This is a genomic window from Streptomyces sp. Je 1-79 (assembly GCF_025195125.1).
Lineage (GTDB): Bacteria > Actinomycetota > Actinomycetes > Streptomycetales > Streptomycetaceae > Streptomyces.
Genome location: NZ_JAMGSL010000008.1, coordinates 63,627 through 118,854 on the forward strand (window position 1 = coordinate 63,627; position 55,228 = coordinate 118,854).

The window sequence follows — 55,228 nt, forward strand, 5'->3', positions numbered from 1 at the left end:
GGCCGCACCTTCGGGTGCGGCCCGCCCGGCCGTCGTTCACGGGGGTCCGTGTGGTGCTCCGCACACTGTCCCGCCGCAGGTCAAGCGTGAGTTGACGGGTGTTCCCGCACGTGGTGGACTTCCGGGGCCATTACGGCGGCAATGCAGAGGAAGCCCGGTGCGAATCCGGCGCGGTCCCGCCACTGTGACCGGGGAGCCCCCGGGAGCCAGGAACTCTCGCCGCCGGTCACGTCGAGCCAGGGCGCGGACCCTGAGTGAGGACACAGCGCCATGCCCGGCCGCAGTTCAGCCACAGGTGCATTCGCTTACGGCGCCGCCGCCGGTCTGGCCGCGGACCTGATCGTCGGCGACCCCCGCCGCGGCCATCCGGTCGCCGCGTTCGGCCGTGCCGCAGGGGCCGTCGAGAGGCTGCTCTGGCGCGACCACCGCGGGTGGGGCGCCATGCACACCACCGTCTGCGTCGCCGGTGCCGCGGGCGCCGCCGCGCTGGCCGCCCGTACCGTACGCGCCCACCCCCGGGCCTCCGTGGCGCTGACCGCCGCCTCCGTGTGGGCCGTCGTCGGCGGGACCACCCTGGGCCGCGAGGCCCGCGCGATCGCCGGGGCCCTGGCCGCCGGGGACCTGGACGTGGCCCGTGAGCGGCTCCCCCATCTGTGCGGCCGCGACCCGCAGTCCCTGGACGGTCCGGCGATGGCCCGCGCGGTCGTGGAGTCCGTCGCCGAGAACACCTCCGACGCCGTCGTGGGGGCCCTGGTCTGGGGGGCCGTCGCGGGCGTTCCCGGCCTGGTCGGCTTCCGCGCGGTGAACACCCTGGACGCGATGGTCGGCCACCGGTCGGCCAGGTACCGGCGCTTCGGCTGGGCCTCGGCCCGGCTCGACGACGTGGCCGGCTGGCCCGGCGCCCGGCTGACGGCCGCCCTCGCCACGGTGGCCGGGGGGAATCCGCGCGGCGCGGTACGCGCCTGGAAGGCGGACGCGGCGAAGCACCCGAGCCCCAACGCCGGCCCCGTCGAGGCCTCGTTCGCGGGGGCGCTCGGCGTACGGCTCGGCGGGACGCTGTCGTACGGCGGCCGGGTCGAGCACCGGCCCGTACTGAACGGGGAGGGCCGGGCCGTGGAGGTCGGGGACATCGAACGGGCGGTCCGGCTCTCGCGCCGGGTGACCGGTCTGACGCTCGCCGCCTGTGTGGGCGGACGGATCGTGGCGGGCGCGTGGAAGCGGAGGAAGGCATGAGAGGCGGGGGGCTGCTGGTCGCGGGGACCACGTCCGACGCGGGCAAGAGCGTCGTCACGGCGGGCATCTGCCGCTGGCTGGTCCGGCAGGGCGTGAAGGTCGCCCCGTTCAAGGGCCAGAACATGTCCCTGAACTCCTTCGTGACCCGCGAGGGGGCGGAGATCGGCCGGGCGCAGGCCATGCAGGCGCAGGCGGCCCGGGTCGAGCCGACCGCGCTGATGAACCCGGTGCTCCTGAAGCCCGGCAGCGACCGCTCCAGCCAGGTCGTCCTGATGGGCAGGCCGGTGGGCGAGCTGAGTGCGCGGGGGTACCACGGGGGCAGGCAGAAGGAGCTCTTCGAGCCCGTCATGGCGTGCCTGGAGGAGTTGCGGGGCACGTATGACGCCGTGATCTGCGAGGGGGCGGGCAGTCCGGCCGAGATCAACCTGCGGCGCACGGACATCGTGAACATGGGCGTCGCGCGGGCCGCGCGGCTGCCGGTCCTCGTCGTCGGGGACATCGACCGCGGCGGGGTGTTCGCCCAGTTCTTCGGCACGACGGCGCTGCTCGCTCCCGAGGACCAGGAGCTGGTCGCGGGCTATCTCGTGAACAAGTTCCGTGGTGACGTGACCCTGTTGGAGCCTGGGCTCGACATGCTGTACGACCTGACCGGGCGCCGGACGTTCGGTGTGCTGCCGTACGCGCACGGGCTCGGCATCGACGAGGAGGACGGGCTGCGGGTCTCCCTGCGGGGCGCGGTCCGCGAGTCCGTCGTCGCGCCGCCGATCGGCGAGGACGTCCTGCGGGTCGCCGTCTGCGCCGTACCGCTGATGTCGAACTTCACGGACGTGGACGCGCTGGCGGCCGAACCGGGCGTGGTCGTGCGGTTCGTGGACCGGGCCGAGGAGCTCGTCGACGCGGACCTGGTGGTCGTCCCCGGCACCCGGGGCACGGTCAAGGCGCTGGCCTGGCTGCGCGAGCGCGGTCTCGCGGACGCGCTGGCGCGGCGGGCGGCGGAGGGCCGGCCGGTGCTCGGCATCTGCGGCGGCTTCCAGGCGCTCGGGGAGCGGATCGAGGACGAGGTCGAGTCGAAGGCGGGCACCGTCGACGGGCTCGGACTGCTGCCCGTACGGGTCCGGTTCGCGGCTGAGAAGACGCTGGCCCGGCCGGTCGGCGAGGCGCTCGGCGAGCCGGTCGAGGGGTACGAGATCCACCACGGCGTCGCGGAGGTGCTGGGCGGGGAGTCCTTCCTGGACGGCTGCCGGGTCGGCGCGGTCTGGGGGACGCACTGGCACGGCTCCCTGGAGAGCGACGGCTTCCGCCGGGCGTTCCTGCGGGAGGTCGCGGCGGCGGCCGGACGGCGCTTCGTACCGGCTCCGGACACGTCCTTCGGCCTGCTCCGCGAGGAGCAGTTGGACCGCCTGGGCGACCTGATCGAGGAGCACGCGGACACGGACGCGCTGCTGCGGCTGATCGAGAACGGGGCGCCGGCGGGGCTGCCGTTCGTGCCCCCGGGCGCGCCGTGACGCCCCTTCCCGTGCGCCTCCGGCTCCCCGTGTGCCTCCGCCCGCGAACCGAACTCGAAGAGAGGACCACCCGATGAGCACCAGGTATCCGTTCACCGCCGTCGTCGGCATGGACGACCTGCGCCTCGCGCTGCTGCTCAACGCGGTGAGCCCGGCGGTGGGCGGTGTCCTCGTGCGCGGCGAGAAGGGCACCGCGAAGTCGACCGCCGTACGGGCGCTCGCGGACCTGCTGCCCGAGGTCCCGGTGGTCGCGGGCTGCCGGTTCAGCTGCGACCCGGCCGCGCCCGATCCGGGGTGCCCGGACGGCCCGCACGAGACCGCACCCGCCGCCGCGCGTCCGGCCCGGATGGTGGAGCTGCCCGTCGGCGCCTCCGAGGACCGGCTGGTCGGCGCGCTCGACATCGAACGGGCCCTCGCCGAGGGCGTGAAGGCCTTCGAGCCCGGGCTGCTCGCGGACGCGCACCGCGGGATCCTGTACGTCGACGAGGTCAACCTCCTCCACGACCACCTGATCGACCTCCTCCTCGACGCGGCCGCGATGGGCTCCTCGTACGTCGAGCGCGAGGGCGTCTCCGTACGGCACGCCGCGCGTTTCCTGCTCGTCGGCACGATGAACCCCGAAGAGGGCGAGCTGCGGCCGCAGTTGCTGGACCGGTTCGGGCTGACCGTCGAGGTCGCGGCCTCCCGCGAGCCCGAGCAGCGTGTGGAGGTCGTCCGGCGCCGGCTGGCCTTCGACGACGACCCGGCCGCCTTCGCGGCCCGCTGGGCCGGCGAGGAGACCGCGCTGCGCGAGCGGATCGTGGCGGCGCGCGAGCTGCTGCCGAGCGTGGTGCTCGGGGACGCGGCCCTGCTCCAGATCGCCGCGACCTGCGCCGCGTTCGAGGTGGACGGCATGCGCGCGGACATCGTGATGGCGCGGACGGCGACGGCGCTCGCCGCGTGGGCCGGGCGGACGGACGTCACCTCCGACGACGTACGGCAGGCCGCGCTGCTCGCCCTCCCCCACCGCAGGCGGCGGAACCCCTTCGACGCGCCGGGGCTCGACGAGGACAAGCTCGACGAGACGCTGGAGCGGTTCAAGGGCGAGGACGAGGGCGACGACGACCCGGACCCCGGTCCCGAGGGCCCCGGCGGCCCCGGTGGCGGCGGTGTGCCGCCGCAGGGCGAGGGGCCGGACTCCGCGCCCGAGAGCGACCGGCCGGACCGGACCGACCCCGCCGACGGCGCCGACGAGGCCCCGGCGCCCGCCCCGGGCGGGAGCGGCGCCGGTGAGCGTGCCGCGGTGAAGGCCGCCGAGCCGTTCCGTACGAAGATGCTCAGCGTGCCCGGCCTCGGCGAGGGCGCGGCCGGGCGCCGCTCCCGGGCCCGCACCGAGCACGGCAGGACGACCGGCGCCGTACGGCCCCGGGGCGCGCTGACCAAGCTGCACCTGACCGCGACCGTGCACGCCGCCGCCCCGCACCAGAAGGCGCGCGGCCGGACCGGCCCCGGGCTCGTGGTCCGCCGGGACGATCTGCGGCAGGCCACGCGCGAGGGCCGGGAGGGGAACCTGGTGCTCTTCGCCGTGGACGCCTCCGGTTCGATGGCGGCGCGGCAGCGGATGAGCGCGGTGAAGGGCGCGGTGCTCTCGCTGCTCCTCGACGCCTACCAGCGGCGCGACAAGGTCGGCCTGGTGACCTTCAGGGGCCGGGACGCCGAGGTGGCCCTGCCGCCGACCTCGTCCGTGGACGCGGCGGCGGCACGGCTGGAACAGCTCCCGACGGGCGGCCGCACACCGCTGTCGGCGGGGCTGCTCAAGGCCCATGACGTGCTGCGCGTCGAGCGGCTGCGCGACCCCTCGCGCCGCCCCCTGCTCGTCGTGGTCACCGACGGCCGGGCGACCGGGGGCGGCGCCGACCCGGTGGCGCTCGCCGCGCGTGCCGCGCGACTGCACGCCTCCGAGGGCACCGCGGCCGTCGTCGTGGACTGCGAGACCGGTCCCGTACGGCTGGGGCTCGCCGGTGACCTCGCCCGCGAACTGGGCGGCACCGCCGTGACCTTGGACGAGCTGCGCGCCGACTCGATCGCCGGTCTCGTCAGGAACGTTCAGGCAGAGCACGCAACGAGGAGGGCCGCTTAATGCCGCAGGGACAGCCGACCGTCGTTCCCGACGACGGTCTCACGACCCGTCAGCGCCGCAACCGCGCGCTGGTGATGGTCCACACCGGCGTCGGCAAGGGGAAGTCGACCGCCGCCTTCGGCATGGCGCTGCGCGCCTGGAACCAGGGCTGGCCGATCGGGGTGTTCCAGTTCGTCAAGTCCGCCAAGTGGAAGGTCGGCGAGGAGAACGCCCTCAAGGCGCTCGGCGAGACCGGCAAGGGCGGCACGGTCACCTGGAACAAGATGGGCGAGGGCTGGTCCTGGATCCAGCGCGAGGTCGCCGAGGGCGAGCAGTCGCACGAGGACAAGGCGCGCGAGGGCTGGGAGCAGGTCAAGCGTGACCTCGCCGAGGAGAGGTACAAGTTCTACGTCCTCGACGAGTTCGCGTACCTGCTGCACTGGGGCTGGATCGACACGGCCGAGGTGGTCGAGGTGCTGCGCGACCGTCCCGGGCACCAGCACGTCGTCATCACCGGCCGCCACGCCCCGCAGGAGCTCGTGGACTTCGCGGACCTCGTGACGGACATGTCGAAGGTGAAGCACCCGATGGACGCGGGTCAAAAGGGCCAGCGGGGCATCGAGTGGTAGCACGTCTCGTCATCGCGGCGCCGTCCTCCGGCGCGGGCAAGACCACGGTCGCGACCGGTCTGATGGCCGCGTTCGCGGGCCGTGGTCTGGCGGTCTCGCCGCACAAGGTCGGGCCGGACTACATCGACCCGGGGTACCACGCGCTCGCGACCGGCCGCCCGGGCCGCAACCTCGACGCGTACATGTGCGGTACGGGGCTGATCGCGCCGCTCTTCGAGCACGGGGCGCGCGGCTGCGACCTGGCGGTCGTCGAGGGCGTCATGGGCCTGTACGACGGCGCCGCCGACCAGGGGGAGCTGGCGTCGACGGCGCAGGTGGCGAAGATCCTCAAGGCGCCGGTCGTCCTCGTCGTGGACGCCTCGTCGCAGTCGCGGTCGGTGGCGGCGCTGGTGCACGGGTTCGCCTCGTGGGATCCGGAGGTGCGGATCGGCGGGGTGATCCTGAACAAGGTCGCCACGGACCGGCACGAGCATCTGCTCCGGGAGGCGCTGGGCGGGTCGGGGGTTCCCGTACTGGGTGTGCTCCGGCGCGCCCCGGCCGTCGCCACGCCGTCGCGGCACCTGGGGCTGGTCCCGGTCGCGGAGCGGCAGGCGGCGGCGGTTGCCGCCGTGGCGGCGCAGGGGGAGCAGGTTCTCCAGGGCTGCGACCTGGATGCGTTGCTGGCCCTCGCGCGATCGGCGCCGGAGCTGCACGCCGAGGCGTGGGAGCCCCTCAGGTCGTGGGCAGACGTTCCGCAGGGCGCAACGGGTGGGCGGAACCCGGCCACCGGCCCGCACCCGGCACAGAACCGGGGCCGTCGCCCGGTGGTCGCCGTGGCCGGTGGCGCCGCCTTCACCTTCTCGTACGCCGAGCACACGGAGCTGCTGACCGCCGCCGGCGCCGAGGTCGTCACCTTCGATCCGCTGCGGGACGAGGCACTTCCCGACGGGACGAGCGGGCTCGTCATAGGCGGGGGGTTTCCCGAGATGTACGGGGCCGAGCTCTCCGCCAACGAGCCGCTGCGGAAGGCCGTCGCCGCACTGGCCGCCTCCGGGGCGCCGGTCGCCGCCGAGTGTGCCGGGCTGCTGTACCTCGCCCGTTCGCTCGACGGGACGCCGATGTGCGGCGTGCTCGACGCCGACGCGCGGATGTCGGAGCGGCTCACGCTCGGGTACCGGGACGCCGTGGCCGTGAGCGACAGTTCGCTCGCCGCGGCCGGGGCGCGGATGCGGGGCCACGAGTTCCACCGGACCGTGATCGAGCCGGGCGCGGGCATGCAGGCGGCCTGGGGGCTGCGGCAGCCGGAGCGGCGCATGGAGGGGTTCGTACAGCAGGGGGTGCACGCGAGTTATGTGCACACCCACTGGGCGGGTGCCCCGGAGGCCGCCGTGCGGTTCGTGGAGCACTGCGCGAACGGGCCCGCCGCGTGAGATCAGCCGCCGGAGACGCCCACCACGACCCAGATGAAGCCCACGCCCCCCACCGTGCACAACAGGGTGGAGAGGGCCGGGTGTTCGTGGTGGGCCTCCGGGAGGATCTCGGCGGCGGCGAGGTAGAGCAGGGCGCCGCCGAAGAATCCGAGATAGCTGCCGAGCAGTTCCTCCGGAAGGGTGAACAGCAGAGTGGACGCGGCGCCGACGATCGGCGCGAGAGCGTCCGCGATCAGCATGATGACCGCCTTGCGACGGGCGTTCCCGTACAGGCTGGTGATCGTGTACGTGTTGAATCCGTCGGCGAAGTCGTGGGTGATGACGGCGAGCGCGACGGTCGCGCCCATGCCTCCGCCGACCTGGAAGGCGGCGCCGAGCGCGATGCCGTCCATGAGGCTGTGGGCGACCATCGCGGCCGCCGCGGTAAGGCCGACCTGCGGTACGCGCCCGCCCGTCTCCCGACCACCACCCCTCGTCGAAGCGCTTCGCGCTGCTCCCCAATCGGCGCCCACCCCGTGTGCCGCCTGACGGACCGCCAGCAGCCGTTCCACGACATGGGCGAAGAGGAAGCCGCCGACGAAGAGCAGCAGGGCCTGCGGCACGCCGAAGAGGGGGGTGCCCGCGGCCTCCACGGCCTCCGGCAGGAGGTCGAGCCCGACCACGCCGAGCATGAGTCCGCCGGCGAGGCCGAGGACGAGGTGGCGCCGGTCGGTGACGCGCTGCGCCGTCCAGCCGCCGAACAGCGTCATGAGGAACGCGCCGAGCGCGACGAAAACGGCCATGCGCCTTTGCTATCCGATCGCGCGCGGTCCGCGCACATCGTTGTGCCGACCGGGGGCGCGCGGTGAACGGCGTGACGGTGGGCGTCGGCGCCCGGTCCGGGGTGCCTGTGGACGAGGTCCTCGCCTTGGTCGCGGCGGCGCTGCGGGAGGCTGGTCTCACGGCTTCGGACGTGACGGCGCTCGCCACGCTGGAGGCGCGGGCGGCCGAGCCCGGGATCGTGGACGCGGCCGGGCGGCTCGGCGTGCCCCTGCGGGGTTACCGGGCCGAGGAGTTGGCGGCCGTGTCCGTACCGCACCCCTCGGCGGCTCCGCTGGCGGCGACGGGGACGGCGTCGGTGGCGGAGGCCGCGGCGCTGCTCGCGGCGGGCGCCGGTGCCGTGCTTCTCGTACCGAAGCGGAAATCGGCGCGCGTGACGTGCGCGATTGCCCGTTCCCTCCCCTTTCATCCGAACGAAGATGCCGCTGCCGTACGGTTGTTGCCCCGGAGACAGGGGTACATCGCTGGTCAGACGGAGCCCCGTACACCCCCCACTCATCACCCGACGGCGGCCATGGATATCCACGCGCACAGAGACGTCCACGATCTGCGACACCACGGTGACGCGGAGGTACGGGACGAGAAGCTGATCGACCTCGCGGTCAACGTCCGGACGAACACTCCGCCGGAGTGGCTGCGGGCGCGGATCGCCGATTCCCTGACAGGTCTGGCGCTCTACCCGGACGGACGGGCCGCGCGGGCGGCGGTCGCCGAGCGGCACGATCTGCCGGCCGGGCGCGTGCTGCTCACGGCCGGGGCGGCGGAGGCGTTCGTGCTGATCGCGCGGGCGCTGCCGGCACGGCGGCCGGTGGTGGTGCACCCGCAGTTCACCGAGCCCGAGGCGGCCCTGCGCGACGCGGGCCACGAGGTGGGCCGGGTGCTGCTCCGGGAGCGGGACGGCTTCCGGCTCGATCCCGCGACCGTGCCGCAGGACGCGGACCTGGTGGTGATCGGCAACCCGACGAACCCGACGTCCGTGCTGCATCCGGCGGAGACGATCACGGCGCTGGCGCGGCCCGGCCGGACGCTGGTGGTGGACGAGGCGTTCATGGACGCGGTGCCGGGCGAACGGGAGTCGCTGGCCGGGCGGACGGACGTGCCGGGGCTTGTGGTGCTGCGGAGCCTCACGAAGACCTGGGGTCTGGCGGGGCTGCGGATCGGCTACGTCCTCGCGTGTCCGGAGACGGTCGCGCTCCTTGAGCGGGCGCAGCCGCTGTGGCCGGTGTCCACCCCCGCGCTGGTGGCGGCGGAGGCGTGCATGTCGCGGGCGGCGCTCGCGGAGGCGGAGCTGGCGGCGCACCGGATCGGGGTGGAGCGGACCCATCTGCTGGCGGGGCTCGCGGAGTTCGACGAGGTGCGTGCGGTGACGGCGGCGGAGGGTCCGTTCGTACTGGTCCGGATCGATCGCGCGGACGCGGTACGGGAGCGGCTGCGGGCGCTGGGTTTCGCGGCGCGGCGCGGGGACACGTTCCCGGGGCTCGACCGGAACTGGCTGCGGCTGGCGGTGCGGGACCGGGTCACCACGAACAGATTCCTGCAGGCCCTGGACCAGGCCCTGTTGATCGAGGGCTAGGCCCTGTCGGGGTAGAGCGCGGACGCCGACGCGCGGGGTCGGGCGGTGTCACCACCGCCCTCGCCCGCTCCCCTCCCCCTCGGGTCGGTCAGCCCCGGGCGCGGCTGCGCGCCAGGACGAGCGCTCCCGCGCCGCCGCCGAGCAGGACGACGGCGCCGCCGGCCAGGTACGGGGTCATCGAGCTGCCGCCCGTCGCGGCGAGGTTCTGGTCGGCCGGGTTGGAGCCGTCGTTCTGGGTCTCCACGCCACCGCCGTCGCTCGGCTTCGCGGAGGGCTCGTTCGAGGGCTCCTCGCTCGGCTGCTCGGTGGGCTTCTCGGTGGGCTTCTCGGTGGGCTTCTCCGTCGGCTGGGTCCCCTTCGGCGTCTCGCAGGTGGCCTCGGCGAGCGTCACCACACCCTTGACCTCGGCCACACCGAGCTTCAGCGGGTCGACGTCCACCTTCAGTTCGAGCGCGGTCGCCGCGGCGGTGCGTGAGGTCGTGGAGGTACGGGACAGGTCGAGGGTCACCTCGCCGACGCCCGGCACGGTGACCTTGGTCTGCCCGGCCGTCGACAGGGTGGTCTTCTTGCCGAAGACGGTCACGTGGCCGAGGACGTTGGCCTCGGCGACGGGCCGCCTGCCCGTCTCGCAGACCGCGTCGGCGGTGACCTTCTCGACCTCGATCAGGGAGAGCGCCCGGATGCCGGGAACGTGGACCCGCGCCTTGACGAGGTTCACGTGCCCCTCGGCCTTGTTCTTCTCCACCGTGGCCGCCGAGGTGGCGACGTCCGCCCGCAGGATGCTGATCGGCTTGCCGTTCTCGGCGCCCTCCACCTTCACGGTCAGCGCGGTCCTGTTCTCGCTCTGAGGCGCCTTCACCTCGTTGAGGGAGGTCCGCACCGGTACCTGGACCGACTTGCCGAGCAGGGAGACGTCGAGACCGGCCCGCAGGACGACGGCGGTCGCGCGCCCTTCGCCGCCGGTGGCGTGCGCCGCGGGGGCCATGAGGACCACGGGCCCGACGGCCAGCGCGGCGACAGTCGCGGCGGCGGCGGTGCGGCGTACGGGCGCGCGGAAGGTGTTGCTGTTCAAGATGGTGGAACCCCCACAAGAGACATGGCGTCGCCGGCCGCTCACCACGGGGACACGGGGTCGACGCGGCCTCGGCGACTTGAGACACCCGAATCTTTACGCACGGAGAGTGAACCGACAGACACCTGACGTGAGTTCACTCCAAAGGGGGGTTTCCGCGCCCATATTCGATTCTTTCGGCACAGGCGTTCCCGCGCGCCCCGCGTGTTGCGCATCGCGCGGGGCTCGCGGGAAGTGATTCAACGAGCCGCACCGGCCTCGGGTAACGGACGGTCAACCCGGCGCACCGGCAAGGGCCCTGCTCAGACGGCGCGCCAGTAGCCCAGGGAGTGGACCCGGTCCTTGGGGAGGGCGAGCTCCTTGCGTACGTACGAGGCGAGGGTGCGGGTGGTCGCCGTGTCGCAGGCGATCCAGACGTACGGGTCGTCGCCGAGCAGCTCGGGGAGCTCCTTGCGCACCTGCTCGACGAGGGCCGCGCCGCCGCCCTGACGCGGGACCCGGCGCAGTTCGTGCCGGTCCGTGTCGAGGCGCAGCGGCAGCTCCTCGCCGGCGTCGTGGGAGGTCTCGAACCAGAGCGTGGCAGGCACCTCGGGCACGGAGCCGAGGAGGGAGTTGATGGCGGGCAGCGAGGCCGGGTCGCCGATGACGAGCAGCCGGCCGGGGCGGGGGTCGGGGGCGGTGAAGCCGGTGCCCTGGAGGGTGGCCTCGATGGTGTCGCCGGCGGCGCAGGAACGGGCCCAGTCGCTGGCGGCGCCCTCGTGGAGGGCGAACTCCAGGCTGAAGGTCCCGGCGTCCGGGTCGGGGTCGACCAGGGTGTAGGCGCGCTGGTGCGGCTTGCCCGCGTTCTCGAACCAGAGCCGCACCCACATCGTCGGATGGACACCGGCGGCGGCGAGGAGCCCGCCGTCCGTCAGGTGCACCCGGCGGTAGTGGTCGGTGACCTGCTCGGCCCCGGTCACGGTGAACGTGAAGTCCCGGCCCCGGAACAGCTTGAGGACCACACCTTCCCAGCCATGCCCTTGCCCCACCGCGAACGCCTCCCCTGCGTAGCCCATCAATGCTTAGGTCAGCCTAACCTAAGCATCGAACGAACTGGCGTCCGCGCGGGGGCCGGTGACGGCCGCGGGGCCGCCGCCGGATCAGCCGATGACCCGCCCGTTCACGACCACCCGGCGCGGCGCCGCCAGGGCGCGGACGTCCGCGCGGGGGTCCTCCCCGTAGACCACGAGGTCCGCCGGGGCTCCCTCCTCCAGGGAGGGGCGGCCCAGCCAGGCGCGGGCGCCCCAGGCCGTGGCCGAGAGGGCCTCGATCGGCGGGATGCCCGCCTTGACCAGCTCCTCGACCTCGGCCGCGACCAGGCCGTGGGCCAGGGAGCCGCCCGCGTCCGTGCCGACGAAGACCGGGACGCCCGCGTCGTACGCCGAACGGACCGTGTCGTACCGGCGCTCGTACAGCCGTCGCATGTGCGCGGACCAGCGCGGGAACTTCTGCTCGCCGCCTTCGGCGAGCTTCGGGAACGTGGCGATGTTGACGAGCGTCGGAACGATCGCGACGCCCCGCTCGGCGAAGAGCGGGATGGTGTCCTCGGTGAGTCCGGTGGCGTGCTCGATGCAGTCGATGCCCGCCTCCACCAGGTCCCGCAGCGAGTCCTCGGCGAAGCAGTGCGCGGTGACCCGCGCTCCGAGCCGGTGGGCCTCGGCGATCGCCGCCTGGGCCTCGGCGCGGGGCCAGCAGGCGCCCAGGTCGCCCGCGTCGCGGTCCAGCCAGTCGCCGACGAGCTTGACCCAGCCGTCGCCGCGCCTGGCCTCCTGTCCGACGTACGCCACCAGGTCTTCGGGCTCGATCTCATGGGCGTAGTTGCGGATGTAGCGGCGGGTGCGGGCGATGTGCCGGCCGGCCCGGATGATCTTCGGCAGGTCCTCGCGCTCGTCGATCCAGCGGGTGTCGGACGGCGATCCCGCGTCACGGATCAGGAGCGTGCCCGCGTCGCGGTCGGTCAGCGCCTGCTTCTCACTGGTGGCCTCGTCGACCGGGCCGTGCCGGTCCAGGCCGACGTGGCAGTGCGCGTCGACGAGACCCGGCAGGGCCCAGCCCTCCACGGTCAGCGCGTCGCCGGACGGCCGGGTGTACGTGATGCGGCCGTCGACCGCCCACAGCTCGTCCCGTACGTCCTCCGGGCCGACGAGCACCCGCCCCTTCACGTGCAGCACCATGCGATCGCTCATGTCTGCACTCTACGAGGGGCGGGCACCCCGCCACAGAGGGGCCGTTCCCCGATCGCCGCACCGGAGCGGGCGCGCGTGATCGCCGCACCGGAGCGGGCGTCCGTGCGGACGTCCGGAGCCCTCGGGAACCGGCTCGGTACCCTGAAACCGACGCTCGATCCTCCTTTCGAAGAAGGCACCACCGTGACCGTGACTCATCCGCTGCTGGACCTGGCCCCGCTGACCGCCGCGCACTTCGCCTCCATCGAGCGGAGGGTCGCCGCCCTGCTCTCCACCGAGCAGGACGTGGTCATCACCCAGGGCGAGGCGCTGCTGCCGCTGGAGGGCTGCATCCGCAGCGGGGCCCGGCCCGGTTCGACGGCGCTGAACATCGTCACGGGGCCGTACGGCCAGACGTTCGGCAACTGGCTGCGGGACTGCGGCGCCACGGTCGTCGACCTGGAGGTGCCCTTCCACACGGCGGTGACGGCCGCCCAGGTGGAGCGGGCGCTGACCGCGCACCCGGAGATCGACTTCGTCTCCCTGGTCCACGCGGAGGCGGCGACCGGCAACACCAACCCGGTCGCCGAGATCGGCGAGGTCGTGCGGGCGCACGGCGCGCTGTTCTACCTGGACGCGGTGGCGTCGATCGGCGCGGAGCCGGTGCTGCCGGACGCGTGGGGCGTGGACATGTGCATCATCGGCGCGCAGAAGGCGATGGGCGGCCCGGCGGGTGTCTCGGCGGTCTCCGTGAGCGAGCGGGCGTGGGAGCGGTTCGCCGCCAACCCGCGGGCGCCGCGCCGTTCGTACCTCTCCCTCCTGGACTGGAAGGAGCGCTGGATCGACGGCGGCCGCACGGCGCTGCTGCACGCGCCGGCCCAGCTGGAGATGCTGGCGCTGGAGGCGTGCGTGGAGCGGATCGAGGCGGAGGGCCTGGACGCGCTGATGGCCCGTCACGCCTCCGCGGCGGCCGCGACCCGCGCGGGCACGCTGGCGCTCGGCGGCGGCCTGGAGCCGTACGTCCACGCGGCGAAGGACGCGGCCCCCGTCGCGACGACCCTGCGCGCCCCGGCGGGCGTGGACGCCTCGGAGCTGGTCGCCAGGGCGCTGGCGGCGGATCCGTCGCTGCCGCTGATCGCGGGCGGCGGGGCGCTGGCGAAGGAGATGATCCGGGTCAACCACTACGGGGTGGACGCGACCCCGGGCGCCGTGCAGTCCTCGCTGGCGGCGCTGGGCGCGGCGCTCGGCGAGACGGGCCGCACGGTGGACCTGGAGGGCGCGCGCCGCGCGGTCACGGAGGCGTGGGGCCGGTAGTCCACCACGGAACACGGAGGACGGGCGGGGCCGACGGCCCCGCCCGTCCCGCTTTCCCACCCGGCAATTTCCACCGTCAGCTCTCCACGCATTTGAAAGGGAATACCGTCTCGCATTCTCCGAGCAAATTCCCTTACTTCTTCCGCGTTCTTCTGCCCCGTTTTCCGGACCCTAAACGCAAAGGTTTCATCAGCGTTTCCGTCCACATTCCGTCTCTGTGACCGACCCCACAGCGCGCTAGATTTGCCCGGATTTATACGGGCATACCGGTGGTGATCCGCGCTCGCGCGAATAACACATCCGATGCCGTAAGCCCACCCCATCGCCCGATGCAATTACAGAATTCGGTCGGTACATTTCCTCGGCATGACCGCAGCACAAGCAGCCATGACACTGGAAAGCCCACGAGTGGAGGACGGAGCCGCGATCTGGCGTATCGCCCGCGATTCCGCGGTGCTGGACCTGAACTCCTCGTACAGCTACCTCCTGTGGTGCCGCGACTTCGCCGCCACCTCGCTGGTCGCCCGCTCCGCCGACGGCGAGCCGGTCGCCTTCGTCACCGGATACCTGCGCCCGGACCGCCCCGGGACCCTCGTCGTCTGGCAGATCGCCGTCGACGAGAGCCACCGCGGACGCGGCCTGGCCGGGGTGCTGCTCGACGCGCTGACCGCCCGGGTCGCCCCGGACGCCGTCGAGACGACGGTCACCCCCGACAACACGCCGTCGGACCGGCTCTTCACCGCCTACGCCGCCCGGCACCGCCTCCCCCTGGAGCGCGAAGTCCTCTTCGACGGAGGCCTGTTCCCCGGCTCCGCCGAGGGCGACGCCGCCCACCAGCCCGAAGTCCTGTACCGCATCGGCCCCTTCCACCCCACGGGAGCATCGCTGTGACCATCACCCCGCCCGAACTGAGCGTCTTCGAGACCCTTGAGTCGGAGGTGCGCAGCTACTGCCGCGGCTGGCCCACCGTCTTCGACCGCGCGCAGGGCGCCCGCCTCACCGACGAGGACGGCCACGAGTACCTCGACTTCTTCGCCGGCGCCGGCTCTCTCAACTACGGCCACAACAATCCCGTTCTCAAACGGGCGCTGATCGACTATCTGGAACGCGACGGGATCACCCACGGTCTCGACATGGCGACCACGGCCAAGCGGACCTTCCTGGAGACCTTCCAGGAGGTCGTGCTGCGGCCGCGCTCCCTGCCGTACAAGGTGATGTTCCCGGGGCCGACCGGCACCAACGCGGTGGAGTCCGCGCTGAAACTGGCCCGGAAGGTGAAGGGCCGCGAGTCGGTGGTCTCCTTCACCAACGCGTTCCACGGCATGTCGCTGGGTTCGCTCGCCGTCACCGGCAACGCCTTCAAGCGGGCCGGCGCGGGGATCCCGCTGGTGCACGGCACGCCGATGCCGTTCGACCACTACCTCGACGGGCAGGTGCCGGACTTCCTCTGGTTCGAGCGGCTGCTCGAGGACCAGGGTTCCGGTCTGAACAAGCCGGCCGCGGTGATCGTGGAGACGGTCCAGGGCGAGGGCGGCATCAACGTGGCCCGCGCCGAGTGGCTGCGGGCGCTCGCCGATCTGTGCCGGCGCCAGGACATGCTGCTGATCGTCGACGACATCCAGATGGGCTGCGGCCGCACCGGCGCCTTCTTCTCCTTCGAGGAGGCCGGCGTGACGCCGGACATCGTCACGCTCTCGAAGTCGATCAGCGGCTACGGGCTGCCGATGTCGCTCTGCCTGTTCCGGCCCGAGCTGGACGTGTGGGAGCCGGGCGAGCACAACGGCACCTTCCGGGGCAACAACCCGGCCTTCGTCACCGCCGCCGCCGCGCTCGACACGTACTGGGCCGACGGCCAGATGGAGAAGCAGACCCTGGCGCGCGGCGAGCAGGTCGAGCAGGCGCTCCTCGCCATCTGCGAGGAGAACTCCGCCTACGGCGCCCACTACCGCGGCCGGGGCCTGGTCTGGGGCCTGGAGTTCGCCGACCGGTCCCGGGCGTCGAAGGTCTGCGCCCGCGCCTTCGAGCTGGGGCTCCTGCTGGAGACCTCCGGCCCGGAGAGCCAGGTCGTCAAACTCCTGCCGCCGCTGACCATCACCCCCGACGAGCTGGACGAGGGTCTGCGGACGCTGTCCCGCGCGGTCCGCGAGACCGTCTGAACCATCCGTAACACCGCTAGACGCAAGGGAGTTGCAGCACCGTGATCGTCCGATCCTTCAAGGACATCGAGAACACCGAACGCCATGTGCGGGCGAAGTCCGGCACCTGGGAGAGCAAGCGGATCGTCCTCGCCAAGGAGCGGGTCGGCTTCTCGCTCCACGAGACCGTGCTCTACGCGGGCACCGAGACGTCCATGTGGTACGCCAACCACATCGAGGCCGTCCTGTGCGTCGAGGGCGAGGCCGAGCTGACGAACGACGAGACCGGCGAGACGCACTGGATCGAGCCGGGCACGATGTACCTGCTCGACGGCCACGAGCGCCACACCATGCGCCCCAAGACCGACTTCCGCTGCGTCTGCGTCTTCAACCCGCCGGTGACCGGCCGGGAGGACCACGACGCGAACGGGGTGTACCCCCTGCTCACGGAGGAGGCCTGACCATGACGGACGTCCTGACCGACCTGTACCCGACCCGCGGCGCGTCCGAGGTGCTCACGCCCCGCCGGGACCCGGTGGTGTGGAGCGACGCCCCGGGCCTGGAGTCGTTCGAACGGGACGGCTTCCTCGTCGAGCCGGAGCTGCTGGCCGACGACGAGGTCGCCGCGTACCGGCGCGAGCTGGACCGGCTGGTCGCCGATCCGGCCGTACGCTCCGATCCGCGCGCGATCGTCGAGTCGAAGTCGGCGACCGTACGCTCCGTCTTCGAGGTGCACCGGATCAGCGAGGTCTTCGCCCGGCTGGTCCGGGACGAGCGGGTGGTCGGCAGAGCCCGCGACATCCTCGGCTCGGACGTGTACGTCCACCAGTCGCGGATCAACGTGAAGCCGGGCTTCGGCGCCTCCGGGTTCTACTGGCACTCGGACTTCGAGACCTGGCACGCGGAGGACGGGCTGCCGCGGATGCGCACGGTGTCGGTGTCGATCGCGCTGACGGAGAACCACGACACCAACGGCGGTCTGATGATCATGCCGGGCTCGCACCGGACGTTCCTGGGCTGCGCGGGCGAGACGCCGAAGGACAACTACAAGCGCTCGTTGCAGATGCAGGACGCGGGCACCCCGTCCGACGAGGCGCTGACCTCGCTCGCGGACGCGCACGGGATCCGGCTCTTCACGGGCCGGGCCGGTTCGGCGACCTGGTTCGACTGCAACGCGATGCACGGCTCGGGCGACAACATCACGCCGTATCCGCGGAGCAACGTCTTCATCGTCTTCAACAGCGTGGAGAACGCGGCGGTGGAGCCGTTCGCGGCGCCGGTACGGCGGCCGGAGTTCATCGGGGCGCGGGACTTCACGCCGGTACGGTGAACCGGGTGCGGTGAGCCGGGCGGGCTGAGCCGGGTGCTGTGAGGGAGCGGGGGCCTGTCGGGCCCCCGCTCCCTCACAGCGCCGGGTAGTCCGTGTATCCGCGGTGGTCGCCGCCGTAGAACGAGGCGCGGTCCGGGATGTTGTACGGGCCGCCGTTCCTCAGCCGCGCCGGCAGGTCCGGGTTGGCGATGAACAGCGCGCCGTACGCGACCATGTCGGCCGTACCGTCCTCGATCAGGGCCAGCGACGCGGCGCCGGTCGGGCTCTCGGTCGCCGGGTTGAGGACGAAGGTGCCGGAGAACCGCTTGCGCAGGGCCAGCGTCAGCTCACGGACGGCCGGGGCGGCCTCCATGAGGTGCAGATACGCGATGCCGAGCGGGTCGATCGCCGCGATCAGCGCGGTGTACGTCTCCTCCGTCCCGGTCTCCGCGATGTCGTTGTAGGGGTTGGCCGGGGAGATGCGCAGGGCCGTGCGCCCGGGACCGATCTCGGCGGCGACGGCCTTCGCCACCTCGACGGCGAACCTGATCCGGTTCTCGACCGGACCGCCCCACTCGTCGGTGCGGTGGTTGGTGCCGGTGGCCAGGAACTGGTGGACGAGATAGCCGTTGGCTCCGTGTATCTCGACGCCGTCGAAGCCCGCGTCCACGGCGTTGCGCGCGGCGGCCGCGTAGGCGGCGACGGTGGTGCGCACCTCGTCGGAGGTCAGCTCGCGCGGGGTGACGTAGTCCTTGAGCCCGTCGAACGTGAAGAGCCGGCCGTCGGCGCGTACGGCGGACGGGCCCACGGGGTGGAGGTCGCCGTCGAGAAGGTCGGGGTGGCCGATCCGGCCCGTGTGCATCAGCTGGGCGAAGATCGTGCCGCCGCGGGCGTGGACGGCGTCGGTGACCGCGCGCCAGGCGGCCGTCTGCTCGGCGCTGTGCAGCCCCGGGGTGTTCGGGTAGCCCTGGCCCTCCGCGGCGGGCTGGATGCCCTCGGTGATGATCAGGCCGGCGGAGGCGCGCTGGGCGTAGTACTCGACAGCCAGGGCGGTCGGGGTCCGGTCCACGGCGTCGGCCCGGCTGCGGGTCATCGGGGCCATGGCGATGCGGTTGGCGAGGCGGATGCCGGAGAGGTCGATCGGGTCGAAGGCGGTGGTCATGACGGTCTCCCAAGAATTTATGTGGTCGGCCAAGCATTCGGCCTGACGTCACTGTAACGCATTACTTGGCCGACCAAGGTAATCTGGGCACACCACCCGCAACGAGGAGCGACCGATGCCCGAGTCCCCGTCCGTGAACCCGTCGGAGCCCGTCTGTACGGGCCCGGTGCCGTCCGCCGCGCTGGGCGGGCCGGTGAGTCACGGGCTCTCCCGCGTGGCCCGGCTGCACCGGATCGCCGCGGGGCGGCTGCTCAAGGAGGTCGGGCTCTTCCCGGGCCAGGAGTTCCTGATGATGTGCCTGTGGGACCGGGGGCCGGTGCGTCAGTCGGAGCTGATCAAGGCGATGGGCCTCGACCCGTCGACGGTCACGAAGATGCTCCAGAGGCTGGAGCAGAGCGGTCACGTCCGCCGCAGTCCGGACCCGTCCGACCGCCGCGCGGCCCTGGTCGAGGCGGCGGAGGACGGGGGCGCGCTGCGGACGGGGGTCGCGGACGCCTGGACGGGCCTGGAGGAGTACACCCTGGCCGGGCTCACCCCGGCCGAGCGCACGGAACTGACCCGCCTGCTCTCGAAGGTGGAGGAGAACCTCTGCGCGGAGATGGACAGGTGCGGCGAGGCGAAGCGGGGCGAGGGCGCGTAGCGGGCCGGACCCCGGGGCCCCGGGCCCGGCCCTCGCGTACGGACCGAGGCGCCCGGGAGGGCCCGGGCGCCTCGGGAACGGCACCTGCGCGCGTACGGGCGCGCGGCGTCAGCCCGCCAGGACCTCCAGGGCCCGGTCGACGTCCACCGCGCTGTTGTAGAGGTGGAAGGACGCCCGCAGGTTGCCCGCGCGGGCGGACATCAGGACGCCCGCCGCGCGCAGGGCGTCCTGACGGTCGCCGAGGCCCGGCACGGCGACGACGCCGGAGACGTCCGGCACCGGGGCGTGCCCCAGCTCCGCGAGTCCGGCCCGGAACCGGGCGGCGAGGGCCTTGTTGTGGGCCTCGATCCGCTCGATGCCGACCTCCTCGAGCAGCGCGAGCGAGCGGGCCGCGCCGTGGTACGAGAGGAAGGCCGGCGGCTCGTCGAACCTCCGTGCCGAGCGGGCGAGTTCGCGCACCGGGCCGTAGCTGTTGGTCCACAGCTCCTCGCCCGTGACCCAGCCCGCGTGGATCGCGACCAGCGAGTCCTGCGCCTCCTCCGTGACGGTGAGGAAGGACGCCCCGCGCGGGCAGAGCAGGAACTTGTAGCCACCGGCCACCGTGTAGTCCCACTCCCCCGCCCGCAGCGGCAGCCAGCCCGCCGACTGGGTGGCGTCGAGGAGCGTACGGGCGCCGTGCGCGGCCGCCGCGGCCCGTACCGCCGCGAAGTCGGCCGTCCGGCCGTCCGCCGACTGGACGGCGGAGAAGGCGACGAGCGCGGTCTCGGGGCGGACCGACTCGGCGAGGAGCTCCAGCGGCACGAAGCGCGTCTTGAGATCGCCGCGCACGGTGAAGGGCGTGATCACCGAGCTGAAGTCGCCCTCGGGGAAGAGGATCTCGGCGCCCGGGGGCATCGACTGCGCGATCAGGCCGACGTGGACGGAGACCGAGCTGCCGACCGCGACCCGGTCCGGATGGACGTCCATGAGCCGGGCGTAGGTGGCGCGGGCCTCGGCGACGATGTCGAAGTCGCCGGCGCCGCCCGCGCGCCCGGCCGCGGTCTCCTCGGCGAGCAGGGTGATCGCCTCGATCGTGCGGCGCGGGAGCAACGCGCAGGCGGAGGTGTTCAGATACGTCTGCTGCGGCGCGAACTCGGCTCCGCCGAGAGGTTCGATGGCATCCATGGCCCCAGCCTGGGGTCCCCCCGGGCCGCCGTCAATTGCCGTTGATCATGGGGAGAGGCCAAGCGCGGCTTATGCGCGCAGGTCGGAGCCGTGCCGACCGAAGGCGGACGCGCCCCGGACACCCTGGGCATCCGCCCCCGGACACGCCTCGGCCCCGGACCCTCCCGCAGCGGCCCCGACACGCCTCGGCCCCGGACGGTCCGCGTCCGGGGCCGGGGGGCGAGGGAGGGGCGGGCCGGTCAGACCTCGCAGCCGCCGTCGACGTCGCAGGCCGCGGCGTCGCCGCCGACCGGCTGGAGCGCCCGGCCCTGCCACGCCTGCTCCAGAGCCTGGGTGAAGACCTCGGCGGGCTGGCCGCCGGAGATGCCGTAGCGGCGGTCAAGGACGAAGAACGGGACGCCGTTCGCGCCCAGCTCGGCCGCCTCGCGCTCGTCCGCCCGTACCGCTTCGGCGTACGCGGTCTCGTCGGCGAGGACGGCGCGGACCTCGGCCTCGTCCAGGCCGGCCTCGGCCCCGAGCCGTACCAGCGTCTCGGCGTCGAAGACGGACCGCTCCTCCGCGAAGTTGGCGCGGTAGGCGAGGTCGAGCAGCTCGTTCTGCCGGCCGCGCTCCTTGGCGAGATGGAGCAGGCGGTGGATGTCGAAGGTGTTGCCGTGGTCCCGGCCCTCGGTGCGGTAGCCGAGGCCCTCGGAATGCGCGTTGGAGGCGACGTGCGCCTCCATGGAGCGGGCCTCGTCCAGGGTCCGCCCGTACTTCTTCGCCAGCATGTCGATCACCGGAGCGGTGTCACCCTTGGGCCGGTTCGGGTCGAGCTCGAAGGAGCGGTGCACGACCTCGATCTCGTCGCGGTGGGCGAAGGCCGCGAGCCCCTTCTCGAAGCGGGCCTTGCCGATGTAGCACCACGGGCAGGCGATGTCGCTCCAGATCTCGACGCGCATGTTCTTGCTTCTCTCCGGGGTCGTGGGGTGTTCCGTCGCCGGAACGCCCCGGCCGGGCGGTTTCATTCCGCGGCGGGCGCCACTGTGAGGCGGAGCACGACATGGGTGCCGGAGCGCGGGGTGTCGGGGTCCGGGGTCCAGCCGTGGGCGGCGTAGAAGGCCTGGGCCCGCTCGTTCTTCTCGAAGACCAGCAGGCGGGCGGTGGCGATGCCCTCGGCGCGCCAGACGTCCAGACAGGCCGCGTGCAGGGCGGTGCCGAGACCTCGGCGCCACCGGTCGGGACGGACGTGGAGCTGGGTGAGCGTCACCACGCCGTCGCCCCTGCTGTACGCGGCGACTCCGCCGACCTCGCCGTCCCGCTCGGCACAGAGCACGTCGCCCCGCTCCACGGCCCTGCTCCACCCCTCCCGGGTGCGGGCCAGCTCCTCGGGCCCGGCGAACTCGGCGTCGGGGATGTGCCCGCCGTAGTACGTGGCCCGTGCCTGAAGGTGCAGGGCGGCGATGGCGTCGAGGTCGCGGGGGGTCGCAGTTCTGATCATGACAACGGGGACGCGAGGGGCGGGACGGCGGTTGCGGACGGGCCGGACGAGGGCGATCCCGCTGGTGGGCGGCGCCCCTTGGACGTTCCGCCGAGGGGAGCCGGCGCGCCTTGGTCGGTACGGCACCTTGCGTACGGGTGTGCGGGAGCACTGGACTTCCACGGTCGACACGGCGGCATCCGGTACCGGTCGCCGGTATGGCATCCGGTACCGGTCGCCGGTATGGAAGGAAGCGCATGACACCCCTGCCCGACGGCCGCACACCCTGGCCCGAGGAGTTCGTCGACCGCTACTGGGCGGCCGGGCACTGGCGTGGCAACACGCTGGACAACCTGCTGCGCGGCTGGGCCCTGCAGTACGGACCGCGGACCGCGCTCGTGCACGGCGGCACCCGCGTCACGTACGCGCAGCTGAACCGGCGGGTGGACCGCATGGCCGCCGGATTCCGGCTGCTCGACCTCCGGCCCGGGCAACGGGCCGTCGTGCAGCTGCCGAACGTTCCCGAGTTCGTGGTCACCGTGTTCGCGCTGATGCGCGCCGGGGTGGCCCCCGTGTTCTGCCCGCTCCCGTACCGCGCGTCCGAGGTGTCCCGCCTCGTGCGGGTCACCGAGGCCGTCGGCTATGTCGGACCCTCGACGTACGAGGGCTTCGACCACACGGCGATGGCGGCCGGTATCGCGACCCAAGGGCCCTTCCTGCGACGGGTGTTCACCTACGAGGAGCCGGGCGCCGAGTCCCCGTACGGCGGCTTCACGACCGACCCGTCGGGCTGCCACTACGTCCCGCTGGGCTCCGTCGACGCCCCGCCGGCACCGGCGCGCGCGACCAGCGCCGACCAGGTGGCGTTCTTCCTGCTCTCCGGCGGGACCGACGGGGCTCCCAGGCTCGTTCCGCGTACCCACGACGACTACGCCTGCCAAGCGCGGGCCGCCGCCGAGCTCGTGTCGCTCACCGAGGACGACGTGTACCTGGCCGCGCTGCCCGCGGGCTCCACCTTCGCCTTCGGCTGCCCCGGCGTCGTCGGCACCCTCTCCGTCGGCGGCACCGTCGTCCTGGCCGCGGACCCGGAACCCGCCGCGTGCCTTCCGGTCGTCGAACGGGAGCGGGTCACCCTCACCTCGGTGGACCCCGGCGCAGCCCGACGCTGGCTCGACGCGCTCTCCTCCGTCGGTGCCGACGTGAGCAGTCTGCGTCTCCTCCAGGTCGGCGGGGCGCTCCTGCCGCGGGCGGACGCCGAACGTGTGGGACCCGAGCTGGGCTGCCGCCTCCAACAGGTCTTCTCCATGGCCGAGGGGCCGCTCACCTTCACCCGGCCCGCCGACCCGGACGAGACCGTGTTCACCACGCAGGGCCGCCCGCTCTCGCCGGACGACGAGCTCCGCCTGGTCGACGCCTTCGGAGAGGACGTGCCCGACGGGGAGCCCGGCGAACTCCTCGCCCGCGGCCCGTCCGTCCCGCGCGGCCACCTCCGGACCCCCGACGAGGACGCCCGCGCCTTCACCCCCGACGGCTGGTTCCGCACCGGCACCCTGGCACGACGCACCCCGGACGGCGACCTGGTGGTGACCGGGGGCATTCGCGGGGGCACGGCCGAGAACCGCGAAGCCGCCCCTTAAAGGGTGTTGCAGAAGGCCCAGTTGCGGGCATTTCTCCTGCCAGTGCTTCGACATCGGCGACGAGACCCCGTGGAACCCGTCCAATGGAGCTTCCCGCATGTTTCCAGCGCCAGGTAGCGGTCTTCGAAGCGGAGCTGGAACTCCCCTCGGGCATCGGGCCGATGGAGAACGACGAGTGTCAGATCAGCCCCGATACCTTCGAAACCTTCGTGAACGCCCTTGTGGCGAAGCACCGAAGAACGAGCCACGCCATCTGGCTCGCGCTCTCCGAAGGCTTCACTGCCACGGTGCTCGTTCTTGCAGAACGCGCCGCGATCAAGGTGGACTGGGCACGGCACGGAGCCACCCCGGAAGCCCCGCTCGAAGACGTGCAGGTTTCCACCGTCACGGGGCTGTCCGCCCCTGCGGAAGGCGCAGCCTGGGCTGCGGGGCTGCGCGAGAAGGCCCGGGAGCTGGGACGGCGCATGCCCCGCTGACCAGAGCAGCCGCGCCTGACGAACCCGATCGCAACCTCTCACCGCTGCAGCCGCCATAAGAACTGAACCACCAACGGAAACGGCTGCTAAGAGGCGCAGGGCGGCGGCCACTGAGTCAGAGCCGCTCCGCGCGCCGGCGCGCATCGTCGACGTCACCGCCCGTTCGCGGGTTGAGCTGTGTTCGTGCGCGCAGGTGGCTGCCATCTCCGGCGAGGGCGGTGTCGTCGCGGTGACCACGGCGGGTCTAAGATCACGCCCTACCTTGATCGCTTAGATGCGGGAGGACATTGATGGCCAAGATGAGGACCCGGATAGCGACCCTGCTTGCGGCGACCGCCGTGACGGTCGGTGCCACCCTTGGCACTGGTGCGGGTACTGCCGCGGCAGCGCCCCGGCTCACCGTCCAGACGAGCTGGTACCAGGACACCCATTCGGTGGTCGCCTACCTCTACGCCGACGGCAAGTACGCCGGATACGTGAACTGGAACGCGGACCCGGTGGGAACCGACCCTGGAGACGCGCTGCGAGCAAATGACGACGCGGCCGACGGGTGGGGCGTCAAGGGGATCATCACGAACGCCTGGGTCTACCGCGAGGCTTCGACTCAGGGGCACTCGTCCCCTTACACGACCTCATGGAAGACCGGTGACCTGGACGAAGGCCAGCGTCTGTCCCTCGACGTGTGCCTGGTGAAGGGCTCGGAGCAGGTCTGCAGCCGCGGCCTCCCTGTCCGGTCGTAGGCGGATCTCCCACCCAGCTGAGGCGAGTGCACGCAGGCCTGAGCGGACAGTTCCGCAAGTGTCCAGCCTGGACTCGGCAGTGCCCCGGTCCCGTCACGGGCAGGTCTCGGGGCACTGCGGCCGTCCGCTGTCCGCCACAGGAAGGCGACCTCTCACGCCGTCAGAGTGGTGACCGTGCCACCCTCCAGCCGCTCCTCGGCGTCATCGCGTGCGCGGCGCAGACCAGATGCAAGCCGCCATGGGGGTCGGCGACCTCGTACGTCAGGGGCTCCCCACAGGCCCTGCTCGGCCTGTCGTAGCCGAAGGAAGCGCCGACAGGCCAACTCCCTGCACCAGGCGCGGCCGCCATGGCTCCTGAGGGTGCTGTAGCGGTCGGGGCAGACGCTCCACGGGGGCCGCGCGGCTGCATCCGTATGGCAGTTGTGCGGGTGCAGTGGGCATTCGATCACACGTTCGAGATGTCGCAAAAGATCATGCTAGCCTCCGCTGTTCGATGACGTCTTCCTTCCAGCGGAGGTTTTGCAGTATGAGGATTCGGCGTGCTCTCGGGCGCACGGGTGCCATGGGCTCCACGGTGATTGCACTGTTGGGCGTGATCCTGGTTCCGCAGGCAAGCGCTGCAGAGACCTGCGTCAGTACGACCGGGGCCAAGATGTGCTGGCAGTCCACGGGTGATGACGTCTACATCACCGACACCAAGGCCGATGGCCACCGTGCGGGCGGCTACTACGCCACGGACCGTGGAAGTTACGGATGGTGTGAGAACACCAAGGGCGCGAACACCACGGTGAAGTGCAACCTCGAACTCGAGGAGCCCGACATGATCGATTTCTACGCCGCCAGGTGCGAAGGCCCCTGCGCTCCCTTTGGGAGTACCGCTCTGAACAAGTCCGGCTGGAAGCGCGTAGCCGTGTGATTCAGATGCCACGCTGAGGCGCGGCTCTCAGGAACTCCTGAGAGCCGCCGCCCATACCGACCGACGATGGGCCACGTGCAGTGCCGCCGACGGTGGTCCCTGGGCATCTCCGGTGCGAACATGCACGACAGCCAGGGCCTGGAGCCGCTCGTCCGGGGCATTCCGCCCGTCCGCTCCCGCCGTGGGCCCCGGCGCCGTCGGCCGGCGAAACTCCATGCCGACAAAGGATGCGACTACGGCCACCTGTGTCGACGGCTCCACCGGCGCTATGAACGGAAGGCCGAGCACTTCCTCGCCTTCGTCGGCATAGCCGCAAGCCTCATTGGCTACCGAAGGCTCACAGGCTGAGGCGCCGGTTACCCGATGAGCTGTTCCGTCGCCCGGCGATACTGTTTCGACCGACTTTCCGTCAGTTCCCACGGAGCAGGCAGGCCGTCCTCCCGCATCCGGGCTTCCGCCTCTTGCCGGTATGCGACCTCGAAGCGGATCAGACTGTCGAAGGAGTCGATACGGACGGCGGACGGCGGACGGCGGACGGCGGACGGCGGACGGCCAGGATGCCGCCGCCGTCGAGGCGCACTCCCCCGTCGTCACCAGGGATCAACGGCGGGGCAGTCCCAGCGGGTTGCCGTCTCGCAGCTCCTGCGGGAGCAGGTGCTGCGGGGTCGACTGGTAGGTGACCGGGCGCAGCCAGCGTTCGATCGCGGTCGCGCCGACCGAGGTGGCGGTGGAGGTGGTGGCCGGGTAGGGCCCGCCGTGGTGCTGCGCGCCCGCCACCGCCACGCCCGTCGGCCAGCCGTTGACGAGCACGCGGCCCGCCAGCGGGGTCAGTTCGGCGAGCAGGGAGGCGGCCTCCGGGTCCTCCTCCGCCATCTGGAGCGTGGCGGTGAGGTTGCCGGGGAGCAGGCCGAGGACCGCGGTGATCTCGTCCCGGGAGGAGTAGCGGGCGACCAGGGTCACGGGGCCGAAGCACTCGTGGAGGATCGCGCTGTGCGCGCCCTTGAGCAGGATCTCGGCGTCGAAGGTCAGGAAACCCGCGTTGACGGTGTGCGGACCGCCCGGGCCCGGGTGGACGGGCGCGGCGACGCCGGCGATCTGGGCGAGCTCGTAGGTCGCGGTGAGGAAGCGGTCCCGCATCCGGTGGTCGAGCATCACGCCGGGCTCGGACTCGCTGATGGCGTCCGTGAGGGCGGAGACGAAGCGGTCGCCGGCCTCGCCCGTGGGCGCCAGGACGAAGCCGGGCTTGGTGCAGAACTGCCCCTGGCCCAGGGTCACCGAGGCCGCGAGGCCGGCCCCGATCTCCGCGGCCCGCTCCTCGGCGGCGGCCGCGGTGATCACGACCGGGTTGAGCGAGCCGAGTTCGCCGTGGAAGGGGATGGGGACGGGCCGGGCCGCCGCCGCGTCGAAGAGCGCCCGCCCGCCCGTGACGGAACCGGTGAAGCCGGCCGCCGCGACCAGCGGGTGGCGGACGAGGTCGACACCCGCGTCGAAGCCGTGGACCAGGACGACCACGTCCTCGGGCAGCCCGACCTTGGCCGCGGCCCGGCGCAGGAGCGAGGCGCAGAGCTCGGAGGTGGCCGGGTGGTCCGGGTGGGCCTTGATCACGACGGGGCAGCCGGCCGCGAGGGCGCTGGCGGTGTCGCCGCCGGGGACGGAGAAGGCGAGCGGGAAGTTGCTGGCCGCGTAGACGGCGACGACCCCGAGCGGGACCTTCCAGCGGCGCAGGTCGGGGCGGGGCGGGGTGGTCGTCGGGTCGGGCAGGTCGATCCGTACGTCGAGGAAGGAGCCCTCGTCGACCACGTCCGCGAAGGACCGCAACTGGGCCGTGGTGCGCGCGAGTTCACCGGTCAGCCGGGCCGGTCCGAGCGCGGTCTCGGCGTCGGCGGCCTCGATGACGTGCGGTCCCGCCTCGTCGAGGAGGTCCGCGGCGGTACGGAGCAGGGCCGCCCGCGTCGCACGGTCGGCGAGCGCCTCGCGGGCGGCGGCCGCGGCCCGGACGGCCCGGTCGATCTCCTCGGCTGTGGCCTCCACCGCAACCTGCTCCCGTGGCTTCCCCGTCCGGGGGTCCACACTCCACACTGGTTCAGCTGCCACAGCCATGCCCCTCCGCGCGCTCTGTTCGCTATTCTGAACAGAGTTCCTGTAGATGAATCAGGACTCTATTGACGGGCGTGCCGACTCCACAAGAGGCACGGAAAGAGGGGCGAGGCAATGTCGACTGCCGACACGGGTGGGGCCCAGGTCAAGTCCGCGGTGCGCACCGTGGAGCTGCTCGAGTACTTCGCCGGGCGCCCGGGAATGCACTCGCTCGCCGCCGTCCAGGAGGCCGTCGGCTACCCCAAGTCCAGCCTGTACATGCTCCTGCGCACCCTGGTCGAGCTGGGCTGGGTGGAGACGGACGCGACGGGCACGCGGTACGGCATCGGGGTGCGGGCGCTGCTGGTCGGCACGTCGTACATCGACGGCGACGAGGTGGTCGCGGCCGCACGGCCCACCCTCGACCGGCTCTCCGACGACACGACCGAGACCATTCACATGGCGCGGCTCGACGGCACCAACGTGGTCTACCTGGCGACCCGTCAGTCCCAGCACTATCTCCGGCCGTTCACGCGCGTCGGCCGCCGGCTGCCGGCGCACTCGACCTCGCTCGGCAAGGCGCTGCTCGCCACCCACAGCGACGAGCAGGTCCGCAAGCTGCTCCCGGAGACACTGCCGGCGCTGACCGAGCACACGATCACCGACCGCGAGAGGCTCATCGAGGAGCTGCACCTCATCCGCGAGCAGGGCTACGCCGTGGACCGCGAGGAGAACACCCTCGGACTGCGCTGCTTCGGGATCGCGATCCCGTACCGGACGCCCGCGCGCGACGCGATCAGCTGCTCGGTGCCGGTGGCGCGGCTGACCCCGGGGCACGAGCAGATGATCAAGGACGCGCTCTTCGACGCCCGTGACCGTCTGACCCTGGCGACCCGCCGCCTCTGAGGAACCGCTAGGCCCTGGGCTGGTCGGGGGAGGGTCTCTCCCCCCGCGCGGCGGAGGCGGTTCGTCTGTGGGCAGGAGGTGCGGGGAGGGGCGCGCGCGGGAGCGTGGGGCCATGACGCAGACCGCTCCCCACCTCCCCGTTCCGAGGCCGGCCGGCCGCCCGGACGCCGCCCGCAGGATCCTCCGCACCCTCGCCGGCGTGGCCTGCCTCCCGTACATCTCGCTCAAGATCGCCTGGGTGTTCGGCAGCGAGATCGGCATTCCGGCCGGGAGCGTGCTCCTGGAACACCGGACCCTGCTGATCGTCGCCAACTCGGTCTCCGTGGTGATGGACGCCGTGGTGGCCGTCCTCGCCCTGCTGCTCACCCAGCCGTGGGGCCTGCGGGTGCGGGCCTGGCTCCTCGCGTTCCCCCTGTGGGCCGCGACCGGGCTGCTCTCCCCGATCATGATCGGCTTCCCCGCGCAGCTCGCGGTCTCCCTCGTCACCGGCCCGCCGAAGCCGGCCGCCGGCGGCGAACCGTTCCTCGACGACTGGGTCTTCGGGATCGTCTACGGCGGCTTCATCGTCCAGGGGCTCGCGCTCGGCACCCTCTTCGTCCTCTACGTACGCGAGCGCTGGGCGCACGTGTGGCGCGGCACCCTGGGCGACCTGCCCGCCCGGCTCTGCGGCACCGGCACCCGCGTCACGGCCGCCCTCGCCTCGCTGCTCGCCCTGGTGCCCGCCGCCGTCCATGTGATGTGGGCGTCCGGCGCGACGCGTGGGCTCTCCCCGGCGCAGATCGCCCGGCGCACCGACGACTTCTACGTCCTGGAGTGGACGCGCGCGCTCTTCGTCGCCGTCGCCGTGGCCGGCGTGGTGCTCCTGGTCCTCCGGCGGGCCCGGTCGCTGTCGGTCCGTACGACCCTGGGCCTGGCCTGGGTCGGCTCGGGCGGAGTCGGGTGCTGGGGCGCCTACATGATGCTCGTGACGTTCATGCCGGACACCGATCCCGACAAGGCGTTCACCGGCCTGGCTCAGCTGACCTACGCTGGGGAAATGATCACCGGGTTCCTGCTGGCGGGCTGTCTGGCCGACTTCCTGCGGCGCCGGAGCGCGAGCGCGTGAGACCGCTGCTCGCACCGATCCTGGGCCGGCGGGCCAGGCTCCGCTGGGTGCATCTGATCCTGGGCGGCGCCCTGTTCATGCCGTACTGGCTGGTGGGCTCGGTGGTCGTGGCCATGCTCACGGGCGGGGAGGCGATGTTCGGGGCGAGCCTGACCGTGCAGTTCGGGGCGTACGCGGTGGGCCTGCCACTCGCCGCGCTCACCTCGCTCTTCCCGCTGACCCGGCCGATGTCGGTCGCGGCGGCGCGGGCGCTGTGCGGGATCGGGGGCGGCGACCGGACCGGGGGCGAGCGGGTCCCGGGCGACCGGACGGCTGTCGACCGGGCCGTGGGCGACCGGCTCGCCGACGGACCCGCTCGGGGGCGCGGTGCCAAGGCGCGCACGGCGGGCTGGTTCACGCTCCATCTGGGGATCGGCGCGCTGGTAAGCGGGGCGACGCTGGCCCTGCCGCCGTTCGCGGTCACGGTGATGGCGCTGCCGTTCTCGGCTTCGCTCCAGGAGTCGGAACTGGCCTCGTTCTGGGGTCTGGACCGGCCGTGGGTGCAGTGGCTCGGCGTCCCTGCCGGGCTGCTGATGCTGCTCGCGCTCGCCGCCGTCGCCGCGGGCACGGGGACCTTCCTCGCCCGGCAGGCGCCGCGGCTGCTCGGTCCGAGCGCGACGGACCGCCTCGCGGCGGCCGAGCGGCGCGCCGCCGAGCTGGCCGTGCGCAACCGGCTCGCGCGTGAGCTGCACGACTCCGTCGGCCACGCGCTGAGCGCGGTCACGCTCCAGGCGAGCGCGGCGCGCCGGGTCCTGGACGCCGACGTGGAGTTCGTACGGGAGGCACTGGCCGCGATCGAGGAGACCACCCGGCGCACGGTCGGCGAACTGGACTCGGTCCTGGGCCTGTTGCGCGAGGGCGAGGACGACGGGGAGCTGCCGGGGCCCCGGCTCGACGCGCTGGACGCGCTGGTGAGGGGCGCGGGGCGGCGGGTGGAGCTGACGGTGACCGGGGAGCTCGACCGGGTGCCGGACGCGGTGTCGAGGGAGGCGTACCGGATCGTCCAGGAAGGTCTGACGAACGCGGCCCGGTACGCGGGCGGCGAGCGCGTGACGGCGCGGCTCGCCCTGGACGACGACGAGTTGGAGATCACGATGGAGAATCCCCTGCCCGCCCGCGCGGCGGTGACCCGGCCCGACGGCGGCCGCGGTCTGCGCGGCATAGCCGAACGGGCCCGCCTCCTCGGCGGCACGTCCGAGGCGGGCCCGGTGGCCGGCGTCTGGCGCCTCGCCGTGCGCCTGCCGCGGGGAGGTGTCCGGTGATCAGGATCGTGCTCGCGGACGACGAGCGGATGGTGCGGACCGCCCTGCGGGTCATCCTGGACGCGGAGGCGGATCTGGAGGTCGTGGGCGAGGCGTCCACGGGGGCCGAGGCGGTGTCCGTCGTGCGCGAGACGCGGCCGGACGTGGTCCTGATGGATGTCCGGATGCCGGAGATCGACGGGATCCGGGCGACCGAGCAGATCCTCGCGGGGATGGCGGAACCGCCGCGGATCGTGGTGGTGACGACCTTCGAGAACGACGCGTACGTCTACGACGCGCTGCGGGTGGGCGCGGCCGGCTTCCTGCTGAAGCGGGCCGGCGCGGAGGAGCTCGTGGACGCGGTCCGGCTGGTCGCCCGCAGCGACTCGCTCCTCTATCCGGCGGCGGTACGGGGCCTGGCCGCCGAGCACGCCCGCCGCCGACCCCCGGCGGCGCCGCCCTGGGTGGCCCGGCTGACCGAGCGGGAGGCGGAGGTGCTGCGTCTGGTGGCGACGGGGCTGACCAACGCGGAGATCGCCGGGCGCATGGGGGTCGGCCCGGCGACGGTGAAGACCCATGTGGCGGCGGTCCTGGCCAAGACGGGTGCGCGGGACCGTACCCAGGCGGTGATCCTGGCGTACGAGTCGGGCTTCGTCGGGGCACGCTGAGCGGGCAGGTCGAGGCGGGACGCGCTGAGGCGGGGCGGCGGCGTCCTGCCCCCGGCCCGTCTCCCCTCCTCACGCCCCGCCGAGCGGCCGCGACGCGCGGTGACCAGGCATGAACGTTTCCTGAGAAACGGGACACATCAGGAACGCCACGCCCCCTCCCGCTCGTCCCGCATATGGGATGAACAAGACGATCAGGCGCGCCTCGGTCTTCTCGCTGCTCCTGGTGCTCGCCCTGCTGGGCCGGGCGACCTGGGTGCAGGTGTACGAAGGCAAGGCCCTCGCGGACGACAAGAACAACCGGCGGAAGGCCATGGCGCAGTACGCGCAGCCGCTCGGGAACATCATCGTGGCCGGTTCGCCGGTCACGGGCTCGAAGGAGACGGAGGGTGGCGATCTCGCGTACAAGCGCGACTACACCGACGGCGAGCTCTATTCGGCCGTCACCGGGTACAGCTCCCAGGCCTACGGGGCCACGCAGCTGGAGGGCATCTACGCGGACGTCCTGGACGGCACCGACACCCGGCTGAAGAACCCCCTCGACGCCCTCACCGGCAAGCAGCAGGAACCCGGTGATGTGCTCACGACCATCGACCCGGCCGTCCAGAAGGCCGCCTCCAAGGCGCTCGGGGACACCAAGGGCGCGGCCGTCGCCATCGACCCGAAGACCGGCCGGATCCTCGGGCTGGTGTCCACCCCCTCGTACGACCCCTCGGCGATCGCCGGTCTGACCGACGGCGACACCTGGCAGAAGCTGACCGAGGACGAGGACAAGCCGCTGGTCAACCGTGCCCTGCGGCAGCCGCTGCCACCCGGCTCGACCTTCAAGCTGGTCGTCGCGGCGGCCGCGCTCGAGGACGGGCTCTACGGCTCCGTCGACACGGCGACCGACAGCCCGAACCCGTACAGGCTGCCCGGCTCCACCCGCTACCTGGAGAACGAGAACCCCTCCGCGCCCTGCGAGAACGCCACGCTCCGCACCGCGCTCCAGTACTCCTGCAACAACGTCTTCGCCAAGATCGCGGTCGACCTCGGCCAGGAGAAGGTGAAGGCGACGGCGGAGAAGTTCGGCTTCAACGACGAGCAGCAGGACGTGCCCGTGCGGGCCTACCCGAGCGTGTACCCCTCCGGCATGGACAAGGCGCAGACCGCTCTGACCGGCATCGGCCAGTTCGATGTGACGGCCACGCCGCTCCAGATGGCCATGGTGTCGGCGGCGATCGCCAACGACGGCCTCATGGCGGCGCCCCACATGGTCTCGAAGGTGGTGGACTCCGACGGCGACACCCTCGACTCCTTCGAGGACGGGGACACCGAGCGGATCGTCTCCTCCGCGACGGCGGAGCAGCTGCGCAGCGCGATGGTGACCGTGGTCGACAAGGGCACGGGCTCGAACGCGGCGATCCCGGGCACCGAGGTCGGCGGCAAGACCGGCACCGCCCAGCACGGCGAGAACAACAGCAAGACGCCGTACGCCTGGTTCACGTCGTACGCGAAGGACGCGGACACCGGCAAGGAGGTCGCGGTCGCCGTGCTGATCGAGGACTCGGGCGCGGCGCGCTCGGAGGTCAGCGGCAACGGCCTGGCGGCCCCGGTGGCCCAGAAGATGATGAAGGCGGCGCTGAAGTGACCTACCGGTCCAGGGGCCTTGCCATGAAGAGGGCGGTCTCGCCCTCGGACTCGGTGCCGGTGTAGAGCGTGGTGTCCAGGCCGCAGAGCCGGAACCCCATGCGCCGGTAGGCCCGTACCGCCGGCACGTTGACGCTGGTGACCTCCAGCCAGGCGGTACGGGCGCCGCGCTCGCGGCCGTGGGCCAGGGCGCGGCGCATCAGCTCGCCGCCGATGCCCCGGCCGCGGTGGGCCGGGTCGACGGTGACCTGGTGGACGACGAGCCGCCGGTTCCACTCCTCCACGCCGACGGAGATGAACCCGACGGGCCTCCCGTCGGCGTCGACGGCCACGATCTCGTGCGCGTCCGCCGCGTGGCCGTCCTCGTCCGGGCCGTCCTCCACCGGGAAGGCCTTGACCAGCGGGGGCTCCACGGCGACGAGCCGCAGCCCGAAGCCGAGGTCCCCGGAAGCGACTTCGTAGACGTGCTCCGTGCTGAACGAGTCGTCGAGCGCGGCGAGGGCCGATTGGTCGGCGGGACCCGCGACACGGTATGCAAGGTCATTCATGAACCGAGCATAGTTTCGACCCCGCGGAGGACCGCCGTGCGACTGCCCCGTTCCCTGTCCGGCTGGACCATGGCCGTCTTCGGACTGCTCGCCGCGGCGCTGGGGGCGGTGGGACTGGTGGCGCCCGACGCCCTGCTCACCGTCATGGGCTTCGCACCCGTACCCGACGCGAGCCGCGCGGACGGTGACCACACCCTCGTCTTCCTGACCGCTTCCTCGATGGCGGCGCTCAACATGGGCATCTACTACGTCCTGGCCGCGCTCGCGGACTGGAAGCCGTTCTTCCGCTGGACGGTCCCGTTCCGGCTCCTCACCTGCGCCGTCTTCACCCTCGCGGTGGTCACCGGCCGCGCACCGGCGGGCTTCCTCGGCGTGGGGCTGTGGGAGGGCCTGGGCGCTCTGGTGACGGGCGCCGCCCTGCGGTACGAGAACCGGGCACGGAAGGGAGCGGTGGCATGAACACCGACGCCCTCGCGGGGCTCGACGCCCTCGACTGGGCGGCCCTGCGGCACGCCTACGGGTCGGCCGAGGACGTGCCCGTGATGCTGCGGGACCTGTACCGGCCGGAGAAGGCGGCCCAGGCCTCCGACACGTTGCTGACCCACGTCCACCACCAGGGCGGCGAGATCTGCTCCTCGGCGCCGCCCGTCCTCCCGTACGTGCTCCGCGCCGCGGCCGACCCCCGCGTCGCACCGGCCGTACGTCGGGAACTCGTCGAGTTCGTCGGGGCCCTGGCCCGCTCGGCGAACACCGCCCGCCCGCAGCATGTCGATCCGGCCTGGCCCGCCGCGTGGGACCAGGCGGTGACACTGCTCCTCCCCCGGCTCGTCGCGCCGGAGGCGGCGATCCGCCGGGCCGTGGCGGAAGGCCTCGCCGAGGCCCGTCACCGGGCCGACGAGGTGCTCACGGCGCTGCGGGCCCGGTGGGAGGTGGATCCCGACCCGGACACCCGGCACCAACTCGTCGACTCCGTCGGCGCCTTGACGCCCTACGCCGAGGAACAGCGGGAGGCGTCCCTCGGCTGGCTGCGCGGGCTGACGGGCGGCGGCGTTCCGGCCGCCCGGCTCGCCGCCGTGAAGGCGCTGCACACGGCCCTGCGGGGCCGGCCCGACGACGCGTACGCGCGGACCGTGTCCGAGGTCCTGCTGGGCACCGACCCGGCGGCCTGGCATCCGGACGCCGCCCACGTCGAGTGGACCGTGCTGCGTACCGTCGGCCTGCTGGACGCCGACCCGGCCGAGCAGATCGCCGCGATCCGCAACCTGCTCGCGCATCCGGACGCGGGCGTCCGGACCGGCGCGCTGAAGGCGGCGGCCGAGGCGATCAGCCGCCGGCGCTCCGCCGTACCCGCACTGCTGCCCGCCGTCGCCCGGCTGTTGTCCGACCCCGAGCCCGGCCACCGGCTCTTCGCCGCCCGTTTCCTCGGTATGTGCGGTCACGCGGCCCGCCCCTGGGCCGACGCGCTGGCCGCCATGGTCACGGACGAGGGCGAACCCCACCCGCCCGCCCAGGACCACGCCGTCTGGGCGCTGTCACGGCTCGGGGACGCCCGGTGCGTACCCCCGCTCGTGGAGCGTCTCGCCGGGGAGCGGCTGGGGTTCGCCGACCACGGGACGCATGCCGACGGCTGGTGGACGTACGAGCTGGGTCTGGTCGAGACCGCGGGCGGTCTCGCCGCCCATGCCGACGTCCTGCTGCCGCCGCTGCGGTCCCGGCTCGCGGCCGCCTCGTCCCTCGGTGAGCGCCGCGCGCTCTGCCGGCTCCTGGAGCGCTGGGGCCCCGCGGCGGCTCCCGCGATCCCCGAACTGCTGGCCCTCCTGGACACCGACTGCGCCGTGTGGGCTCTGGACGCGCTCGCCGCGATCGGCCCCGCGGCCGCGGCGGCCGTGCCCCGGGAGCGGCTGCGGGCCCTTCTCCCGCCCCCGTCCGAGGGCTGGTCGTTCGAGGGGCCCGCTCTGGCGCGCGCGTACGGACGGCTCACCGGCGACCGGGAGCCGGCGCTCGCCCATCTGCTGCCGAGGCTCGACGCTCCGTACGGCCTGGACGACGCCGTCACGCTCCTCGGCGAACTGGGGCCCGCGGGAGCCCCGTACGTCCCGCGGCTGCGCGCACTCCTCACCCGGCACAGGACGAGCTGGCTGCCGCTGCGCGTCGGCGCGGCGCTGTGGCGGATCACCGGGGAGACGCACGAGGTCGTCCCCGTTCTTATCGGGGCGATCGAGCCCTTCGCCGGAGGGGGCGGAAAGGCCACCCGCGCGGTCACCGAGACGATCAGGCTGCTCGGCGAGATCGGCCCGCCCGCCGTCGAGGCCGTCCCCCTCCTGCGACGGTATCTGGACGCCGACGAGCGGCCGGTCCCGCACGGCGGCTGGCGCTCGGTCCCGGACGACGACGAGCTGTGCGCCGCCGCCCGCGCCGCGCTGCTCGCCGTCCGCGGAGGTCGGTCTCCCCAAGGGTGAGCCGGCCGGGTCCAGGAGTGTCCGACCCTGATCCGCCCGGACACCCCCTAGGGGGTGTCTTGTGGATCAGGCCGGATCAGGGAGCGGCGTCTGGTGCGTGCGATCGCAAGGCGGAGGAAGGAGTCGACGCGGAGCGTCGGCGACTGACGACAACGCGGCGTGGGGGCACCTCCCGTGCCCGAAGGGCTACGGGGGAGGGCGTGCCAGGCGTCGCGAGCCCGGCCTGATCCACAAGACACCCCCTAGGGCATCTGCCCGATCCGCGCGCCCCGCCTCAGACGCCAGGCTGCGGCCATGAAGTGGACTGCGGGTCTCTATCTGACCGGGGTACTGGTGTCGGGGTTCGGCTCGACGGCGATGTGGCTGGCGTCGGGGATCTGGGTCAAGTCCCTGACCGGCTCGGACAGTCTGGCGGCGCTGACCGTGTTCGCGCTGTGGGCGCCGGTGCTCGTCGGCCCGCTGCTCGGCACGGTCGCGGACCGGGTGCGGCGGCGGCCGCTGATGGTGTGGTCGAACGCGGCGATGGCGGCGCTGCTGCCGACCCTCCTCTGGGTCGACGGCGCGGACCGCGTCTGGCTGCTGTTCGCCGTCCTCGTGCTGTACGGGATCCAGGGCACCGTCCACGACGCGGCGGAGGTCGCGCTGGCGGCGAGCGCGCTCGACAAGCGGCTGCTCGGGGACTTCAACGGGCTGCGGACCACGGTCAACGAGGGCGTGAAGCTGATCGCCCCGCTCGTCGCGGCCGGTCTCTTCGCACGGTACGGCGCGGGGCCCGTGGCACTGCTCGACGCGGCGACGTTCGCGCTGGCCGCGGGGGTGTTCGCGCTCATGCGGGTACGGGAGGAGAAGCCGGCGCGCCCGGCGTCGGCGCACTGGCTGCGCGACACCGGCGAGGGCCTGCGCACGATCGGCTCCTCGCCCGTCCTGCGCCCGCTCGTCCTCATGGGCGCGTTCACGATGCTGCTCGCCGGGGTCAACGGAGCGGCTGTCTACACCGTGGTGGATCAGGGGCTCGGCCACTCCCCCGCGTACGCAGGGGTGTTGTACGCGGCGCAGGGCGCGGGTTCGGTCGTGACGGGTCTGGCGGCGGGGCCGGTGCTGCGGCGCGTCCCGGGGCGGTCGGCGGCCGCCGCCGGGCTGGCCCTCTTCGCCCTGGCGGCCGGCGTCCGCGCCGTCCCGCACGACGGCGTGGCGCTGGCGGCGAGCGTCCTGATCGGTGTGGGTCTGCCGCTCGTCCTGATCGCCGTCATGACGGCGATCCAGCGGGAGGCCCCCGCGGACGCCGTGGGCCGCGCGGCGGCGACGGCCCACACCCTCCTCTTCGTCCCGAACACGGTCGCGTTGGCGCTCGGCGCGGCCCTGGTCGGCCTCGTCGACCTCCGGGTGCTGCTGCCCCTGCTGGCCGTCGCCGGCCTGGCCGGGGCGATCGCCCTGGCCGGCCGAGGGGCTGCCGCACGCGTCGACGCCCCGGCGGGGACGGGCGCCTGAGGCATCCGTCCCCGTCTCAGCCGAGCGCCCGCAGGGCACGCGCCACCAGGGCCAGATCGGCGTCGGAGGCCAGACCCGCGTGGTAGAGGCGGAGTTCGGTGGCGCCCTCCGCCCCCGCCCGCTTCGCGTCGTCGGCGAGTGTGGCGGGGGAGCCTCCCATGCCCGTCACCACGCCGAAGTTGGCCGCGAGGACGGTGTCCGGTCCGGCCGCTGCGGCGAAGGGGGCCACGGAGGCGGCCGGGGTGACGACACCGTCCGCGACCGCGAGGACATGGACGGGGTCGGTGCCCACGTTGGCGCCGCAGCGGTGGGGCAGTGGGTCCGCGTGGAGCAGGACGCGGAAGCCGGGCGGGGCGGCGGCGCGGACCGCGGCCACGGCGGACTCCTGGAGCGCGCGGGCGGTCCGCGTGCGCCAGGCGAGCACCGGTGCCTCGAAGGCGTCGAGCCCGCGCGCCGGCCCGCCCGCCCAGACGGGCTCCAACGCGCCGCGCACGGCCGCCGCGAGCGTGTCCGGGTCGACGCCCTCCTCGCCGTACCCCTGGCGGCAGGAGGGGCAGAAGCAGAGCGACATCAGGTACTGCTCGCGGTCGCCGAGCGCGGCCCCCGCGGTCTTGTCGTGGGCGTGGAGGTGGGCGAGGCCGTACCAGCCGCAGGACTCCAGCTCGGTGCCGGCCGCCCCGGGCCGTACCGCCGCCTCGGCCGCCAGGTCCACGAGGTGGGCGCGGACGTCCGGCCGGGCGATGCAGGGCGCCCAGGGGTAGCGGTCGCCGTAGGCGTTGACGACCGAGGTCGCCGGATGTTCCGCGCCGAGGCGGGAGTTGTGGGCGAGGACCACCCAGCTGTGGACCTCCAGGCCCGCGTCCGCGAGCGCGTCCGCCGCCTCGCCGTACGCGTCGCCGGGCGCCCACTCGCCCGCCTCGTACGGCCGGAGCGCGCGCCCCGACCAGCGGGCGCCGTCCGGTGGGTAGAGGACGGCGGCGTGTGCGGCGGTGACGATCCGGTGCCTGGGGTGCCGGGGCGTCAGGGCCCGTGTGGAGTGGTACGCGGAGGCGAGCGTGACGCTTCCGACGCCCAGGTCGGCGAGGCGGCCGGGCGCGGCCGGGTCGCCGACGACGTCCCAGGGGTAGACGAAGGTCCCGGCCCTCACGCGTCGCCCCCCAGCAGGGCGCGGCCGCGCTCGACGATCGTGGCGAGCTCCTTCAGATGCTCGGGCGCGGGTTCGCTGAGCGGCGGCCGTACCTCCCCGACGTCCAGGCCCCCCATCCGTACCGCGGCCTTGACCAGGGAGACGGCGTAGCCGCGCCCCTGGGCGCGCAGTTCGACGAGCGGCCGGTAGAAGCCGTCGATGAGCCGTTCCACGGTCGCGTCGTCGCCGGACGTCAGGGCGCGGTGGAAGGCGAGGGCGATGTCGGGGGCGAAGCAGAAGACGGCCGAGGAGTAGAGGGTGACGCCGATGCCGCGGTAGGCGAGACCGGTGAGTTCGGCGGTCGGCAGGCCGTTGAAGTAGAGCAGGTCGAGGCCCTCGGCCCGGACCGCGCTGACGATCCGCTGCATGAGGTCGAGGTCGCCGTGGCCGTCCTTGAGGCCGATGATCCCCTCGGCGCGGGCGAGGGCGACGGCCGTCTCGGGGGTGAGGATCGCGTTGTCGCGCTGGTAGACGATGACGTCGAGCGAGGTGGCGGCGGCCAGTTCGGTGTAGTGCCGCAGGAGCCCCGGCTGGTCGGCGACGACGAGGTACGGGGGCATGGCGAGGAGGCCGTCCGCGCCGGCCTCCTCGGCGAGCCGCGCGTAGCGGATCGCGAGCGCCGTGCCGTAGCCGGCGCCGGCGAGGACCGGGACCCGGCCGGCCGACTCCTCCACGGCGGCGGCGACGCAGTCGCGGAACTCCTCCGGGGTCAGGGCGTGGAACTCCCCCGTGCCGCAGCAGGCGAAGACGGCGGCGGCGCCCGCCTCGATGCCCGCGCGCACATGGGCGCGGAAGACGTCGAGGTCGACGGTGCCGTCCGGGGCGAAGGCGGTGACGGGGAAGAACAGCAGGCCGTCGAGCCGTTCGGCGAGCGGGGCTGTGGTCACGGGCGCTCCCAGAGAAGTCCGTCGTGCACCGTCGTGCACAGTTATGATTGTTGTCCATATTCTTGAACGCCTCTAAGCTAGAGCAGCTTCAAAGCGCCGGTCAAGGCTCAAACCCGTCTCGAACGTGCGGTCTTGACGGTCCGTGTGCGCTCTTGACGCTTGACGAACCGGCTCCCTACCTTGTCCACGGTTGTGAATACGTTCCACGGACGGAGACCCTCCATGCCCACACCCCGCACCGTCCTGCTCACCGGCGCCGCCGGTGCCGTCGGCACGATGATGCGCGAGCTGCTGCCCGCGTACGGTTACGAGCTCCGCCTGCTCGACATGGCACCCGTCGCCGGCGCACCGGAGGCGATCGTCGCCGACCTCGCCGACCGCGAGGCGCTGCGCGAGGCCGTCCGGGGCGTCGACGCGATCGTCCATCTCGCCGGGGTCTCCCTGGAGGCCGAGTTCGAGACGATCCTGGCCGCCAACATCACCGGGCTGCACCACGTCTACGAGGCCGCGCGCGAGGAGGGGGTGGGCCGGATCGTGTTCGCCTCCAGCAACCACGCCGTGGGCTTCACCCCCCGGCCGCGCGAGGGCGACCCGCTGATCCCCGTCCACACCCCGCACCGCCCGGACACCTTCTACGGGCTCTCCAAGTCCTTCGGCGAGGACCTGGCCCAGTACTACTGGGACAAGCACGGCCTGGAGACCGTCTCCGTACGGATCGGCTCCTGCGTCCCCGAGCCGTCCGCCGTGCGCATGCTGTCGACCTGGCTCAGCCCGGCCGACTGCGCGCGGCTGGTGCACGCGGCGCTCGCCGCCGAGGGTGTCGGACACACCGTGGTGTACGGGTCCTCCGCCAACACCCGGCTGTGGTGGGACCTCTCCTCGGCACGGGAGCTCGGATACGAGCCGCAGGACGACTCGGAGCCGTACGCGGAAGGGCTCATCGCCGAGCAGGGGCTGCCGAAGGACGACGACCCCGCGCACGCCCACATCGGCGGCCACTTCTGCACGAATCCGCCGCGCTGGCCGCACTGACGGCGGCGGAGGGACGTACACGGGCCCGGCCGGACTTATGCGGGGGCGCCGGCCGGGCCCGGGTCACGACATGCGCTGGCACACGCGACGGAGGGAACGTTACGGCGGCGGCGCCCAGGGCCGCGATCCGCTCAGCGCGGCAGCTGTCCGCGGAACGCGGCGGATCCGGCCAGGGCCGGTGCGCACGCGGCGCCTTCGCCTCACCGCACGGTGCGCACGCACCCGCGGCGCGCGTTCGTCTCACCCGCCGGCGCCGGCCCGCAGGGTCTGCGAGGGCGTCTCCCCGAACCGGGTCCGGTACTGGGCCGCGAACCGCCCGTGATGCGCGAAGCCCCAGCGCCAGGCCACCTCGCTCACGCTCAGCTCCCCCGGCCCCGCGCCCCGCAGCTCCTCACGGACCCGTTCGAGCCGGACCTCACGGACGTACGCCATCGGTGACATGCCCACGTACTCCCGGAACGACTCCTGGAGCCGGCGCACGCCCACCCGGGCGAGGACCGCGAGTTCGGTCGTGGTGTGGGGGTGTTCGGGGCGGGCCCGTACGGCGTCCATCGCCCGCTTGACGGGCCCGGGCCTGAGCCGTTCGCCCGGGTGGGCGAGCTCGTCCCGCCAGGGGTGCTCGGCCGCCAGCAGAAGCCCGTTGAGCAGCGCCTCCTGGAGGGGCACGGCGACCAGCTCGTGGTGGGCCAGGCTGTCCCCGGCGAGCGCCTCGCGCGCCACCTGCCGGGCGAAGCGCACCCAGCTCAGACCGGGGCCGCGGGTGGTGTCCAGGTGCGGCGCGAGCGCGAGGTGCCCGCGTGGCGGGCGCCCGAGGAGCCGCTCCAGACGCTCGCGCAGAGCGGCCGCGTCGATCTTGACGGAGAGGGTGCGGCAGTCCCCGCTCCAGCGCTCCAGGACGGTGTCGCCCGAGGGGTCGAGCACCACCGCCCCGGTCGCCGTCGCCACCACCGGGGCGCTGTCGCCCTGGCGCAGCTCCATCGTTCCGGCGAGCGGGGCGTTGACATGGAAGGCCCCGAGCTCGCCGAAGCGCATGCGGACGTCCGCCCCGCAGGACAGGTCGCCGATGACCAGCGGCCCGAGTGCGAAGGTGTCGAACTCGGCGGCGAAGGGACGTCTCTGCCGCTCGATGACGTCCATGAAGTTGGCGTAGTACCGCGCGTCGATCTCCTGGCGCGCCTGGTCCACGTCCTGCGTACGAAAAGTGCTCCGACCCACGAGCGGAAAGAATACGATCCGCTCGAATATTCATATGACGGACCTGCCCGGGACCGGCAGGATGCCCGTCATGCCACACCCTCATGGATTCAGCTACGAACAGCGCGCCGACGGCACCGTCGTCCTCACCCACCGGGGGCGCGCCGCCGGCACCCTGCGCGGGGGCCGAGCGGAGAAGTTCCTGGCGGAGGTGGGGTCGGGGGACGCCCAGATGGTCATGGCGCGCTGGACGGGCGCGTACAGGTTCGGCAACGAGCGGACGGCCCGGAGCCACCCCCGTAACCAGAGTGGCCGAAGGTAGGCAAGGTAAGGGAACGGCAAAGCGGTCTCGCTCGTTACGCTTGGCATGACCGCTATGACCCCCGGCTCGAACATCCCGCTCTCCGCCGCGCGCGTGGCGGTGGACGTCGCCGCTCCGGTACGGCTCGACGTCTCGGGCCTCCTGCTCAGCGCCAGTGGCAAGGTGCGCTCGGACGACGACTTCATCTTCTACAACCAGCCGACCGGCCCCGGTGTGACCTACCGCTCCGGCGGCGGCTCGGCCCCTGACGCGATCGTCGTGGACACCGGCGCGGTGCCGCCGGGCATCGAGAAGATCGTCGTCACCGCCAGCCCCGACGCCGCGGGCCAGACCTTCCAGGGCGTCGAGCCCACGGCGACGATCCGCAACGCGGACGACGGCAGCGTCCTCGCCACCTTCACCCCGCCGCAGCTCGGTACGGAGACGGCGCTGGTGGTCGTGGAGATCTACCTCCGCAACGGCGCCTGGAAGGCGCGCGCGGTGGGCCAGGGGTACGCCGACGGGCTGGCGGGCATCGCCACCGACTTCGGCGTCTCCGTGGACGAGGAGCCCGCGGCCGCCGCTCCTCCCGCGCCCGTCGCCACCCCCGCCCCCTCGGCGCCGGTCGCGCCGCCCGTGGCCGCGCCCGCGGACCCGCGGATCGCCGCCCCGACGCCTCCCCCGCCGGCCGCCGCCCCGGCCGCACCGGTCTCCACCGGCAAGATCAACCTGGACAAGGGCCGGGTCAACCTCCAGAAGAACCAGACCGTGTCCCTGGTCAAGGGCGGCCGTCCGCTGCTCTCCCAGGTCAAGATGGGGCTCGGCTGGGAGCCCGCGTACCGCGGCAAGGACATCGACCTCGACGCCTCCGTCATCGCGTACGGCCCCCAGCGCAACCACCTGGACAGCTGCTACTTCGGCAAGCTCTCGATCCTGAACGGCTCCGTCAAGCACTCGGGTGACAACCTGACCGGCGAGGGCGCGGGCGACGACGAGGTCATCGTCGTGGACCTCGGCCGGCTCCCCGCCGACGCGACGGGCCTGGTCTTCACGGTCAACTCCTTCACCGGCCAGAAGTTCACCGAGGTCGCCAAGGCCTACTGCCGGCTGATGGACGCGGCGACGGGCGAGGAGCTGGTCCGCTTCGACCTGACCTCGGCCGAGCCGCAGACCGGCGTGATGATGGCCAAGCTCATCAAGCAGTTCTCCGGCGAGTGGGAGATGACGGCGTTGGGCGAGTTCGTGAAGTCGCGGACGGTCCGGGGCATGGTGAAGCCCGCCGCACAGGCGCTCTGACGGCTGCGACGACGAGGGGCCCCGCCGGTCGGTGACCGGCGGGGCCCCTCGTCGTACGGGTACGGACGTCAGCGGCGGGGCTGGCGGCGCCACGGGCCGGTGACGGCCACCATGATGCCCGGGTCCTGGATGTTGGCGAAGAGGGTGTCGCCGTCGGGCGAGAAGACGACGCCGGTGAACTCGCTGTCGTTCAGGTCGTTGCGGGCGATGGGATACGTGCGGCCGCGCTCGGTGGCCCCGAAGAGGTGCTGGACGCCCTCGCCGTCCTCGGCGATGACGAGACCGCCGTAGGGGGAGACGGTGATGTTGTCCGGGCCGTCGTAGGCGCCGTCCTCGTCCGGGTCGGCGTTGACGCCCAGGAGGACCTGGAGGGTCAGGGTGCGGCGCCTGGGGTCGTAGAACCAGACCTGGCCGTCGTGCGCGGCGCCGGGGCTCTCGTCACGGGCGTAGGAGGAGACGATGTACGCGCCGCCGTCGGCCCACCACATGCCCTCCAGCTTGCGGGCGCGGGTGACCTCGTCGGGGCCGAACTGCTCGCGGACCTCGACCTCGCGGCCGTCGCGGTCGGGCACGTCCAGCCAGTCCACGCCGTAGACCGTGCCGATCCGGGTGGCCCGGGAGAGGTCGTCGACGAAGCGGCCGCCGGAGTCGATGCAGCGGGGCGCCTGGAGCACGCCGGCGTCGTCGGCGAGGGTGCGGAGCCTGCCGCGGCCGTGCTCGAAGCCCCTCGGCGGCACCCAGCGGAAGAAGAGGCCGTTGGGCTCGGAGGCGTCCTCGGTGAGGTAGGCGTGACCGCGCCTGGGGTCGATGACGACCGCCTCGTGGTCGTAGCGGCCGAACGCCTTGATCGGCTTGGGGTCGCGGTTGGCGCGGCGGTCGCGCGGGTCGACCTCGAAGACGTAGCCGTGGTCCCTGGTCATGCCGTTCTCGCCGGCGCGGTCGGAGTTCTCCTCGCAGGTGAGCCACGTGCCCCAGGAGGTGCGGCCACCGGCGCAGTTGGTGGAGGTGCCGGCGATGCCGACCCACTCGGCGACGGTGCCGTCGCGGTGCACCTCGACGACCGTGCAGCCACCGGACGCGGCGGGGTCGTAGACGAGGCCCTCGGTGAGCGGGACCGGGTGCTTCCAGCCGGAGCGGACGCCCTTGAGCTCGTGGTTGTTGACCAGGAGCGTGGTGCCGCGGGGGCCGGCGAAGGTGGCGGTGCCGTCGTGCTTCTGCGGGGTGAACTCGCCGGACTCCAGCCTGGTGACCCCGCTGTGGGTGATGACGCGGTACGTGAACCCGGCGGGGAGGGCGAGCACGCCGGCGGGGTCCTCGACGAGGGGGCCGTAGCCGAGCCGGTGCCGGTCGCCCGCCTCCGCCCGCTCCTCGGCCAGGTCGTCCCGGTCCTCCCGGTCGTCGGCGGTGGCGAGCGCCTCGGGTGCGGTGGCGAGCGCGGCGACCGTGCCGGTCAGGACGAGGCCCGCGCCGGCGGCGGTGGACTGCTTGGCGAACTCTCTGCGGTTGAGGGGCATGGCGTGGTCGTCTCCCTGTCGTCGCCCGGTGTCGGGACACGGTCCCGCCCACGTGCGAACGCGAGTTGAACGGAGGAACGCCCTGCCATGAACCTGCACCCGCTCGGCGCGCCACGGGCCCAGCGGGGGCAGCGGGAGACTGCGGCCGGGGGTCCGGAGACCCCCGCACCGCGTCGCGCGGTCACCCCCCGGCGCGCGAGGGCGACCCGGCGGCCGAGGGCTCCTTCAACGGCCTCACCCCGAAGCCGAAGCTCACCCCCCGGCGCGCGACCTCGCCTTGAACGCCGCCTTGCGGGCCTCCTTGGCCGAGGCCTTGTCGGGGTGCAGCCGGCCCATGGCCTCCAGGACCTCCGCCGTCGCCGGGTGCTCCACCCGCCAGGCCGCCTCGAAGAAGCCGCTGTGCCGTCCCGTCAGGCCCTCGATCAGCTCCCGGAGCTCGTCCAGGTCGCCGCGCGCGTCCAGCTGCGCGGCGATCGTGTCGATCGCCAGCCAGAAGATCATCGACTCCGAGGGCGCGGGCACGTCCGCCGCGCCGTGCTCCGCCAGCCAGACCCGGGCGAGCCCGCCCAGTTGGGGGTCGTCGAGCACCTCCCGTACCGCGGGTTCCGCCTCCGCGCCCACGAGCGAGAGCGCCTGCTGGCAGTGGAGCCGGCGCAGCGGGGAGCCCTCGTCGGCGCCCCGCGCCGCGCCGAGCAGCTCCCGCGCGGCGCCCACCGCGTCCCGCCCGGCCAGCCAGACCACGGTCTCGGCGCGCGCCGCCGTCTCGGGGTAGATCGCGAGCCCGTCGAGGAGCACGTCGGCGCCCTTGCCGGCCAGGTCGCCGACGGCCGGCGCGTCCACGCCCGCCTCCTGCATCCGGGCGCGTACGCCGTAGAGCCCGAGCGGCGTCAGCCGGACCATGCCGTACCGGGTGACGTCCTCCTCGTCGACCTCGTCGATCTGCGGGGAGGGCTCCTCGCCCTCCTCGACCATCAGCGCCTCGTCGACGGGCTGGTACTCGACCAGCCCGATGGGTTCGAGCAGCCGGAACTGGTCGTCGAGGCGCATCATCGCCTCCGAGACCTGCTCCAGCACGTCGTCGGTCGGCTCACCCATGTCGTCCGGGACGATCATCGAGGCGGCGAGCGCCGGCAGCGGTACGGGGCCCTCGCCCGGTCCGCCCTCGCCGACCGTGAGCAGGTACAGGTTGCCGAGCACGCCCTCCAGGAACTCGGCCTCCTCCTCCGGGTTCCAGTCGAGGAGCTCGAAGTCGATCTCGCCGTCCTCGCCGATGACGTCCGCCAGGTCGTCCAGGACGGGCGCGGTGGCGTCGGCTAGAACGACGTCCAGGCCGTCGAGCCAGATGCCGAGGACGTCGAGCGGGGCACCGCCGGTGAGGAGCGCGAGGTTCTCGCCCGCGGTCACCGCGCCCGGGGTGTCGTCGTCGCCGTCCTCGACCTCGACGAGCCCGGTGTCGACCGCGAGGCGCCAGGCCTCGCTCGCGTACGCCTCGCCGTCCTCGTCCCCTGTGAGCCCCAACACATCGGCCGCGTCCGGAAGTTGCTCCTCGACGAGCTCGCCGCCCGCGCCGACCCGGGTCTCGGGGCCGGCCCAGCGGGCGAGCCGGGCGGCCCGGGCCAGAAGGGGCGTGGCCAGGGCATCCCTCGCCAGCTCCGCGTCCGAGTGCAGCTGAACGGGGGGCAGGGTGGGGCGGTCCGGTGCCATCTGGGGTCTTCTCCTCGAAGGGCGTGCGAGCCTGGTGGCCGTGCGGTCGGCGAACGGACTTCAGCGTAGACGCATTTCGCGAACGGCCCGCCGGTTCACCGGGCTGTCAGCCTTCGTACACCCGTCGACCCTTGACAAGTCCACCGCCCAGCCAAGAGATTGACGCGCGTAGATCCATCGACCGTTCATCCAAGCGTCTCCGGAGTTCCCTGATGCCTTCCTCCATACCGAGATCCGCGGCCGTGGCCGCCGTCGTGTCGGCCGCCCTCGCGGCCGGTCTCCTCGCGGGCTCGACCGCCTCGGCGAACACCTCGGCGGAGACCGCCGCCGGTGTCCGTATCCACGACATCCAGGGCACCACCCGCGTCTCGCCGCTCGTCGGCACCCAGGTCACCGGCGTCACGGGCATCGTGACCGGCGTCCGGACCTACGGCTCGCGCGGCTTCTGGATCCAGGACCCGCAGGCCGACGCCGACCCGGCCACCAGCGAGGGCCTGTTCGTCTTCACGAGCTCCGTGCCCACCGTCGCCGTCGGTGACGCCGTCAGCATCGACGGCACGGTCGGCGAGTACGTCCCCGGCGGTCTGACCTCCGGCAACCAGTCGGTGACGCAGCTCTCCAAGCCCACCGTCACCGTGGTCTCCTCCGGCAACCCGGTCCCGGCGCCGGTGACCATCTCGGCCTGGTCCGTCCCCGACGCGTACGCCCCCGAGGGCGACCCGGCGGCCGCGGGCTCCGTCAACGGCCTCACCCTGAAGCCGACGCGGTACGCCCTGGACTACTACGAGTCGCTGGAGGGCACCAACGTCCGCGTCGGCACGTCGCGGGTGGTGGGCGCCACCGACCCGTACGCCGAGCTGTGGGTGACGGTGAAGCCCTGGGAGAACCGCAACTGGCGCGGCGGCACGGTCTACGGCTCGTACACCGCGCAGAACACCGGCCGGCTCCAGATCCAGTCGCTGACCCCGATCGCCCAGCAGCCCTTCCCGACGGCGAACGTCGGCGACGTGCTCTCCGGCACGACGGAGGGCCCGCTGGACTTCAACCAGTTCGGCGGCTACACGCTGACGGCGCGCACCCTGGGCACGGTCGTCGACCGCGGCCTGGAGCGCGAGGTCACGGACCGGCAGCACAGGAACGAGCTGGCGGTCGCGACGTACAACGTCGAGAACCTCGACCCGTCCGACCCGCAGGAGAAGTTCGACGCGCTGGCCGCGGCCGTGGTGAAGAACCTGGCCTCGCCCGACATCCTGGCCCTGGAGGAGATCCAGGACAACAACGGCGCCAAGAACGACGGCACGGTCGCCGCCGACCAGACGCTGAAGAAGTTCACCGACGCCATCGTGGCGGCGGGCGGACCGGCCTACGAGTGGCGCTCGATCGACCCGGAGAACAACAAGGACGGCGGCGAGCCGGGCGGCAACATCCGTCAGGCCTTCCTCTTCAACCCGGAGCGGGTCGCGTTCACCGACCGCGCGGGCGGCGACGCGGCCACCGCGACGGACGTGGTGCGCGGCGCGGGCGGCCGTCCGGAGCTGACCCTCTCCCCCGGCCGGATCGACCCGGCGAACACGGCGTGGGAGAGCAGCCGCAAGCCGCTGGCGGGCGAGTTCACCTTCCGCGGCCGTACGGTCTTCGTGGTCGCCAACCACTTCGGCTCCAAGGGCGGCGACGAGTCGCTGACCTCGCACCATCAGCCGCCGGTCCGCTCCTCCGAGGCGAAGCGCCTGCTCCAGGCGCAGTCCGTCAACGCCTTCGTCAAGGACGTCCTCTCGATCCGCAAGGACGCGGACGTCCTGGTCCTCGGTGACATCAACGACTTCGAGTTCTCCGGGACGACGAAGGCGCTGACCGACGGCGGCGCGCTCTACCCGGCGGTGAAGTCCCTGCCGCGCAGCGAGCGCTACTCGTACGTCTACCAGGGCAACAGCCAGGTCCTCGACCAGATCCTGACCAGCCCCGGCATCGGCCGCTTCGAGTACGACAGCGTCCACATCAACGCGGAGTTCGCGGACCAGGACAGCGACCACGACCCGCAGGTGCTGCGCTTCCGCCCGTAACCGCGTCGGGGGGCGCGGGTGCGCCGGTCACACGCCCGGGCGCAGGCTCAGCGCGGGCGTGTACCGGTGCAACCGGCTGCGCAGGAGCCCCGGGTGGTGGCGTACGGCCGCCCAGGGGCCCTCGGCGGCGCCTTCGGCGGTCAGCCACTCCTCGTGGGCCCGCTCGGACTCCCACTCGGCGTAGTTGAGGACCCGGGAGCCGTCCGCGGAGAGGTGGAAGTGCGCCGCGATCCCGCCTCGCGCCGGGCGGGTCCCGGCGTCCGCCGCCAGGGCGGCGCGGACGGCCTCCACCCAGGCCTTCAGCCGCTCCGGGCCGGGTCCGGCGAAGTCGACCTCGACGAGGGCGACGCAGCCGGGCACCGCGCCCGCGCTCTCCTCGCTCAGCACGAACGAGCGGAACGGGACGTACCGGTGCGAGGCCACGCGCTCGATGCCGGGGACGGCCCGGTCGATCTCGGCGTCCCGGTCGGCGCGAACCGTGCGGACGACGTCCTCGTACGCCCGCTCGTCCGTCCACTGGGCCAGGTGGAGCAGCGTGTCGCCGTCCGTCCCGAGGGCGACGGAGTACGCGAGCAGCCCCACGTGCGGCCAGTCGTGGCTCAGCCACGTCCGTTCGACGGCCTCGGCGGCCGCCCGCTGCCGCTCCGGGGTCGCGACCCGCCAGGTGTGGGCCGTCACGAAGGCGACACCGCACTGCGCGAAGTCGGGACGGGCATGCGCCTGGACGACGGTCTTCATCCTGGACCTCCTGTTCGTTCGGAGGATCCAAGCCTCTGACCTCGACCACGCTTGAGGTCAAGCCGTACACCCGTGCGACGCCCGGCCCCGGCCTTCGTCCCGCCGACCGCACCGCACCGCGGATCGCCGGGCCCCGGCGGCTCAGCCGAGCAGGTGGCCTCCGCCGTCGACGAGCAGCACCTCGCCGGTGATGTACGAGGCGTTCGTGAGGTCGAAGACGGCCCCGGCGATGTCCTCGGGCCGCCCCACCCGGCGCAGCGGGACCGCGCCCGCCACATGGGCCTTGGCCTCGTCCGCGCCCTCCACCCCGTCGAACCACGGGGTGTCGACGAAGCCCGGTGCGACCGCGTTGACCCGGACGTCCGGGCCGAGGGTCTTGGCGAGCAGCTTCGTCATGTGGTTGACGGCGGCCTTCGAGACGGCGTACGGGATGGAGCTGCCGCCGGGGCGGACGCCGGCCTGCGAGGAGATGTTCACGACGCAGCCCGCTCCGTGCGCGCGCAGGTGCGGGACCGCGGCGGTGACGGTCTGCCAGACCCCGATGACGTTGACGTCGTAGAGATGACGCCAGACGTCGGGCGAGGCCGCGTCGAGGTCGTCGTGGGGGATGAACCGGATGGTGCCTGCGCAGTTGACGAGGATGTCCAGGCGTCCGTACGCCTCCACGGCGGCGGCGACCAGGGCTGCCGCCTGGGCCTCGTCGGAGACGTCGGCCCTGACGTAGACGGCGTCCGGCAGTTCGGCGGCGAGCGCCTCGCCCGCCTCCACCGAGCGCGCCGAGTTGACGACGACCCGGATCCCGGCGGCGGCGAGCCGGCGGGCGACGGCGGCGCCGATGCCCGAGGACGAGCCGGTGACCAGGGCGACACGTTGTTCGCTCATGCTGTTCTCTCTCCATGTCCTCCTGTCGCGCAGGGAGATCATGCCAGAGACCACTCTTCAGGGTTGCTTACCCCTCACCCGAAGCAGAACTAAGTGGACCTTCACGGTCGAGTCCGCGCAGACTTCCCGGATGAGTACTGAACGCCCCTTCGGCCGAGCGCTCTGCGCGATGATCACCCCGTTCACCGCCGCCGGCGAGCTGGATCTCGACATCGCCCGCGAGCACGCCGCCCACCTGGTCTCCGAGGGCTGCGACGGGCTCGTCCTCAACGGCACCACCGGTGAGTCACCGACCACGACGGACGCCGAGAAGGCGGCCCTGATCGAGGCGGTCCGCGAGGCCGTCGGGCCCGGCCCCGCCGTCCTCGCGGGCGTGGGCACCTCCGACACCCGCCATACGGCCGAGCTGGCGCGCCAGGCCGAGAAGGCGGGCGCGGACGGGCTCCTGGTCGTCACCCCGTACTACAGCCGCCCTCCGCAGGACGCCGTCGAGGCGCACTTCCGCAAGGTCGCCGACGCGACCGGTCTGCCGGTGATGCTGTACGACATCCCCGGCCGCACCGGCACCCGGATCGAGCCGGAGACGATGATGCGGCTCGCCGGCCACCCGAGGATCGTCGCCGTCAAGGACTGCGCCTACGACCTGCTCGGCTCGGCCAAGGTGATCGCCCGCACCTCGCTCGCGTACTACTCCGGCTGCGAGGAGCTGAACCTCCCGCTGTACGCGGTGGGCGGCGCCGGCTTCGTCAGCACGGTGGCCAACGTGGCGCCCCGTCAGATGCGGGCCGTGCTCGACGCCTTCGACCGGGGCGACACGGCCGGCGCCGCCCGGCTCAACGCGCTCACGCTGCCGCTGGCCGAGCTGATGATGGCCTCCGGTCTGCCGGGCACGGTGACGGCCAAGGCGCTCCTCGGCGACTTCGTCCGGGAACCGCTGCAGCCCGCCGACCTGGAGACGGTCGACGGGCTGCGGGCGGCGTACGAGGATCTGGTTCAGTCGAACACGTAGGTGGTGCCGAAGAGCGCCGCGTGCTCGAGGACGTCCTCCAGCGGGTCGTCGATCTGCCCCGTGTGAAGGGTGAGGCTGGGACCGTTCGAGACGTACGGACCGTTGTACGTCCGTGAGTGCGTCTCGTCCGCGGAGGCGGCCGCGGCCGGCAGGAGCACCGCCGCCACGGTCATCGCTCCCACGATGATGGGCCTCGTCCTCATGTCGACTCCTCGCCTTGTCTGTTCGTGTGACTCAACGTCGTACTGACAACGCAGCGTCACACGGGCAGGTCACGGCTCAGTTGTGGCTGTGGAGGATCTCGTTGAGTCCGCCCCACACCGCGTTGTTCGGGCGGGCCTCGACGGCGCCGGTCACCGAGTTGCGGCGGAAGAGGATGTTGTCGCCGCCGGAGAGGTCACGGGCCTTGACGATCTCGCCGTCGGGCATGGTGACGCGGGTACCGGCGGTGACGTACAGACCGGCCTCGACGACGCACTCGTCGCCGAGCGCGATGCCGACGCCCGCCTCGGCGCCGATCAGGCAGCGCTCGCCGATGGAGATGACGACGTTGCCGCCGCCGGAGAGGGTGCCCATCGTGGAGGCGCCGCCGCCGATGTCGGAGCCGTCGCCGACGACGACGCCCGCGGAGATGCGGCCCTCGACCATCGAGGTGCCGAGGGTGCCGGCGTTGAAGTTGACGAAGCCCTCGTGCATGACGGTGGTGCCGGCGGCGAGGTGCGCGCCGAGGCGGACCCGGTCGGCGTCGGCGATCCGGACACCGGCGGGGACGACGTAGTCGGTCATCCGCGGGAACTTGTCGATCGAGGTCACCTGGAGGTGCAGGCCCTCGGCGCGCGCGTTGAGGCGGACCTTCTCGATGTCGTCGACGGCGACGGGGCCGAGCGAGGTCCAGGCGACGTTGGCGAGCAGGCCGAAGAGGCCGTCGAGGCTCTGGCCGTGCGGCTTGACCAGCCGGTGGCTGAGCAGGTGCAGACGCAGGTACGCGTCGTGCGCGTCGAGCGGCTTGTCGTCGAGCGAGGAGATGACGGTGCGGACGGCGACCACCTCGACGCCACGGCGGGCGTCCACGCCGAGGGCCTTGGCGGCGCCCTCACCGAGGGCGTTGACGGCGGCGTCGGGGGTGAGCCGCTCGGTTCCGGCGGGCCCGGGCGCGTCGGTCAGCTCGGGGGCGGGGAACCAGGTGTCGAGAACGGTGCCGTCACCGGCGATGGTGGCGAGGCCGGCGGCGACGGCGCCGGTGGTGCGAGGAGCAGTGGTCATGCGGAGAACCTAACGTTCGAGGCGGCGCCCGGGCCAACCGGTCTCATGTCGCGGTACCCCTCCCGGCGGATCCGCCGACAACGACCGCGGCGCCTTGGCGGATCGACCGGAGCCGGGCACTCCGCCCGACGACCGACCGCCCTGCGGGCCCGACCGCCCGCGCCGGCATGCCGGGCGATGGCGTACGAGCACCGCCCGGCGGAGCCCCTGCCGGGCCGGAGGGCGGCCCCCGGTGGTTCCCGGGGCCCCGCCCCCCGTCACGGGCGGGCCGCCAGGAGCCGCGTCAGCACCTCGCGGGCGTACTCCTCGTCGTACTCCGCGTCCGTCAGCAGCACCTGCAGACAGATGCCGTCCATGAGCGCCACGAGCGCGCGGGCGGTGACGGGGTCGGTGTGGCGCGCGAGCGCCGTGGCGACCGCCTCCGTCCACTCCGCCGCGACGGGGCGCAGGGCCGGCCGGCGCAGCGCGCCCAGGTAGAGCTCGTACTCCAGCTCCACCCCGCTCCGCGCGCCGCCGACCCACTCCCCCGTCAGCCGGGCGAGGACCGCGGCGAGGTCGACGCCGTCGCCTTCGAGCGCCGGGCTCTCGCGCAGCTCCCGGCCGAAGCCCTCGTTGGCCTGGCGCAGCGCGGCGACGAGCAGTTCGTCGAGGGAGGCGAAGTGGTAGGTGGTGGAGCCGAGCGGCACGTCCGCCTCGGCGGCGACCGTCCGGTGGCTCAGTCCGGCGATGCCCCGGGCGCCGACCACGCGCAGCGCGGCGTCGACGATCCGCTGCCGTCGCTCGGGGTCGTGGCGGCGCGGACGGGCCGCCATCAGTGCGCTCCCCCCATGTTGAGCACGAGGACGCCCGCGATGATCAGGAGGACCCCCGCGACCTTGGCGACGCTGAGGGTCTCGTTCATGAAGAGGATGCCGATGACGGCGACGGCGGCGGTGCCGGCACCGGACCAGATCGCGTAGGCGGTGCCGACCTGGAGGGTCTTCAGCGCCTGGGCGAGCAGCGCGAAGGCGATCACATAGCCCGTGCCGGTGACGACCGAGGGCCAGAGCCTGGAGAAGCCGTCGCTGTACTTCATCGAGACCGTCGCGACGATCTCCGCGGTGATGGCTCCCGCCAGCAGTCCGTATCCCATGCGTACGAGGGTACACAACGATGTGTACGGGCGTACGCAAAGCCTCCCGATACGGTGTCCCGCATGACCTATCCCTCGGGGCCGTACGGCTACGGCTACGCTCCCCCACCCCCTCCGCCGAAGCCCGGCGTGATACCCCTGGCGCCGCTGGGTCTCAGCCAGATCCTGACCGGCGCCTTCGCCACCGTCGGCCGCTACTGGAAGCAGCTGCTCGGCGTGGCCGTGGCCGCCTACGGCGCGGCCCTTCTTCTGATCGCGGCGGCCTTCGGCATCGCGTACGCGCTGGTCGCGGACCATCTGCCGGGGGTCTTCGACCTGCCGAGCGGCCAGGAACCCAGCTGGGACGACGGCCTCCCGCTGCTGATCGCGTTCGGCGCGGTCTGGCTGGTCGGGCTGGTCGGGATGCTGGTCGCGAGTGCCGTGGTGTACGCCGCGTGCCCCGTCGTCCTCCAGGAGGCGGTGCTGGGCAGGCGGACGACCTTCGGAGCCGTCTGGCGCCGATCCTGGTCGCGGATGCCGGCGGTGATCGGCACGGTCTTCCTGACGTCGCTGATCCTGTTCGTACCCGTCGCCCTCTTCGTGCTGGCGATGATCGGCTTCGTGGTCGCTCTCGCCACGGCCGCGGCGGACGAGACCACCGGGACGGGAGTGTTCTCGCCCGGCGTGGCCGTCCTCGCCTTCCTTCTCGCCCTGGCCGCCATGCCCCTGGCCACCTGGATCTGGGTCAAGCTCAGCCTGGCGCCGTCGGCGGCGGTGTTCGAGGGGCAGGGCGCGATGGCCTCCATGCGGCGCTCGAACGAGCTGGTACGCGGCTCCTGGTGGCGGATCTTCGGCGCGCTGCTGGTCGCGGGCATCATGGCCGGCGTGGCGAACTGGTTGATCCAGCAGGTCTTCGGCCTGCTGGTCACGACCCCCTTCTCCTTCGCCGAATCGAGCGGTTACGAGACCGGGAGCGAGGTCCTGATCGCGCTCGTGCCGGTCGTGGTGCTCCTGCTCCTCGGGGGGATGGTGGCGCAGGCCTTCTGTTCGGTCTTCCCGCCCCTGGTCACCGGCCTGGTCTACGTCGACCAGCGCATCCGCAAGGAGAACCTGGCCCCCGCCCTCGCACAGGCGGCGGGGACTCCGTTCAGTCCGTGAGCGACCGCTTCGGGCGCAGCACGCAGAACTCGTTGCCCTCGGGGTCGAGGAGCACGACCCAGGTCGCGTCCTCACCCTGACCGACGTCGGCGCGCCGGGCGCCGAGGGCGAGGATCCTCTCGACCTCCGCATCCCGGTCGTCGGGCGTCAGGTCGATGTGCAGCCGGTTCTTGACGGTCTTGGCCTCGGGCACGGGAACGAAGCACATCCCCGGCAGGGCGTGGGCGTCGGCACCGATGACGATCT

Annotated in this window: 51 protein-coding genes, 2 pseudogenes and 1 riboswitch (1 of these 54 running past the window's edge); of the genes and pseudogenes, 31 read left to right on the top strand and 22 right to left on the bottom strand. The window is 73.0% G+C overall.

What is annotated here, in order from left to right; translation table 11 throughout:
• Window positions 1–145: 145 nt before the first annotated feature.
• Window positions 146–216: riboswitch (cobalamin riboswitch) on the top strand.
• A gap of 54 nt (window positions 217–270) precedes the next feature.
• The 5 genes from M5362_RS17810 to M5362_RS17830 all read left to right on the top strand — a co-directional run bounded on the left by M5362_RS17810 (window position 271) and on the right by M5362_RS17830 (window position 6,874).
• Window positions 271–1,233 carry a cobalamin biosynthesis protein gene (locus M5362_RS17810; protein ID WP_260228564.1) on the top strand — a complete coding sequence of 321 codons (963 nt, stop codon included), beginning with the start codon at window positions 271–273 and terminating at the stop codon, window positions 1,231–1,233.
• Window positions 1,230–2,738, top strand: coding sequence for a cobyric acid synthase (locus M5362_RS17815; RefSeq protein ID WP_260228565.1), 1,509 nt, complete (start codon window positions 1,230–1,232; stop codon window positions 2,736–2,738). The genes M5362_RS17810 and M5362_RS17815 overlap by 4 nt, the downstream gene beginning before the upstream one ends.
• 73 nt (window positions 2,739–2,811) lie before the next feature.
• A complete protein-coding gene (locus M5362_RS17820) occupies window positions 2,812–4,857 on the top strand; it encodes a putative cobaltochelatase (RefSeq protein ID WP_260228566.1) in 2,046 nt (681 codons plus the stop codon).
• Complete coding sequence (gene cobO, locus M5362_RS17825; RefSeq protein ID WP_260228567.1) at window positions 4,857–5,465, top strand: cob(I)yrinic acid a,c-diamide adenosyltransferase; 609 nt, start codon at window positions 4,857–4,859, stop codon at window positions 5,463–5,465. The genes M5362_RS17820 and cobO overlap by 1 nt, the downstream gene beginning before the upstream one ends.
• Window positions 5,459–6,874 (top strand): cobyrinate a,c-diamide synthase, encoded by a 1,416-nt coding sequence (locus M5362_RS17830; protein ID WP_260228568.1) that lies wholly within the window; start codon window positions 5,459–5,461, stop codon window positions 6,872–6,874. The genes cobO and M5362_RS17830 overlap by 7 nt, the downstream gene beginning before the upstream one ends.
• 2 nt (window positions 6,875–6,876) lie before the next feature.
• Here the strand turns inward: M5362_RS17830 and M5362_RS17835 are convergent, their stop codons facing one another.
• The gene (locus M5362_RS17835) at window positions 6,877–7,656 is read right to left on the bottom strand and encodes a ZIP family metal transporter (RefSeq protein WP_260228569.1); all 780 of its coding nucleotides are present in this window, start codon (window positions 7,654–7,656) and stop codon (window positions 6,877–6,879) included.
• Between the two features lie 62 nt (window positions 7,657–7,718).
• On the opposite strand from M5362_RS17835, the gene cobC reads away from it, so the two are divergent.
• A complete protein-coding gene (gene cobC, locus M5362_RS17840; RefSeq protein WP_260228570.1) occupies window positions 7,719–9,266 on the top strand; it encodes an Rv2231c family pyridoxal phosphate-dependent protein CobC in 1,548 nt (515 codons plus the stop codon).
• 88 nt (window positions 9,267–9,354) lie between these two features.
• On the opposite strand, the gene M5362_RS17845 is transcribed toward cobC, so the two are convergent.
• From M5362_RS17845 to M5362_RS17855, 3 genes are all read right to left on the bottom strand, one after another.
• Window positions 9,355–10,338 (bottom strand): SCO1860 family LAETG-anchored protein, encoded by a 984-nt coding sequence (locus M5362_RS17845; protein ID WP_260228571.1) that lies wholly within the window; start codon window positions 10,336–10,338, stop codon window positions 9,355–9,357.
• A 302-nt stretch (window positions 10,339–10,640) separates the two neighbouring features.
• Window positions 10,641–11,366: a siderophore-interacting protein gene (locus tag M5362_RS17850; RefSeq protein ID WP_260228572.1), complete on the bottom strand. Its 726-nt coding sequence runs from the start codon at window positions 11,364–11,366 to the stop codon at window positions 10,641–10,643.
• A gap of 111 nt (window positions 11,367–11,477) precedes the next feature.
• Window positions 11,478–12,563: an amidohydrolase family protein gene (locus M5362_RS17855; protein ID WP_260228573.1), complete on the bottom strand. Its 1,086-nt coding sequence runs from the start codon at window positions 12,561–12,563 to the stop codon at window positions 11,478–11,480.
• Between the two features lie 189 nt (window positions 12,564–12,752).
• On the opposite strand from M5362_RS17855, the gene M5362_RS17860 reads away from it, so the two are divergent.
• From M5362_RS17860 to thpD, 5 genes are all read left to right on the top strand, one after another.
• Complete coding sequence (locus tag M5362_RS17860) at window positions 12,753–13,856, top strand: aminotransferase class V-fold PLP-dependent enzyme (RefSeq protein ID WP_260228889.1); 1,104 nt, start codon at window positions 12,753–12,755, stop codon at window positions 13,854–13,856.
• A 366-nt stretch (window positions 13,857–14,222) separates the two neighbouring features.
• Window positions 14,223–14,747, top strand: a complete 525-nt coding sequence (gene ectA, locus M5362_RS17865; protein WP_260228574.1) for a diaminobutyrate acetyltransferase — start codon at window positions 14,223–14,225, stop codon at window positions 14,745–14,747.
• Window positions 14,744–16,012 (top strand): diaminobutyrate--2-oxoglutarate transaminase, encoded by a 1,269-nt coding sequence (gene ectB, locus M5362_RS17870; protein ID WP_260228575.1) that lies wholly within the window; start codon window positions 14,744–14,746, stop codon window positions 16,010–16,012. Before ectA ends, ectB begins: the two co-directional genes overlap by 4 nt.
• A 41-nt stretch (window positions 16,013–16,053) precedes the next feature.
• Window positions 16,054–16,452 (top strand): ectoine synthase, encoded by a 399-nt coding sequence (locus M5362_RS17875; RefSeq protein WP_260228576.1) that lies wholly within the window; start codon window positions 16,054–16,056, stop codon window positions 16,450–16,452.
• A gap of 2 nt (window positions 16,453–16,454) precedes the next feature.
• Complete coding sequence (thpD, locus tag M5362_RS17880; RefSeq protein WP_260228577.1) at window positions 16,455–17,321, top strand: ectoine hydroxylase; 867 nt, start codon at window positions 16,455–16,457, stop codon at window positions 17,319–17,321.
• A 73-nt stretch (window positions 17,322–17,394) separates the two neighbouring features.
• Here the strand turns inward: thpD and M5362_RS17885 are convergent, their stop codons facing one another.
• The gene (locus M5362_RS17885) at window positions 17,395–18,462 is read right to left on the bottom strand and encodes an alkene reductase (protein WP_260228578.1); all 1,068 of its coding nucleotides are present in this window, start codon (window positions 18,460–18,462) and stop codon (window positions 17,395–17,397) included.
• A gap of 115 nt (window positions 18,463–18,577) precedes the next feature.
• Here M5362_RS17885 and M5362_RS17890 point away from each other — a divergent pair, with 115 nt between their 5' ends.
• On the top strand, window positions 18,578–19,102 hold the full coding sequence (locus tag M5362_RS17890; protein WP_260228579.1) for a MarR family winged helix-turn-helix transcriptional regulator: 525 nt from the start codon (window positions 18,578–18,580) through the stop codon (window positions 19,100–19,102).
• Between the two features lie 108 nt (window positions 19,103–19,210).
• On the opposite strand, the gene M5362_RS17895 is transcribed toward M5362_RS17890, so the two are convergent.
• From M5362_RS17895 to M5362_RS17905, 3 genes are all read right to left on the bottom strand, one after another.
• Window positions 19,211–20,266 (bottom strand): aminotransferase class V-fold PLP-dependent enzyme, encoded by a 1,056-nt coding sequence (locus M5362_RS17895; protein WP_260228580.1) that lies wholly within the window; start codon window positions 20,264–20,266, stop codon window positions 19,211–19,213.
• A 239-nt stretch (window positions 20,267–20,505) separates the two neighbouring features.
• Window positions 20,506–21,204, bottom strand: a complete 699-nt coding sequence (locus M5362_RS17900; protein WP_260228581.1) for a DsbA family oxidoreductase — start codon at window positions 21,202–21,204, stop codon at window positions 20,506–20,508.
• Window positions 21,205–21,266: 62 nt separating this feature from the next.
• Entirely contained in the window at window positions 21,267–21,743 is a 477-nt protein-coding gene (locus M5362_RS17905; RefSeq protein WP_374214488.1) for an N-acetyltransferase family protein, read from the bottom strand.
• Between the two features lie 236 nt (window positions 21,744–21,979).
• On the opposite strand from M5362_RS17905, the gene M5362_RS17910 reads away from it, so the two are divergent.
• The 5 genes and pseudogenes from M5362_RS17910 to M5362_RS17930 all read left to right on the top strand — a co-directional run.
• Window positions 21,980–23,359 (top strand): (2,3-dihydroxybenzoyl)adenylate synthase, encoded by a 1,380-nt coding sequence (locus M5362_RS17910; protein ID WP_260228582.1) that lies wholly within the window; start codon window positions 21,980–21,982, stop codon window positions 23,357–23,359.
• A 52-nt stretch (window positions 23,360–23,411) separates the two neighbouring features.
• Window positions 23,412–23,835, top strand: a pseudogene (locus tag M5362_RS17915) (DUF6086 family protein).
• Window positions 23,836–24,125: 290 nt separating this feature from the next.
• Window positions 24,126–24,575 (top strand): hypothetical protein, encoded by a 450-nt coding sequence (locus M5362_RS17920; RefSeq protein ID WP_260228583.1) that lies wholly within the window; start codon window positions 24,126–24,128, stop codon window positions 24,573–24,575.
• A gap of 562 nt (window positions 24,576–25,137) precedes the next feature.
• On the top strand, window positions 25,138–25,491 hold the full coding sequence (locus M5362_RS17925; protein ID WP_260228584.1) for a hypothetical protein: 354 nt from the start codon (window positions 25,138–25,140) through the stop codon (window positions 25,489–25,491).
• 15 nt (window positions 25,492–25,506) lie between these two features.
• Window positions 25,507–25,839: pseudogene (locus M5362_RS17930) on the top strand (IS5/IS1182 family transposase); the annotation flags it as partial.
• Between the two features lie 252 nt (window positions 25,840–26,091).
• Here the strand turns inward: M5362_RS17930 and M5362_RS17935 are convergent.
• Window positions 26,092–27,591, bottom strand: a complete 1,500-nt coding sequence (locus M5362_RS17935) for an aldehyde dehydrogenase (NADP(+)) (RefSeq protein WP_260228586.1) — start codon at window positions 27,589–27,591, stop codon at window positions 26,092–26,094.
• Window positions 27,592–27,702: 111 nt separating this feature from the next.
• Between M5362_RS17935 and M5362_RS17940 the strand changes: the two genes are divergently transcribed.
• The 5 genes from M5362_RS17940 (at window position 27,703) to M5362_RS17960 (ending at window position 33,153) form a co-directional block, all read left to right on the top strand.
• On the top strand, window positions 27,703–28,473 hold the full coding sequence (locus tag M5362_RS17940) for an IclR family transcriptional regulator (RefSeq protein ID WP_260228587.1): 771 nt from the start codon (window positions 27,703–27,705) through the stop codon (window positions 28,471–28,473).
• A 112-nt stretch (window positions 28,474–28,585) separates the two neighbouring features.
• On the top strand, window positions 28,586–29,578 hold the full coding sequence (locus M5362_RS17945; RefSeq protein WP_260228588.1) for a hypothetical protein: 993 nt from the start codon (window positions 28,586–28,588) through the stop codon (window positions 29,576–29,578).
• Window positions 29,575–30,879, top strand: coding sequence for a sensor histidine kinase (locus M5362_RS17950; protein WP_260228589.1), 1,305 nt, complete (start codon window positions 29,575–29,577; stop codon window positions 30,877–30,879). The genes M5362_RS17945 and M5362_RS17950 overlap by 4 nt, the downstream gene beginning before the upstream one ends.
• A gap of 29 nt (window positions 30,880–30,908) precedes the next feature.
• Entirely contained in the window at window positions 30,909–31,526 is a 618-nt protein-coding gene (locus tag M5362_RS17955) for a response regulator transcription factor (protein ID WP_260228891.1), read from the top strand.
• Between the two features lie 178 nt (window positions 31,527–31,704).
• Window positions 31,705–33,153 carry a penicillin-binding protein 2 gene (locus M5362_RS17960; RefSeq protein WP_260228590.1) on the top strand — a complete coding sequence of 483 codons (1,449 nt, stop codon included), beginning with the start codon at window positions 31,705–31,707 and terminating at the stop codon, window positions 33,151–33,153.
• Window position 33,154: 1 nt separating this feature from the next.
• Here M5362_RS17960 and M5362_RS17965 read toward each other — a convergent pair whose 3' ends face one another.
• Window positions 33,155–33,700, bottom strand: coding sequence for an N-acetyltransferase (locus tag M5362_RS17965; RefSeq protein WP_260228591.1), 546 nt, complete (start codon window positions 33,698–33,700; stop codon window positions 33,155–33,157).
• A 69-nt stretch (window positions 33,701–33,769) separates the two neighbouring features.
• Between M5362_RS17965 and M5362_RS17970 the strand changes: the two genes are divergently transcribed.
• The 3 genes from M5362_RS17970 to M5362_RS17980 all read left to right on the top strand — a co-directional run bounded on the left by M5362_RS17970 (window position 33,770) and on the right by M5362_RS17980 (window position 37,647).
• Window positions 33,770–34,159 carry a hypothetical protein gene (locus M5362_RS17970; protein WP_260228892.1) on the top strand — a complete coding sequence of 130 codons (390 nt, stop codon included), beginning with the start codon at window positions 33,770–33,772 and terminating at the stop codon, window positions 34,157–34,159.
• A complete protein-coding gene (locus M5362_RS17975; protein ID WP_260228592.1) occupies window positions 34,156–36,159 on the top strand; it encodes a HEAT repeat domain-containing protein in 2,004 nt (667 codons plus the stop codon). Before M5362_RS17970 ends, M5362_RS17975 begins: the two co-directional genes overlap by 4 nt.
• 294 nt (window positions 36,160–36,453) lie before the next feature.
• Window positions 36,454–37,647, top strand: coding sequence for an MFS transporter (locus M5362_RS17980; protein WP_260228593.1), 1,194 nt, complete (start codon window positions 36,454–36,456; stop codon window positions 37,645–37,647).
• A gap of 16 nt (window positions 37,648–37,663) precedes the next feature.
• Here M5362_RS17980 and M5362_RS17985 read toward each other — a convergent pair whose 3' ends face one another.
• Window positions 37,664–38,794: a hypothetical protein gene (locus tag M5362_RS17985; protein ID WP_260228594.1), complete on the bottom strand. Its 1,131-nt coding sequence runs from the start codon at window positions 38,792–38,794 to the stop codon at window positions 37,664–37,666.
• Window positions 38,791–39,720: a 5-dehydro-4-deoxyglucarate dehydratase gene (locus M5362_RS17990; RefSeq protein WP_260228595.1), complete on the bottom strand. Its 930-nt coding sequence runs from the start codon at window positions 39,718–39,720 to the stop codon at window positions 38,791–38,793. The genes M5362_RS17985 and M5362_RS17990 overlap by 4 nt, the downstream gene beginning before the upstream one ends.
• Window positions 39,721–39,942: 222 nt before the next feature.
• Here M5362_RS17990 and M5362_RS17995 point away from each other — a divergent pair, with 222 nt between their 5' ends.
• A complete protein-coding gene (locus M5362_RS17995) occupies window positions 39,943–40,752 on the top strand; it encodes an NAD(P)-dependent oxidoreductase (protein WP_260228596.1) in 810 nt (269 codons plus the stop codon).
• A 240-nt stretch (window positions 40,753–40,992) separates the two neighbouring features.
• Here M5362_RS17995 and M5362_RS18000 read toward each other — a convergent pair whose 3' ends face one another.
• Window positions 40,993–41,937, bottom strand: coding sequence for an AraC family transcriptional regulator (locus M5362_RS18000; protein WP_260228597.1), 945 nt, complete (start codon window positions 41,935–41,937; stop codon window positions 40,993–40,995).
• A gap of 100 nt (window positions 41,938–42,037) precedes the next feature.
• On the opposite strand from M5362_RS18000, the gene M5362_RS18005 reads away from it, so the two are divergent.
• Both M5362_RS18005 and M5362_RS18010 read left to right on the top strand, forming a co-directional pair.
• Entirely contained in the window at window positions 42,038–42,268 is a 231-nt protein-coding gene (locus tag M5362_RS18005) for a hypothetical protein (protein WP_260228598.1), read from the top strand.
• A gap of 45 nt (window positions 42,269–42,313) precedes the next feature.
• Entirely contained in the window at window positions 42,314–43,543 is a 1,230-nt protein-coding gene (locus M5362_RS18010; RefSeq protein ID WP_260228599.1) for a TerD family protein, read from the top strand.
• 68 nt (window positions 43,544–43,611) lie between these two features.
• Here M5362_RS18010 and M5362_RS18015 read toward each other — a convergent pair whose 3' ends face one another.
• On the bottom strand, window positions 43,612–45,057 hold the full coding sequence (locus tag M5362_RS18015; protein ID WP_260228600.1) for a PhoX family protein: 1,446 nt from the start codon (window positions 45,055–45,057) through the stop codon (window positions 43,612–43,614).
• Between the two features lie 252 nt (window positions 45,058–45,309).
• Window positions 45,310–46,761 carry a hypothetical protein gene (locus M5362_RS18020; RefSeq protein ID WP_260228601.1) on the bottom strand — a complete coding sequence of 484 codons (1,452 nt, stop codon included), beginning with the start codon at window positions 46,759–46,761 and terminating at the stop codon, window positions 45,310–45,312.
• A gap of 212 nt (window positions 46,762–46,973) precedes the next feature.
• On the opposite strand from M5362_RS18020, the gene M5362_RS18025 reads away from it, so the two are divergent.
• Window positions 46,974–48,821 (top strand): endonuclease/exonuclease/phosphatase family protein, encoded by a 1,848-nt coding sequence (locus tag M5362_RS18025; RefSeq protein ID WP_260228602.1) that lies wholly within the window; start codon window positions 46,974–46,976, stop codon window positions 48,819–48,821.
• 27 nt (window positions 48,822–48,848) lie between these two features.
• Here M5362_RS18025 and M5362_RS18030 read toward each other — a convergent pair whose 3' ends face one another.
• Both M5362_RS18030 and M5362_RS18035 read right to left on the bottom strand, forming a co-directional pair.
• Window positions 48,849–49,559, bottom strand: coding sequence for an antibiotic biosynthesis monooxygenase (locus M5362_RS18030; protein WP_260228603.1), 711 nt, complete (start codon window positions 49,557–49,559; stop codon window positions 48,849–48,851).
• A gap of 141 nt (window positions 49,560–49,700) precedes the next feature.
• Window positions 49,701–50,441, bottom strand: coding sequence for an SDR family NAD(P)-dependent oxidoreductase (locus M5362_RS18035; protein ID WP_260228604.1), 741 nt, complete (start codon window positions 50,439–50,441; stop codon window positions 49,701–49,703).
• Window positions 50,442–50,571: 130 nt separating this feature from the next.
• Here M5362_RS18035 and dapA point away from each other — a divergent pair, with 130 nt between their 5' ends.
• Window positions 50,572–51,450, top strand: a complete 879-nt coding sequence (dapA, locus tag M5362_RS18040) for a 4-hydroxy-tetrahydrodipicolinate synthase (RefSeq protein WP_260228605.1) — start codon at window positions 50,572–50,574, stop codon at window positions 51,448–51,450.
• On the opposite strand, the gene M5362_RS18045 is transcribed toward dapA, so the two are convergent.
• The 4 genes from M5362_RS18045 to M5362_RS18060 form a co-directional block, all read right to left on the bottom strand.
• Window positions 51,435–51,653, bottom strand: coding sequence for a hypothetical protein (locus tag M5362_RS18045; protein ID WP_260228606.1), 219 nt, complete (start codon window positions 51,651–51,653; stop codon window positions 51,435–51,437). The two genes, dapA and M5362_RS18045, sit on opposite strands and share 16 nt — an antisense overlap.
• 76 nt (window positions 51,654–51,729) lie before the next feature.
• On the bottom strand, window positions 51,730–52,713 hold the full coding sequence (gene dapD, locus M5362_RS18050; RefSeq protein ID WP_260228607.1) for a 2,3,4,5-tetrahydropyridine-2,6-dicarboxylate N-succinyltransferase: 984 nt from the start codon (window positions 52,711–52,713) through the stop codon (window positions 51,730–51,732).
• A gap of 257 nt (window positions 52,714–52,970) precedes the next feature.
• The gene (locus M5362_RS18055) at window positions 52,971–53,525 is read right to left on the bottom strand and encodes a TetR/AcrR family transcriptional regulator (RefSeq protein WP_260228608.1); all 555 of its coding nucleotides are present in this window, start codon (window positions 53,523–53,525) and stop codon (window positions 52,971–52,973) included.
• Window positions 53,525–53,845: a multidrug efflux SMR transporter gene (locus tag M5362_RS18060; RefSeq protein WP_260228609.1), complete on the bottom strand. Its 321-nt coding sequence runs from the start codon at window positions 53,843–53,845 to the stop codon at window positions 53,525–53,527. Before M5362_RS18060 ends, M5362_RS18055 begins: the two co-directional genes overlap by 1 nt.
• Before the next feature lie 63 nt (window positions 53,846–53,908).
• Here M5362_RS18060 and M5362_RS18065 point away from each other — a divergent pair, with 63 nt between their 5' ends.
• Window positions 53,909–54,982, top strand: coding sequence for an oxidoreductase (locus M5362_RS18065; protein WP_260228610.1), 1,074 nt, complete (start codon window positions 53,909–53,911; stop codon window positions 54,980–54,982).
• Here M5362_RS18065 and M5362_RS18070 read toward each other — a convergent pair.
• Window positions 54,972–55,228: the 3' portion of a VOC family protein gene (locus M5362_RS18070; protein ID WP_260228611.1), read on the bottom strand. Its footprint extends 109 nt past the window's final position; the window shows 257 of its 366 coding nt (coding positions 110–366); its start codon lies off the right edge, out of view; it ends in the stop codon at window positions 54,972–54,974. The genes M5362_RS18065 and M5362_RS18070 overlap by 11 nt on opposite strands.

Coding starts and splice junctions, on each gene's coding strand:
- M5362_RS17810 (WP_260228564.1), top strand. CDS start 271: ATGCCCGGCCGCAGTTCAGCCACAGGTGCATTCGCTTACGGCGCCGCC.
- M5362_RS17815 (WP_260228565.1), top strand. CDS start 1,230: ATGAGAGGCGGGGGGCTGCTGGTCGCGGGGACCACGTCCGACGCGGGC.
- M5362_RS17820 (WP_260228566.1), top strand. CDS start 2,812: ATGAGCACCAGGTATCCGTTCACCGCCGTCGTCGGCATGGACGACCTG.
- cobO (WP_260228567.1), top strand. CDS start 4,857: ATGCCGCAGGGACAGCCGACCGTCGTTCCCGACGACGGTCTCACGACC.
- M5362_RS17835 (WP_260228569.1), bottom strand. CDS start 7,656: ATGGCCGTTTTCGTCGCGCTCGGCGCGTTCCTCATGACGCTGTTCGGC.
- M5362_RS17855 (WP_260228573.1), bottom strand. CDS start 12,563: ATGAGCGATCGCATGGTGCTGCACGTGAAGGGGCGGGTGCTCGTCGGC.
- ectA (WP_260228574.1), top strand. CDS start 14,223: ATGACCGCAGCACAAGCAGCCATGACACTGGAAAGCCCACGAGTGGAG.
- thpD (WP_260228577.1), top strand. CDS start 16,455: ATGACGGACGTCCTGACCGACCTGTACCCGACCCGCGGCGCGTCCGAG.
- M5362_RS17885 (WP_260228578.1), bottom strand. CDS start 18,462: ATGACCACCGCCTTCGACCCGATCGACCTCTCCGGCATCCGCCTCGCC.
- M5362_RS17890 (WP_260228579.1), top strand. CDS start 18,578: ATGCCCGAGTCCCCGTCCGTGAACCCGTCGGAGCCCGTCTGTACGGGC.
- M5362_RS17895 (WP_260228580.1), bottom strand. CDS start 20,266: ATGGATGCCATCGAACCTCTCGGCGGAGCCGAGTTCGCGCCGCAGCAG.
- M5362_RS17900 (WP_260228581.1), bottom strand. CDS start 21,204: ATGCGCGTCGAGATCTGGAGCGACATCGCCTGCCCGTGGTGCTACATC.
- M5362_RS17905 (WP_374214488.1), bottom strand. CDS start 21,743: ATGATCAGAACTGCGACCCCCCGCGACCTCGACGCCATCGCCGCCCTG.
- M5362_RS17910 (WP_260228582.1), top strand. CDS start 21,980: ATGACACCCCTGCCCGACGGCCGCACACCCTGGCCCGAGGAGTTCGTC.
- M5362_RS17920 (WP_260228583.1), top strand. CDS start 24,126: ATGGCCAAGATGAGGACCCGGATAGCGACCCTGCTTGCGGCGACCGCC.
- M5362_RS17925 (WP_260228584.1), top strand. CDS start 25,138: ATGGGCTCCACGGTGATTGCACTGTTGGGCGTGATCCTGGTTCCGCAG.
- M5362_RS17935 (WP_260228586.1), bottom strand. CDS start 27,591: ATGGCTGTGGCAGCTGAACCAGTGTGGAGTGTGGACCCCCGGACGGGG.
- M5362_RS17940 (WP_260228587.1), top strand. CDS start 27,703: ATGTCGACTGCCGACACGGGTGGGGCCCAGGTCAAGTCCGCGGTGCGC.
- M5362_RS17945 (WP_260228588.1), top strand. CDS start 28,586: ATGACGCAGACCGCTCCCCACCTCCCCGTTCCGAGGCCGGCCGGCCGC.
- M5362_RS17955 (WP_260228891.1), top strand. CDS start 30,909: ATGGTGCGGACCGCCCTGCGGGTCATCCTGGACGCGGAGGCGGATCTG.
- M5362_RS17960 (WP_260228590.1), top strand. CDS start 31,705: ATGAACAAGACGATCAGGCGCGCCTCGGTCTTCTCGCTGCTCCTGGTG.
- M5362_RS17965 (WP_260228591.1), bottom strand. CDS start 33,700: ATGAATGACCTTGCATACCGTGTCGCGGGTCCCGCCGACCAATCGGCC.
- M5362_RS17970 (WP_260228892.1), top strand. CDS start 33,770: ATGGCCGTCTTCGGACTGCTCGCCGCGGCGCTGGGGGCGGTGGGACTG.
- M5362_RS17975 (WP_260228592.1), top strand. CDS start 34,156: ATGAACACCGACGCCCTCGCGGGGCTCGACGCCCTCGACTGGGCGGCC.
- M5362_RS17980 (WP_260228593.1), top strand. CDS start 36,454: ATGAAGTGGACTGCGGGTCTCTATCTGACCGGGGTACTGGTGTCGGGG.
- M5362_RS17995 (WP_260228596.1), top strand. CDS start 39,943: ATGCCCACACCCCGCACCGTCCTGCTCACCGGCGCCGCCGGTGCCGTC.
- M5362_RS18005 (WP_260228598.1), top strand. CDS start 42,038: ATGCCACACCCTCATGGATTCAGCTACGAACAGCGCGCCGACGGCACC.
- M5362_RS18010 (WP_260228599.1), top strand. CDS start 42,314: ATGACCGCTATGACCCCCGGCTCGAACATCCCGCTCTCCGCCGCGCGC.
- M5362_RS18015 (WP_260228600.1), bottom strand. CDS start 45,057: ATGCCCCTCAACCGCAGAGAGTTCGCCAAGCAGTCCACCGCCGCCGGC.
- M5362_RS18020 (WP_260228601.1), bottom strand. CDS start 46,761: ATGGCACCGGACCGCCCCACCCTGCCCCCCGTTCAGCTGCACTCGGAC.
- M5362_RS18025 (WP_260228602.1), top strand. CDS start 46,974: ATGCCTTCCTCCATACCGAGATCCGCGGCCGTGGCCGCCGTCGTGTCG.
- M5362_RS18030 (WP_260228603.1), bottom strand. CDS start 49,559: ATGAAGACCGTCGTCCAGGCGCATGCCCGTCCCGACTTCGCGCAGTGC.
- M5362_RS18035 (WP_260228604.1), bottom strand. CDS start 50,441: ATGAGCGAACAACGTGTCGCCCTGGTCACCGGCTCGTCCTCGGGCATC.
- dapA (WP_260228605.1), top strand. CDS start 50,572: ATGAGTACTGAACGCCCCTTCGGCCGAGCGCTCTGCGCGATGATCACC.
- M5362_RS18045 (WP_260228606.1), bottom strand. CDS start 51,653: ATGAGGACGAGGCCCATCATCGTGGGAGCGATGACCGTGGCGGCGGTG.
- dapD (WP_260228607.1), bottom strand. CDS start 52,713: ATGACCACTGCTCCTCGCACCACCGGCGCCGTCGCCGCCGGCCTCGCC.
- M5362_RS18055 (WP_260228608.1), bottom strand. CDS start 53,525: ATGGCGGCCCGTCCGCGCCGCCACGACCCCGAGCGACGGCAGCGGATC.
- M5362_RS18060 (WP_260228609.1), bottom strand. CDS start 53,845: ATGGGATACGGACTGCTGGCGGGAGCCATCACCGCGGAGATCGTCGCG.
- M5362_RS18065 (WP_260228610.1), top strand. CDS start 53,909: ATGACCTATCCCTCGGGGCCGTACGGCTACGGCTACGCTCCCCCACCC.